At 62.4% G+C, this 57,671-nt stretch carries 52 protein-coding genes (2 of these 52 only partly in view); 31 read left to right on the top strand and 21 right to left on the bottom strand.

Features of this window, described 5'->3' with window-relative positions:
- The 4 genes in view from ACW73L_RS02370 to ACW73L_RS02355 are tightly spaced (at most 40 nt apart) and all read left to right on the top strand, a layout consistent with a single transcriptional unit that may run on beyond the window.
- Positions 1-719, top strand: partial view of a glycosyltransferase family 2 protein gene (locus ACW73L_RS02370; RefSeq protein WP_498919739.1) — the 3' portion only. The gene continues 388 nt to the left of window position 1, outside the view; the window shows 719 of its 1,107 coding nt (coding positions 389-1,107); its start codon lies beyond the left edge, outside the window; it ends in the stop codon at positions 717-719.
- Between the two features lie 40 nt (positions 720-759).
- On the top strand, positions 760-1,260 hold the full coding sequence (locus tag ACW73L_RS02365; protein ID WP_498919738.1) for a glycosyl-4,4'-diaponeurosporenoate acyltransferase CrtO family protein: 501 nt from the start codon (positions 760-762) through the stop codon (positions 1,258-1,260).
- A complete protein-coding gene (locus ACW73L_RS02360; RefSeq protein WP_498919737.1) occupies positions 1,250-2,200 on the top strand; it encodes an ABC transporter ATP-binding protein in 951 nt (316 codons plus the stop codon). The genes ACW73L_RS02365 and ACW73L_RS02360 overlap by 11 nt, the downstream gene beginning before the upstream one ends.
- 13 nt (positions 2,201-2,213) lie before the next feature.
- Positions 2,214-3,518, top strand: coding sequence for an ABC transporter permease (locus ACW73L_RS02355; RefSeq protein WP_498919736.1), 1,305 nt, complete (start codon positions 2,214-2,216; stop codon positions 3,516-3,518).
- Between the two features lie 2,131 nt (positions 3,519-5,649).
- On the opposite strand, the gene ACW73L_RS02350 is transcribed toward ACW73L_RS02355, so the two are convergent.
- Positions 5,650-6,042, bottom strand: coding sequence for a YchJ family protein (locus ACW73L_RS02350; RefSeq protein ID WP_498919735.1), 393 nt, complete (start codon positions 6,040-6,042; stop codon positions 5,650-5,652).
- A complete protein-coding gene (locus tag ACW73L_RS02345; RefSeq protein ID WP_498919733.1) occupies positions 6,039-6,584 on the bottom strand; it encodes an HD domain-containing protein in 546 nt (181 codons plus the stop codon). Before ACW73L_RS02345 ends, ACW73L_RS02350 begins: the two co-directional genes overlap by 4 nt.
- Positions 6,585-6,914: 330 nt before the next feature.
- Here ACW73L_RS02345 and ACW73L_RS02340 point away from each other — a divergent pair, with 330 nt between their 5' ends.
- From ACW73L_RS02340 to ispG, 9 genes are all read left to right on the top strand, one after another.
- Complete coding sequence (locus ACW73L_RS02340) at positions 6,915-8,702, top strand: hypothetical protein (protein ID WP_498919731.1); 1,788 nt, start codon at positions 6,915-6,917, stop codon at positions 8,700-8,702.
- A 60-nt stretch (positions 8,703-8,762) separates the two neighbouring features.
- Complete coding sequence (locus ACW73L_RS02335) at positions 8,763-9,527, top strand: DUF2272 domain-containing protein (RefSeq protein ID WP_498919730.1); 765 nt, start codon at positions 8,763-8,765, stop codon at positions 9,525-9,527.
- Positions 9,528-9,596: 69 nt separating this feature from the next.
- Positions 9,597-11,018 carry an APC family permease gene (locus ACW73L_RS02330; protein WP_498919729.1) on the top strand — a complete coding sequence of 474 codons (1,422 nt, stop codon included), beginning with the start codon at positions 9,597-9,599 and terminating at the stop codon, positions 11,016-11,018.
- 88 nt (positions 11,019-11,106) lie between these two features.
- Positions 11,107-11,538, top strand: coding sequence for a YcgN family cysteine cluster protein (locus ACW73L_RS02325; protein ID WP_498919728.1), 432 nt, complete (start codon positions 11,107-11,109; stop codon positions 11,536-11,538).
- 40 nt (positions 11,539-11,578) lie between these two features.
- Entirely contained in the window at positions 11,579-12,049 is a 471-nt protein-coding gene (locus tag ACW73L_RS02320) for a hypothetical protein (RefSeq protein WP_498919727.1), read from the top strand.
- Positions 12,050-12,078: 29 nt separating this feature from the next.
- Positions 12,079-12,804, top strand: coding sequence for a DUF5131 family protein (locus tag ACW73L_RS02315; RefSeq protein WP_498919726.1), 726 nt, complete (start codon positions 12,079-12,081; stop codon positions 12,802-12,804).
- A gap of 3 nt (positions 12,805-12,807) precedes the next feature.
- On the top strand, positions 12,808-13,146 hold the full coding sequence (locus ACW73L_RS02310) for a DUF4326 domain-containing protein (RefSeq protein WP_498919725.1): 339 nt from the start codon (positions 12,808-12,810) through the stop codon (positions 13,144-13,146).
- Complete coding sequence (locus ACW73L_RS02305; protein WP_129882281.1) at positions 13,143-13,613, top strand: hypothetical protein; 471 nt, start codon at positions 13,143-13,145, stop codon at positions 13,611-13,613. The genes ACW73L_RS02310 and ACW73L_RS02305 overlap by 4 nt, the downstream gene beginning before the upstream one ends.
- A 343-nt stretch (positions 13,614-13,956) precedes the next feature.
- The gene (gene ispG / locus ACW73L_RS02300) at positions 13,957-15,189 is read left to right on the top strand and encodes a flavodoxin-dependent (E)-4-hydroxy-3-methylbut-2-enyl-diphosphate synthase (RefSeq protein ID WP_498919724.1); all 1,233 of its coding nucleotides are present in this window, start codon (positions 13,957-13,959) and stop codon (positions 15,187-15,189) included.
- 70 nt (positions 15,190-15,259) lie between these two features.
- On the opposite strand, the gene ACW73L_RS02295 is transcribed toward ispG, so the two are convergent.
- Both ACW73L_RS02295 and ACW73L_RS02290 read right to left on the bottom strand, forming a co-directional pair.
- Entirely contained in the window at positions 15,260-15,766 is a 507-nt protein-coding gene (locus ACW73L_RS02295; RefSeq protein ID WP_498919723.1) for a hypothetical protein, read from the bottom strand.
- Positions 15,767-15,814: 48 nt separating this feature from the next.
- Entirely contained in the window at positions 15,815-16,918 is a 1,104-nt protein-coding gene (locus ACW73L_RS02290; protein ID WP_498919722.1) for an urease accessory protein UreH domain-containing protein, read from the bottom strand.
- 532 nt (positions 16,919-17,450) lie between these two features.
- Here ACW73L_RS02290 and ACW73L_RS02285 point away from each other — a divergent pair.
- Positions 17,451-18,683, top strand: coding sequence for a glycosyltransferase family 4 protein (locus tag ACW73L_RS02285; protein WP_498919721.1), 1,233 nt, complete (start codon positions 17,451-17,453; stop codon positions 18,681-18,683).
- Positions 18,680-19,807: a glycosyltransferase family 4 protein gene (locus ACW73L_RS02280; RefSeq protein ID WP_498919720.1), complete on the top strand. Its 1,128-nt coding sequence runs from the start codon at positions 18,680-18,682 to the stop codon at positions 19,805-19,807. Before ACW73L_RS02285 ends, ACW73L_RS02280 begins: the two co-directional genes overlap by 4 nt.
- Positions 19,808-19,830: 23 nt before the next feature.
- Here the strand turns inward: ACW73L_RS02280 and ACW73L_RS02275 are convergent, their stop codons facing one another.
- The 9 genes from ACW73L_RS02275 to ACW73L_RS02235 form a co-directional block, all read right to left on the bottom strand.
- Positions 19,831-20,781, bottom strand: a complete 951-nt coding sequence (locus tag ACW73L_RS02275; RefSeq protein WP_498919719.1) for a class I SAM-dependent methyltransferase — start codon at positions 20,779-20,781, stop codon at positions 19,831-19,833.
- On the bottom strand, positions 20,778-21,146 hold the full coding sequence (locus tag ACW73L_RS02270; protein ID WP_498919718.1) for a 6-pyruvoyl trahydropterin synthase family protein: 369 nt from the start codon (positions 21,144-21,146) through the stop codon (positions 20,778-20,780). The genes ACW73L_RS02275 and ACW73L_RS02270 overlap by 4 nt, the downstream gene beginning before the upstream one ends.
- A gap of 12 nt (positions 21,147-21,158) precedes the next feature.
- Positions 21,159-22,166 (bottom strand): zinc-dependent alcohol dehydrogenase, encoded by a 1,008-nt coding sequence (locus ACW73L_RS02265; RefSeq protein WP_498919716.1) that lies wholly within the window; start codon positions 22,164-22,166, stop codon positions 21,159-21,161.
- Positions 22,163-23,518, bottom strand: a complete 1,356-nt coding sequence (gene ribA, locus ACW73L_RS02260) for a GTP cyclohydrolase II (RefSeq protein WP_498919715.1) — start codon at positions 23,516-23,518, stop codon at positions 22,163-22,165. Before ribA ends, ACW73L_RS02265 begins: the two co-directional genes overlap by 4 nt.
- 210 nt (positions 23,519-23,728) lie before the next feature.
- A complete protein-coding gene (locus ACW73L_RS02255) occupies positions 23,729-23,974 on the bottom strand; it encodes a formate dehydrogenase subunit delta (RefSeq protein ID WP_129882291.1) in 246 nt (81 codons plus the stop codon).
- A 251-nt stretch (positions 23,975-24,225) separates the two neighbouring features.
- Positions 24,226-25,050, bottom strand: coding sequence for a formate dehydrogenase accessory sulfurtransferase FdhD (gene fdhD / locus ACW73L_RS02250; protein ID WP_498919714.1), 825 nt, complete (start codon positions 25,048-25,050; stop codon positions 24,226-24,228).
- A gap of 12 nt (positions 25,051-25,062) precedes the next feature.
- Positions 25,063-27,909: a formate dehydrogenase subunit alpha gene (fdhF, locus tag ACW73L_RS02245; RefSeq protein WP_498919713.1), complete on the bottom strand. Its 2,847-nt coding sequence runs from the start codon at positions 27,907-27,909 to the stop codon at positions 25,063-25,065.
- Positions 27,910-28,004: 95 nt separating this feature from the next.
- Entirely contained in the window at positions 28,005-29,555 is a 1,551-nt protein-coding gene (locus tag ACW73L_RS02240) for a formate dehydrogenase beta subunit (RefSeq protein WP_498919712.1), read from the bottom strand.
- A complete protein-coding gene (locus ACW73L_RS02235) occupies positions 29,552-30,028 on the bottom strand; it encodes a formate dehydrogenase subunit gamma (protein WP_498919711.1) in 477 nt (158 codons plus the stop codon). Before ACW73L_RS02235 ends, ACW73L_RS02240 begins: the two co-directional genes overlap by 4 nt.
- A gap of 274 nt (positions 30,029-30,302) precedes the next feature.
- On the opposite strand from ACW73L_RS02235, the gene ACW73L_RS02230 reads away from it, so the two are divergent.
- Together ACW73L_RS02230 and ACW73L_RS02225 are read left to right on the top strand one after the other, a co-directional pair.
- Entirely contained in the window at positions 30,303-30,989 is a 687-nt protein-coding gene (locus tag ACW73L_RS02230; RefSeq protein WP_498919710.1) for a protein-L-isoaspartate(D-aspartate) O-methyltransferase, read from the top strand.
- A gap of 336 nt (positions 30,990-31,325) precedes the next feature.
- The gene (locus tag ACW73L_RS02225; protein WP_498919709.1) at positions 31,326-31,850 is read left to right on the top strand and encodes a hypothetical protein; all 525 of its coding nucleotides are present in this window, start codon (positions 31,326-31,328) and stop codon (positions 31,848-31,850) included.
- 103 nt (positions 31,851-31,953) lie between these two features.
- Here ACW73L_RS02225 and ACW73L_RS02220 read toward each other — a convergent pair whose 3' ends face one another.
- The gene (locus tag ACW73L_RS02220) at positions 31,954-32,658 is read right to left on the bottom strand and encodes a hypothetical protein (protein ID WP_498919708.1); all 705 of its coding nucleotides are present in this window, start codon (positions 32,656-32,658) and stop codon (positions 31,954-31,956) included.
- A 209-nt stretch (positions 32,659-32,867) separates the two neighbouring features.
- Positions 32,868-34,136, bottom strand: a complete 1,269-nt coding sequence (locus tag ACW73L_RS02215; RefSeq protein WP_498919707.1) for a cytochrome-c peroxidase — start codon at positions 34,134-34,136, stop codon at positions 32,868-32,870.
- Positions 34,137-34,621: 485 nt separating this feature from the next.
- Between ACW73L_RS02215 and ACW73L_RS02210 the strand changes: the two genes are divergently transcribed.
- Entirely contained in the window at positions 34,622-36,118 is a 1,497-nt protein-coding gene (locus tag ACW73L_RS02210) for an alkaline phosphatase D family protein (protein ID WP_498919706.1), read from the top strand.
- Between the two features lie 126 nt (positions 36,119-36,244).
- Here the strand turns inward: ACW73L_RS02210 and ACW73L_RS02205 are convergent, their stop codons facing one another.
- Positions 36,245-36,952 (bottom strand): TIGR04282 family arsenosugar biosynthesis glycosyltransferase, encoded by a 708-nt coding sequence (locus ACW73L_RS02205; protein ID WP_498919705.1) that lies wholly within the window; start codon positions 36,950-36,952, stop codon positions 36,245-36,247.
- Between the two features lie 171 nt (positions 36,953-37,123).
- Between ACW73L_RS02205 and ACW73L_RS02200 the strand changes: the two genes are divergently transcribed.
- The 6 genes from ACW73L_RS02200 (at position 37,124) to ACW73L_RS02175 (ending at position 42,405) form a co-directional block, all read left to right on the top strand.
- Complete coding sequence (locus ACW73L_RS02200) at positions 37,124-37,936, top strand: sterol desaturase family protein (protein ID WP_498919704.1); 813 nt, start codon at positions 37,124-37,126, stop codon at positions 37,934-37,936.
- 291 nt (positions 37,937-38,227) lie between these two features.
- Positions 38,228-38,470 (top strand): hypothetical protein, encoded by a 243-nt coding sequence (locus ACW73L_RS02195; protein ID WP_498919703.1) that lies wholly within the window; start codon positions 38,228-38,230, stop codon positions 38,468-38,470.
- Positions 38,471-38,664: 194 nt separating this feature from the next.
- Positions 38,665-38,856, top strand: a complete 192-nt coding sequence (locus tag ACW73L_RS02190) for a heavy metal translocating P-type ATPase metal-binding domain-containing protein (RefSeq protein WP_139556579.1) — start codon at positions 38,665-38,667, stop codon at positions 38,854-38,856.
- Between the two features lie 196 nt (positions 38,857-39,052).
- Entirely contained in the window at positions 39,053-39,259 is a 207-nt protein-coding gene (locus ACW73L_RS02185) for a hypothetical protein (protein WP_129882303.1), read from the top strand.
- 107 nt (positions 39,260-39,366) lie between these two features.
- Complete coding sequence (locus ACW73L_RS02180) at positions 39,367-39,939, top strand: cation transporter (RefSeq protein ID WP_498919701.1); 573 nt, start codon at positions 39,367-39,369, stop codon at positions 39,937-39,939.
- A 3-nt stretch (positions 39,940-39,942) separates the two neighbouring features.
- Complete coding sequence (locus tag ACW73L_RS02175; protein ID WP_498919700.1) at positions 39,943-42,405, top strand: heavy metal translocating P-type ATPase; 2,463 nt, start codon at positions 39,943-39,945, stop codon at positions 42,403-42,405.
- Between the two features lie 54 nt (positions 42,406-42,459).
- Here the strand turns inward: ACW73L_RS02175 and ACW73L_RS02170 are convergent, their stop codons facing one another.
- The 4 genes from ACW73L_RS02170 to ACW73L_RS02155 all read right to left on the bottom strand — a co-directional run bounded on the left by ACW73L_RS02170 (position 42,460) and on the right by ACW73L_RS02155 (position 47,240).
- Positions 42,460-44,196 carry an ABC transporter ATP-binding protein/permease gene (locus tag ACW73L_RS02170; RefSeq protein ID WP_498919699.1) on the bottom strand — a complete coding sequence of 579 codons (1,737 nt, stop codon included), beginning with the start codon at positions 44,194-44,196 and terminating at the stop codon, positions 42,460-42,462.
- A 311-nt stretch (positions 44,197-44,507) separates the two neighbouring features.
- Complete coding sequence (gene wecB / locus ACW73L_RS02165; protein ID WP_498919698.1) at positions 44,508-45,587, bottom strand: non-hydrolyzing UDP-N-acetylglucosamine 2-epimerase; 1,080 nt, start codon at positions 45,585-45,587, stop codon at positions 44,508-44,510.
- A 15-nt stretch (positions 45,588-45,602) separates the two neighbouring features.
- Complete coding sequence (locus ACW73L_RS02160; protein WP_498919697.1) at positions 45,603-46,166, bottom strand: SGNH/GDSL hydrolase family protein; 564 nt, start codon at positions 46,164-46,166, stop codon at positions 45,603-45,605.
- A gap of 327 nt (positions 46,167-46,493) precedes the next feature.
- Entirely contained in the window at positions 46,494-47,240 is a 747-nt protein-coding gene (locus ACW73L_RS02155; protein WP_498919696.1) for a sulfotransferase, read from the bottom strand.
- A gap of 591 nt (positions 47,241-47,831) precedes the next feature.
- Between ACW73L_RS02155 and ACW73L_RS02150 the strand changes: the two genes are divergently transcribed.
- Together ACW73L_RS02150 and ACW73L_RS02145 are read left to right on the top strand one after the other, a co-directional pair.
- Positions 47,832-48,755 (top strand): quinoprotein relay system zinc metallohydrolase 2, encoded by a 924-nt coding sequence (locus ACW73L_RS02150; protein WP_498919695.1) that lies wholly within the window; start codon positions 47,832-47,834, stop codon positions 48,753-48,755.
- A 62-nt stretch (positions 48,756-48,817) separates the two neighbouring features.
- Positions 48,818-49,636 carry a quinoprotein dehydrogenase-associated SoxYZ-like carrier gene (locus tag ACW73L_RS02145; RefSeq protein WP_498919694.1) on the top strand — a complete coding sequence of 273 codons (819 nt, stop codon included), beginning with the start codon at positions 48,818-48,820 and terminating at the stop codon, positions 49,634-49,636.
- 42 nt (positions 49,637-49,678) lie between these two features.
- Here the strand turns inward: ACW73L_RS02145 and glgX are convergent, their stop codons facing one another.
- On the bottom strand, positions 49,679-51,790 hold the full coding sequence (gene glgX, locus ACW73L_RS02140; protein WP_498919693.1) for a glycogen debranching protein GlgX: 2,112 nt from the start codon (positions 51,788-51,790) through the stop codon (positions 49,679-49,681).
- A 322-nt stretch (positions 51,791-52,112) separates the two neighbouring features.
- Between glgX and ACW73L_RS02135 the strand changes: the two genes are divergently transcribed.
- The 5 genes from ACW73L_RS02135 to leuD all read left to right on the top strand — a co-directional run.
- Positions 52,113-52,712 (top strand): DNA-3-methyladenine glycosylase I, encoded by a 600-nt coding sequence (locus tag ACW73L_RS02135; RefSeq protein ID WP_498919691.1) that lies wholly within the window; start codon positions 52,113-52,115, stop codon positions 52,710-52,712.
- A gap of 118 nt (positions 52,713-52,830) precedes the next feature.
- Positions 52,831-54,747: a molecular chaperone HtpG gene (htpG, locus tag ACW73L_RS02130; RefSeq protein ID WP_498919689.1), complete on the top strand. Its 1,917-nt coding sequence runs from the start codon at positions 52,831-52,833 to the stop codon at positions 54,745-54,747.
- 157 nt (positions 54,748-54,904) lie between these two features.
- Positions 54,905-55,549 (top strand): adenylate kinase, encoded by a 645-nt coding sequence (adk, locus tag ACW73L_RS02125; protein ID WP_139557642.1) that lies wholly within the window; start codon positions 54,905-54,907, stop codon positions 55,547-55,549.
- Between the two features lie 83 nt (positions 55,550-55,632).
- Positions 55,633-57,036, top strand: a complete 1,404-nt coding sequence (gene leuC / locus ACW73L_RS02120; protein ID WP_498919687.1) for a 3-isopropylmalate dehydratase large subunit — start codon at positions 55,633-55,635, stop codon at positions 57,034-57,036.
- Between the two features lie 19 nt (positions 57,037-57,055).
- On the top strand, positions 57,056-57,671 hold the 5' portion of the coding sequence (gene leuD / locus ACW73L_RS02115) for a 3-isopropylmalate dehydratase small subunit (protein WP_498919686.1). Its footprint extends 32 nt past the window's final position; the window shows 616 of its 648 coding nt (coding positions 1-616); its start codon is at positions 57,056-57,058; the stop codon falls past the right edge of the window.

Raw genomic sequence — 57,671 nt, 5'->3', positions numbered from 1 at the left:
TCGAACCCGACGGCCTGCGACGCCTGACGGGCACACAGGCTGAGGGCGGCGGGCTGGTCTCGGTACAGCCTTACCACCGGATGAGCCAACCCCATGAACAGCTCGCCGCCTTCTTCAACATCGTCAGCTACGCCAGCCTGGCTCCCGCCGGCCCCTTTGGGCGTCATCGCATGAACGCTACGGCATTCGGACCCTGCAACATCTGCGCACGTGAGGACTACTTCACCGCGGGAGGCCATCGTGCCGCTGCCGGTGCGGTGATCGAGAGCCTGCCGCTGGGGCGAGCCTTCGTGGAAGCCGGGCTTCCGCTTCGGAGTCTCGGCGGGAAGGGCACCGTGTCGTTTCGAATGTACCAAGGGGGACTGCATGCGCTGGAGGAAGGCTTCGGCAAGAGCTTCGCCGTCGGTGTGACGCAGGGCCCGCCCTGGATTACCTTGTTGATCAGCGGCTGGCTGATCGCCGCCTTCGAACCCATCCGGCATCTGATTCAGGCAGGCATCGTCGGAAATGCGGACACACTGGCCGTCTGGTCTGCGTGCTATTTCCTGTTCGCCGCTCAGTTGCACTGGATGCTGGCCCGGCTCGGCAATTTTCACTGGACGACTGCCTTGGCCTATCCGGTACCGCTGATGTTCTTCGTCTACGTCTTTATTCGCGCGCAGTTGATCGCGCGGCTGACCGGCAAGGTCACGTGGAAAGGTCGGACCATCGACACATGAAGCCGTCGAAAACCGTGGCGGATCGATCGGGCAACGGGCCATGAGGCTGATCTACTTGCCGACCGGGGCAACTGTTCTACTGGACATTGCCGCCTGGCTCGTCATTCATTTGGGTGTTGCGGCAGGTTTCTCGGCGCTGCCGCTGCGTCATTTCGACGCCAACGGGCGCTGGTTCCGCGCGCGTTCCTGGGAACGGGACGGTGAGTTTTACGCCGCAGCGTTCCGGATCCGCTCCTGGAAACGCCATTTGCCCGATGGCGCTCCCCTGCTGGGACGACTCGGTTTCCCGAAGCGCCATCTCACCGACACCTCCACGGCCCATCTGGAGACCTTCATCGCCGAGACCTGTCGTGCCGAAGTGGTTCACTGGATCATTCTGGCCTGCGCGCCCTGGTTTTTCTTCTGGAACAAGCCGGGCGTGGGCGTGCTGATGCTCGTCTATGCCGCGGTAGAAAATCTGCCATTGATCGCGACCCAGCGCTACAACCGCTTTCGTCTCTTCCGTGTCGTCCGCAAGCGGAGAGCCGCGAGTGCGCGTTGAGCCCCCCACTGCGGTGCGACTCGAAGGCGTCGTTCGTCGCTATGGGGAGTTGGAAGCCGTCCGCGGCATCGATCTGACCATCGGGCGCGGGGACTTCTTTGGACTGCTCGGTCCCAACGGGGCCGGCAAAACGACGACCCTAGCCATGATCTGCGGACTGATCGATCCTACGCGGGGTCGCATCCTAATTGAAGGCGATGCGCGGCGGCCGCTCGCCGGAGCCACGAAGCGGAAACTCGGGCTGGTACCCCAGGAGTTCGCGTTCTACCCCACCCTGACCGCCCGCGAGAATCTGGCCTTCTTCGGGCGCATTTACGGGCTCGCCGGCCACCGGTTACGCGAACGGATCGACGCGGTGCTGACCATCGCCCAACTGCAGGAGCGGGATCGAGAGCCCATCACCCACTATTCCAGTGGTATGAAGCGGCGGCTCAACATCGCGATCGGCTTGTTGCACGAACCCGAGATTCTGATACTGGATGAGCCTACCGTCGGTGTCGATGCGCAAAGCCGCAGCGCCATCCTGGAAACCCTGCGCAAGCTCAATCGGGATGGAACGACCGTGCTGTACAGCACGCACTACATGGAAGAAGCGGAACGGCTCTGCAATCGCGTCGCGATCATCGACCAAGGGCGGGTGATGGCCACGGATGCGCCGCGCGAGTTGGTGCGGGCACTGGCCGCCGGTCTCATCGAGCTGCAACTCGGCGTGCCGGCCACTGACGACTTCCTGACGGGCTTGCGACAACTCGGGACGGTCGAACTCCCGGGTCCCGATGCCATGACGCTCACGGTCAGCACACTCCAACCCGAGGTGGCGTTGCCCGAACTACTCGTTCTGGCCCAGGCGGCCGGCCTGCCGATTCGGCGGCTGCACCTGCTCGAACCCAATCTGGAGGCCGTCTTCCTTGCCTTGACCGGTCGCCAATTGCGGGACTGAGGCTCACACCGACATGCTGTCAGCGATTGCCGCCATTGCCGTTAAGGAACTGCGTCTGCTGTGGCGCGATCGCCAGGCGCTCGCCCTGTTGTTTCTGATGCCGGCCTTTTTCATCCTGGTCATGAGTGTGGCGCTGGAAGGGGTGTTCGACGCCGGCACCCGCAGCCACCCGCTGCAAATCCTGATCGTCAACCAGGATCGGGGAGAAGCTGCCCGCGACACCCTTGAGCTGGCGCGTGCACTCGAAGGCGTCACCCTGGTCGAATCGGGGCCCGGCGGTCCGTGGACCCGGGACGACGCCGAGGCCGCGATTCGGCAGGGGCGCTATCCCTTTGCGCTGCTGTTTGGACCCGATTACAGCGACCGCATCGCCGGAATCGAAACAGCGACTGCCGCTGCCCGCTCGCCGGAAAACGACCCTCGCCTTTCCGACGAACCGGACGCGCTGGCGCTGATCGTCGACCCGGCCATCAATCGCCAATTGCAAACCATGGTAGCCGGCACGCTGACCGGCGTGATCGAGCGCGTCCGCCTGGGGACCCAGTTGCCGGCACGTTTCGAGGAGGCTTTCGGCGCGGAGGCAGACGACCTCCCTCCCCCGACGGTGGGAGATCCTTCCGCAGCCCCTCCGGATCCGGCCGATGAGGTAGCGGAGGTACTGGGCGACGATGCGCAGCGCGTCGAGCTTGAGTTGCTGCCGCCCAGCGGCTTTGATCGCGCACGACGACCCTCGGCAACCGAGCAGAATGTGCCGGCGTACGCCATCTTCGGCGTATTCTTCATCGTGCTGACGATCGCCAAGAGCTTCCTGCGAGAAAGGCTCGACGGCACCTTCGTCCGCTTGTTGACGGCACCGGTGCGGAAAAGCGTCCTGATCATCGGCAAGCTGATGCCTTACCTTCTGGTCAATCTGTTGCAGATCGCCCTGATGTTTGCCGTCGGTGCGACTGTCTTCGGCATGCATCTCGGCAATCTGCCTGCCTTTTCCCTGCTGTCCTTCGGCACGGCAGCCGCCGCCAACGGTCTTGGCCTGCTGGTCGCGGCGCTGGGGCACAGCGAGGCACAGGTCGACACCTTGGCCGTATTGCTCGCGATCACGTTGGCCGCACTCGGCGGGATCATGGTTCCAACTTTCGTGATGCCCGAGGGACTGCAGCAACTCTCCCGCCTCACCCCCCATGCATGGGCCTTGTCCGGCTATCAGGATGTGATCGTGCGCGGACTCGGTGTCGGCGACATCCTGCCCGAGACCGCGGTGCTGTTGGGCTTTGCATCGATATTCTGGCTCGTCGGGCTTTGGCGGCTGCGGCTCAACTAGCGACTGGTCCGGCAATCCGGGAAGCCGAGCACGGATCGAGCCCTCTGACGGACAGGGTGCCAGTCACGCCGTACCTAGCCGTTTAGGGGTTTCGGAGTCCGACCCCCGGCCAAGCATGCCGGGCACGAAGCACCGTTGCGCCCCGGGTATTCAACGCGGGTTACGACCCGCCGGCGGTCACGCCACTCCCATCGCCGTGTCGGAACAGCGCGTCACGAACGCGCTCGCCACCCTGCGAACCCTCACTCCGACGGCTCGCGCTCTGCAATGAGCCGTGAGACGCGTCCGCGCAACGCGGCAGGCTCACTACCGGGACAAGCCCTCGGGCGAAAGCCAGGACACCCGCCTGACAATCCTCGCGATTGAATACCCGACCGAGTCGCATCGGGAACCCTTACGCTGGTCCCTTCGACCCGCCCCCCATGTACGCAGATATACGTATTGGTCGTCACGCAGCGATGCGGGACACTTGAAATTCCTACCGCTTGCGGCATAACCGGATTGAAGGTGCGGGCCACTTTCCGACCTCCGTGGCACTGGCCAAGCCGTGCGGCAGCCAGAGCATTCACTCGATGCCGGCACTACCGAGTCGCCCGCATGAGCGGCGTGGGTTAACGGAAGCTATTCCGAATGGTGTAAGGCCCGCTTGACAGCGCCCGCCGACAAAAACATCGGATGACTGTTTTTAAAGCGGTTTTTCACCATGGCACGACCTATGCTTTACATAGACGCATTGAAACAGCACGGATTTGGGACCGCCTATACAGCGAGTTGATGTTCGCCGGAGCGACATCGGAGTCAACTCGGTGGGCCTGGCCGAACACGAGACGCCGATTGTCCGGGTCGCGCGGCCAGGCCCTTTGGCTTCGCCGAGCCAAATCAGGCCGGGTGGCGCTGCGCGGGGCTCCCGGACACGGTCCGCAATTAGTCACACGATCGATATCGCTGTAAGTGAATCGTTTATGCCGGGGTTACCGCACGCGAGTGCGGGAAAGGTGACCTTCCCCCCAGGGTCGCCGATATCCCGGCTTCCTCTTACCAGAGCCGGTCATCACGCGAACTCACCGCGCGACCGGCACGCGACGAAATGGCGCGGGTCCCAACGGGCCTGCCTCCGCTTCGGCGCGCGGGTAGCCGGCGGCCCGGGGGATCGTTTGCGCGCCCATTGTTTTGTGCCGGGGTTGCCGCACGCAAGTGCGGGAAAGGTGCCCTTCCCCCCAAGGTCGCCGATACCCCGGCACCCTGAACCACAGCCGGCCAGGCGCGGATTTTCCGCCCGACCGGCACGCGACGAAATGGCGCGGTCCCAACGGGCCTGCCTCCGCTTCGGCGCGCGGGTAGCCGGCGGCCCGGGGGACCGTTTGCGCGCCCATTGTTTTGTGCCGGGGTTGCCGCACGCAAGTGCGGGAAAGGTGCCCTTCCCCCCAAGGTCGCCGATACCCCGGCACCCTGAACCACAGCCGGTCAGGCGCGGACTTTCCGCCCGACCGGCACGCGACGAAATGGCGCGGGTCCCAACGGTCCGCCTCCGCTTCGCCGCGCGGGTAGCCGGCGGTCTGGAGGCCGCCCGCCCACTGTTTTGTGCCGGGGTTGCCGCACGCAAGTGCGGGAAAGGTGACCTTCCCCCCAGGGTCACCGATACCCCGGCACCCTGAACCACAGCCGGTCAGGCGCGGACTTTCCGCCCGACCGGCACGCGACGAAACGGCGCGGGCCCCGACGGTCGGCTTCCGCTTCGCGGCGCGGGTAGCCGGCGGCCCGGGGAACCGTCTGCGCGCCCACTGTTTTGTGCCGGGGTTGCCGCACGCAAGTGCGGGAAAGGTGACCTTCCCCCCAGGGTCGCCGATACTCTGGCACCCTGAACCACAGGGTAGCCGGCAGCCGGGGGGCTGTCTGCGCGCCCACTGTTTTGTGCCGGGGTTGCCGCACGCAAGTGCGGGAAAGGTGACCTTCCCCCCAGGGTCACCGATACCCCGGCACCCTTCTTCAGCGATCCGGTCCCCGCGCGCGACCGGGTCATCGCGTCCTTACCGGCCGCTCTACGTACCCGCGAAACCGCGCGGACCTTAAAGCTGCCCGACGCTGCCCATGCAAGCCCATGAGCCAGGAACACGGCTCGCAGATTTACCCTTTACCCTTCCGGAAAATGGCCGTCGATGTAGAACCAGAGACCGCCCTCGCGTGCGAAACGGCTGATCTCATGGATGCGAAAGGCGCGCCCGTTAACCTTGTATCGTGCTTCGAATTCGACGATCGCATGGTCGGCATCGATATGCTCCGATCGCTTGACCCGCAGGCCCAGCCATCTCGTTGGCGGCTCAGTGGCTGCCGCGCCCTCGGGCCGGGTGCTTGGATGCCAGGTCTCCCTCAGATAATCATGCAGTCCCCGTACATACGCCGAATAGCGGGAGCGCATCAGTACTTCAGCAGTCGTCGGCCGATCACCCAGGTGATAGCGGCCGCAGCAGGCCGCGTAGCTGTCACCGCTGCCGCAGGGACAGGATTGGCCGGAGGTCCCGTTCATGCGCCCGGTCGCAGGGCATAAGCCTGATCGAAAGCGAGTTCGAGGACCGGCGACACTCCACGCAGCCCGTCGACGACCGCCATCGCCCAGTCGAAGTATTCCTGCCTGCGCTCCAGGGTCCAGCCGACGGGCGGGGATTCGGCAACGTCGCGCAGATTGCAAATCTTGTCCGCGAGTTTGACGAGCTTTGCCGCATCCGACAGCACGGGAGAATGTTCGATCTGCAGGCGCTTGCGCTCATGCTGCGGCAACCGTTTGTCGTCGGTGACCTCAAGCACGATGGCGCAGATCTCAGGACCGAATCGCTGTTCGATATCGATCGGTTCCGCTACCGTGTCCTCGATCGTATCGTGCAGCAGCGCCGCACAGATCACGGCTGGATCGGTCACGCGACCCTCGCGGACCAGGATCTGGGCCAGCGCGATCGGATGGTTGATGTACGGTGCCTGTTCGGCGTTTTTGCGGCGTTGATCGCGGTGCATGTCCGCGGCGAATGCCAGTGCATCAAAAATGAGCTTGAGGGACTCGGGCTCTGGAAACATGGCACACGACCACTCGGAACAAGGGGCTCACTTCAAAATGTACCGCAAAACTCGTATCGAACGAAGCTGTATAAGGCTGCGCACGCGCGAACGATAGCCGCTTCCCCCGTTTTCGGTACCGCCACGGCGGTGTACGCGGCACCTGTCGCTGCCTGCCCGAATTCTGCATAATGAATTGGCAAATTGTTGACCGAAAGCGGTATTCGACAGGCGCGGGAAGTACGCTCGATGCGGCAGACCACACTCCGATTCAACAGCACGGCGATCCCACGCGACACGCGGTCCGTGTCCCCTCGCGCGCGCGACCAGACGACTGACGCGCACCGACCGGTGAAGCGGCTCTCCGTCTTTGTTGCCGCACTGCTCGTCCTGGTCATGATGAGTGCCTCGGAACCTGCGACCGCCGGAGAGGTAACCTGCACCAGCGATGCCGGCGATACGGCCCTGTGGTTCTCCCCGCGGACACCGCAACCTGGCGAACCCCTCCGCATTCTTGCCGTCTCGGCGACCGACGCACTCGATGACATCATGGTCGTCAGCGATCAGGGCACGACCCGCCGGCTGTCGACGACCGCCCGCGGTGGGCCGCCCTGGAGCGTCGAAGCCGTTTTCGACGAGCTGGATGCCGGACATTACGTGTTCCAGGCCAGGTCCAACGGGACTGTGATCGGCTGCTCCGAATTCACGGCGCGGCGCCCAACGAGTGGACCGGCGGACCGCGGCTGGGATCGAAAGACCGAGGCCTTTTACGCGGCCTGGATCGAAAAGCTGTTCGACGCGCCGCCCGGTGAGAATCTGAGCTTTCCCTCGCTGGAGCCGGTCCTGCGCAATGCCGAGAGGAACTTTCTGTATGGTCATCTCGGCTGGGACGAGGACCGGCGTCTGCCGGCAGAACCCGATTGCGCTGACCTCCCCTATTTCCTGCGCACCTACTTTGCGTGGAAAGTTGGCCTCCCGCTGTCCTTTCGGACCTGCAGCCGAGGCAGTTCCGCAGCGCCGCCGCAGTGTGGCGCTCCCCTGATCGAGACCGGATTCACTGGACAGCCGGCCGCTACCGCGAGCTTCCAGCGAGTGGCGCGACGGTTGGTTGACACCGTGCACTCCGGCAGTGCGCGCACCGGCCTGAGCGACAATCAAACCGATTTCTACCCCATCCCGCTGCGGCGGGAGACCTTGTGGCCGGGCAGCGTCTACGCCGACCCCTACGGTCACGTGCTGATCCTGGTCAAGTGGCTGCCACAGACGGCGAATCAGAGCGGTTTGTTGCTGGCCGTCGACGCGCAGCCCGACAACTCGGTCACGCGCAAGCGTTTTTGGGAAGGCACGTTTCTGTTTGCCGGGGGCATCCGCAGCGCCGGCCCGGGATTCAAGGCCTTCCGACCGCTGGCCGTCGACCGCGACGGCGCGGGCCCCGCGCGGTTGCTGTCGAATCTGGCCTTGCTGGATGATCCCCGCTTCTCACCGTACTCGGCCGAGCAGCGCGACCTCGGCAGCGAAGACTTTTATGCCCGCATGAGTCAGTTGATCAATCCGCGCGGGCTCGATCCGGAGCAGGCCTACACCGACACGCTGGATGCCCTGCTCGAACAGGTTCAGACGCGAATCGAATCGGTCGAGAACGGGGAGACCTATCGCCGCCGCAATCCGCGGGCGGTCATCCCGATGCCCAGCGGTGCAGCAATTTTCGAGACCATAGGCGCGTGGGAGGACTATGCCACTCCCTCCCGGGACATGCGGCTGCTGATTGCCATGAATGTGCTGGCGGCTGTGCCGGAGCGTATCGTCCGCTACCCGGAACTCTACCGACTCGATGGCCGCTCCCCAGGAACCGCCAGGCAGGAAATCGAGGCCCTGCATGAGCGCAGCATCGCTCAGCGCGAAATCACCTACCACCGCAGCGACGGCAGTGCCTGGACCTTGACCCTGGCCGACTTGTTCGCCCGCCAGCGGGCCCTCGAGGCCGCGTACAACCCCAACGACTGCGTCGAGCTGCGCTGGGGAGCGGATCCTTCGTCAGCGGAAGCCGCGACCTGCCGGTCTCATGCCCCGTCCGACCAGCGCGCGCGGATGGAACAATACCGCGTCTGGTTCCACGAAACGCGACGACCACCGCGCTGACCGCGTTCCTGTCGGCCCGAGCACCGATTTCATCCATTCCCCTTCATCTCCCGGATGCCCATGTCGAAGATCAAGACGATCGCCCTGTGCGCAGGTTTGTCTCTGAGCGGTTGCGGTGGCCAGAAGAAGCCGCCGCCGGTCTTGCCGTCCCCGGTCGCCGAGGTCCCCGTCTCGGTACCCGTCAAGCGGCCGCCGCCCTTGAGTCCGACGAAAAGGGCCATCGTCAACGTCGCCAAGGCGGAGTGGGACTACTTCGGCCAGCAACGCGTCGTCTATCAGGGCAACGAGGAGAGCATCCCGCACGTCGGGTTCTGGGAAGATGACGACAGCCATGTGTTCCGGGTCAACATGTACTGGAGCGCCGTCGGCATGCCCGGGCTCGACGGGAATGACTGCAAGCAGCCGTGGTCTGCGGCGTTCATCAGCTATGTCATGCAACGGGCGGGCGTACCGTCCTTTCAGTTCCCTCCGGCCCGAGCGCATTGGGTGTATCTCAAGCAATTCGTTCGCGACAATGGGATGCCGGGGCAGGGCTTCGTTCCGCACGGCATCCGGGAGTACCGCGCCCAGCCCGGCGACCTGATCTGCGCAACCCGCGAGCACTATGGCGCGCCCATGCTCCGCGGTCCCGCCGATGCCTCCTTTTTGGACAACAACAAGCTGCATTGCGACATCGTCGTCACGCGCGAGGGCTCCACGCTCGAAGTGATCGGCGGCAATGTGCGCAACTCCGTATCCAAGAGCGTCCTGACTCTGGACGGCAGCGGGTATCTGCAACCCATCAAGCGCCGCCCCTGGTTCGTCGTGGTCGAAAATCGGCTGTAACGCGATGCGACGCACGAGATCGATCACCGCCGCGTGCGGGCCCGACCGCTACCACCCCGGCCTGCACCGATGATGCGTGGTCGCAATCCGGCGACGTTGGAACTGAATCGGGCACTGGGTTGGCTCGGCGCCGGGGCACTGCTGGCCGGGTCGGTCATCGGCACCGGCATCTTCCTGGTGCCGTCCACGATGGCGCGGGAAATGGGCTCGGTTCCGGGTGTCTTCTTCATCTGGGTATTCGGCGGTCTACTTTCCTTGGCCGGCGCATTGAGTTACGCCGAACTGGGCGCAGCCTATCCGGAGGCCGGTGGGGAATACGCCTACCTGCGTCGGGCTTACGGGCCGGTCTGGGGCTTTCTGTACGGCTGGCAACAGATCGCGATCGGCAAGACCGGGTCGATCGCCAGCATCGCCACCGGCTTTGCACTGTTCCTGGGCTTTTTCTTTCCCTGGCTGGCGTCGGAACTCGGTTCGATCGGTGACTGGAGCTTCAACGGGACGCAGGCTGTCGCGCTGGCGACCGTGATTCTGCTGACCGCGGTGAACTATCTCGGCATTGCTATCGGCGGCAGCGTGCAGACGGTCCTGACGGCCCTCAAGGTCGCAGCCATCCTGGCGCTCGCGGCGCTGGTCCTCAGCAGCGGCCGCGGTTCCTGGGCCGAATTCCCGGTGCTGGCTGCGGATCAGGCCTCAAGCAGCGCCACGCTGGTCGGCGGCTTTTTCGCCGCCCTGTCGGCTGCCTTGTGGGCCTATGACGGCTGGAACAACGTCAACATGGTCGCAGGCGAGGTGCGCGACCCGCAGCGCGTGATCCCCAAGGTGCTCGTGTTCGGCATCATCTTGGTCATGGCTGTGTACCTGTTGATCAACGTGGCCTACTTCTATGCCCTGCCACTCGCAAGCCTGCAGCATTCCACCCACGTCGCGCAGGACGTCGCGGAACGCCTGTTCGGTGCTTGGGGTGCCGGGGCAATCACCATCGCCGCGCTGATTTCGACCCTCGCGGCCCTGAACGGCGCGATTCTTTCGGGGGCACGGGTATCGTATGCGATGGCTCGCGACGGGCTGTTCTTCCGCCACATGGCCGACCTCAACCCGAACCATCGCACACCCGCCAAGGCCCTGCTGCTGCAAGCCCTTTTCGCGTGCGGCCTGATCGTGCTGTTCGGACACGACAAACTGGCCTTCGAACGGCTGTTCAACTTCGCGATCTTCGGCATGTGGGGCTTCTACGGCATCACTGCCTTCTCGGTCATTGCATTGCGACGAAGTCAGCCGTATGCGCTGCGGCCTTACCGCGTTCCGGGCTACCCCTGGGTCCCGCTGTGTTTCGTCGCCGTCGCCGCAGCATTCTGCTGCAGCATGCTGATCCAGAGACCGGGAGACACCGGCCTGGGCATCGCCCTGCTGATCGCCGGATTGCCGTTCTACTGGTTCTGGCAATCCGGCGCCCGGGACGCATGCCGCGGCGAGACCAAGCCCCGGGACTGACCCGTCCACCCCATTTGTGGCATATCTTCAAGGCGCAAGTTCGGTAACAATAGGGAACTGATACCGGCAAACCACCCGATAAAGCGCGATGATCGACGATGGATGGAAGGGAAAGGCCCTGAACGAACTGTCACCGGAAGCCTGGGAGAGCCTGTGCGACGGTTGCGCGAAGTGCTGTCTGCACAAGATCGAGGACGAGGACACGGGGGAAATCCTGTTCACGAGCGTCGCCTGCCGCTTGCTCGACATCGACCAGTGTCGCTGTACCGATTATGCGAACCGCAGTGAGCGAGTACCGGAGTGCCTTCAAATCCGCGATGCCCTCGACCACCCACAGTGGCTGCCGAGCACCTGCGGCTATCGTCTCATCGCGGAGGGTCACGATCTGCCCGAATGGCACCCCCTGATCGCGGGACGAACCGACGCCGTGCACCGCGCCGGCATCTCGATCAGGTCCTTCGCGATCTCCGAGGAGCAGGTCGGCTGTATCGACGAGCATGTGATCGAATGGCTGCGCTGATGATCAGGCAGTTACCCGGGCCCCAGGTTACGACACCGCGATGAAGGATCTGAATCCCGTGACCGGAGCCTACGTGCAGCGGGTCGAACAGGCGCTGATCCGCGACTTCGGTGCGCGCGGGGAAGGTCTTGAACAACTCGCCCAGTCGGTTGCCACCGAACTCCCCGACGAAATCAGCGCCCTGTTACGGCAGACGGCCACACGACTGAACAGTCGGGTGACTCCCGACCAATCATCCCTGGAGGTTGAGGACGCGCTGACCCTGGCGTTCGATTGCGGCCGCTTGCTCGAGCAACTCGACCAGTTCCGGAGGACACGAGCAGAAGCCTTGGTCCATCTCGACACCGACGGCCGCACGGTCACCGACCCCGAGCCGGCAGACCTCGACCGATTGTCCCGTTTCATGGTGCTCCGGGACCGCTGGCTCCGCAAGGCGGCCGACTTCTCGCTGAAGCTGCTGGTCACCGCCGTCCTGATCCTCGTGCTCGGTTTCGCGCTGGGACTCATCTAGGGCCTCGTGCGCCTCCGCTACCGGCAGCGATGACCACGAAGACCCGCATCGAATGGACCGAGATGACCTGGAACCCGGTCACCGGCTGCACCAAGCTGAGCCAGGGTTGCAAGCACTGCTATGCCGAGCGCATGGCCACGCGGCTCCAGGCCATGGGCAACCCACGCTATCCTGACGGTTTCGAGCTCCGCCTGCACGAAGACCTGATCGATGCGCCCCGCCGCTGGAAGAAGCCGTCGCGCGTGTTCGTGAACTCAATGAGCGATCTGTTTCATGAAGACATCCCGGAAAGCTTCATTCAGCGGGTTTTCGCAACGATGGCCAGTTGCCCGCAACATACGTTCCAGATCCTCACCAAACGCAGTCAACGGCTGGCACACCTGGCAAGAGCGCTGCAATGGACGCCGAATGTCTGGATGGGCGTCAGCGTCGAAAACGCCGCCGTGACGGACCGAATCGACGATCTGCGCACCGTGCCGGCTGCCGTGCGCTTTCTGTCCTGCGAACCCCTGATCGGCCCGCTGGAGAATCTCGATCTGAGCCGCATGCATTGGCTGATCGTCGGCGGGGAGTCGGGGCCTGGGGCCCGCGCGATGCAGGCCGAGTGGGCTCGGGACCTACGCGATCAATGTCGCAGGTCCGGTACCGCGTTCTTTTTCAAACAGTGGGGAGGCGTGCGCAAGGACCTGACCGGACGCCTGCTCGACGGTTGCCTCCACGACGCGATGCCAACCTCACCCCTGGAGGCTCCCTAGGCGATGCCGCGCCGCGTCCAGCAACGCCGCGTCAAGGGCTGGCGCAAACCTGCAGGCGCCGTCAGCGTCGCGCGACCGAGCCGCTGGGGTAACCCCTTTCCGGTCGAGCATGGAGATCACGCAACGGCGGTGGCACGTTTCGAAGACTATCTGCGAAACCAACCCGAGTTGATCGCCGCCGCACGCGAGGCGCTACGCGGCAAGGATCTGATGTGCTTTTGTCCGCTGACGGAGCCCTGTCATGCGGACGTCTGGCTCAGAGTGGCCAACGAGATCGTCGCCCCGGCACCGGAATCTCAGACAACTGCTTCGCCTGCCACCACGAAGGATAACGGACCATGATTCATCATTTCTCGATCACGGCCCGGAGCCCGGCGCATGTCGCCGCGGTTCTGGCCGAAGTGCTAGGCGGCCGCAGCTTTCCCTTTGCGATCTTTCCCGGCAGTCATATCGCCATCGCCGACGGCTCCTCGGGCACGGCCATCGAGGTCTACCCACTGGGCACGGAACTCGTCCCGGGCGGGCGGACAGACGCAGTACACGCCGTCACGAATCCGCAGCCGGACATTTTCAGCGGCACCCATGCCGCGATCTCAGTGAGTCTGTCGGAGGAGGAGATCCGGGAGATCGGCCGTCGCGAGGACTGGCGTACCGTGACCTGCGAGCGACGGGACTTCCGGGTCATCGAGTTCTGGGTCGAAAACCGCTTCCTGATCGAGCTGCTAACCCCGGCGATGACCGAAGACTACCGCCGCGCCATGACCCCCGAACACCTGAAGGAGTCCGCGCGGTATCTCGTGGCGAAGTGAGAAGGGACCCCGGATGCCCCCGCCGCCGCTAACCATGTCCACCGTCGTTGAAGGAGAACCTCCAGGGGTTGCGCCATGGGTCGAAGACGCTTGACACCCGAGCCAGGAACTCGGAAATTAGTGTTGGGATTTGCGCCGGCCACGAACCGTCAGCGGAGCGGACCGCGCGGGCTACTCGCAGAGTCGCCTGTTACAATACACTGCCTTACAACAAGGCTGCTACCGACTCGCTGGCTGTAACGATGCAGTTAGCTGACGGATTTCTCCGGGACGTTCCGCCCTTCGTGGCGACTAAGGGTCGTCGGGACCGCAGTCGCAAACAGATTCAGTCAGATAGGTTTAGATGATGCAGCGAAAGAACACAGTCGGCGTCAAGGTGGGTGAGGTCCAGATCGGTGGCGGTGCCCCGGTCGTGGTTCAATCAATGACCAACACCGACACGGCAGACATCAATGGTACCGTCCAGCAGGTTTATGAACTGGCGCGTGCGGGTTCGGAGCTGGTGCGCATCACCGTCAACAACGAGGAATCCGCCGCCGCGGTTGCCCGCATTCGCGACGCACTCGACCGGCGCGGCTGCACCGTGCCGCTGATCGGTGATTTCCACTTCAATGGCCACAAATTGCTGGCCAAATATCCCGACTGCGCCGAGGCGCTGGGCAAATACCGTATCAACCCCGGCAACGTCGGCCGGGGCTCGAAACGCGATCCGCAATTTGCGCAGATGATCGAGTTCGCGTGCCAGTATGCCAAACCGGTCCGCATCGGCGTCAACTGGGGCAGCCTCGATCAGCAGGTCCTCGCGCGCCTGCTGGACGAAAACGCGCAGTTGAATGAGCCCAGGCCGCTGCCCGAGGTCATGCGCGAAGCAGTGATCACGTCTGCGCTGGAAAGTGCCCACCGGGCGGTCGAGTTGGGCCTGCCCAAGGACCGCATCGTGCTGTCATGCAAGATGAGCGGCGTTCAGGAGTTGATCGCGGTCTACGAAGCGCTTTCGTCGCGGTGCGACTATGCGTTGCATCTGGGCCTTACAGAAGCCGGAATGGGGTCCAAAGGTATCGTTGCGTCAACGGCGGCGCTGTCGGTCCTGATGAACCAGGGTATCGGCGATACCATTCGCATCTCTCTGACGCCCGAACCGGGCGCCGACCGCACGCTGGAAGTCATCGTCGCACAGGAAATCCTGCAGACGATGGGCATACGGTCGTTCACGCCGATGGTCATCTCCTGCCCGGGCTGCGGCCGCACGACCAGCGATTATTTTCAGAAGCTGGCGCAACAGATCCAAAGCCACCTCCGCCACAAGATGCCCGAGTGGCGCAAAGTCTACCGCGGCGTCGAGGACATGAATGTGGCCGTCATGGGCTGTGTGGTCAACGGCCCGGGCGAGAGCAAGAACGCCAATATCGGCATCAGTCTGCCCGGCACGGGCGAACAGCCAGTGGCACCGGTCTTCGAAGACGGCGTAAAGACGGTCACGCTGAAAGGCGATCATATCGCCGAAGAGTTTCAGGAACTGGTGGAACGCTACATCGATAGCCACTACGGTCGCGTCGATACCGACGCGGCCGCCTGACAGCGGCCTGGCAGCAGCGACTCCGCCCGCGGCGCTTTCGACCGCGGGCGCGCGGGTTGCCGAACCCGCTTCATTCTTCCATCGTGATCACGACCGCGTCACCGCCGAGGCTCAGCATGAGCCCCGTTCGCTTCGCCTTGAGGTGCATGATCACGCCATTCTCGTTCTGCAACCACAGATCGCCTTTGCTGGTGTCGCCCAGCGCGAAGCCCACCCGGCCCTGCACATAAGCTCCGGGAAAGGCGGCCAGGGACTTGAGGTTAAAAACCTCGCCCGAGGCATCGATCGACGAAACCCCGATACCGCCAACGCCCAAACCTCCGACCGTGAACGCATGTTCACGGCCATGGAAACTCAGCGTTCCATGCCCACCCCCGGCGCTGCCGATGTAGGCAACCTGAACCTCTTCCATCCTGACATAACCGCTGAGCGGCTTACCCTGAAGACTCAGTAGGGGTGCATCCTCTCCCGGGCGGGTCGCGCAACCGGTCATCAGCAGCGCCGCACCAAGCGCCGCGAGGCTGGCACGGAGCCATGGCGAAACTCCACCAATCAGCTTCTCACTTTCTAAGGACATGTCATTACTCCCATTCGCAATCCGTTGTGATTCGGTCTGAGGCTTCGCCTAATGATGATGCGCATGGTCCCCTGGCGGTGGGTGGGACAGATCGTTCATCAGGGAATGCCAGCGAGCGCGGAGCGTCGCGAAATCATAGCCGGACTCCGTGAGCCGAAGTCCCCGGTCGGTCATCAATAATCCCATGATCAGAACCAGTAACCCGGAGACACGGAGTAATTCGTTCAGGACCCGTCGCGACAGCAGATGTGCGAAAAAGCCGAAACCGAGCAGCGGTCCCAACGTTCCCAGCCCGAACAAGGCCAGGATCAGCGCCCCCTCCCGGGGACTGCCCGTCCCTGCCGCCATGACATACATCGCCTGCAGCGCTCCGCACCCGAGCAGAAAACCCGACATCAGACCGATCATCAGCGGCTTCGGTTGCCGTCGGATTCCGCTCTGCACCCCGCGCATGACCGCTTGCGGAAAGGCCCAGTTCAGCCAGGCCATTCCCGAGAACAGCTTGAGCATGCGAATGCCCCAGAGAATCAGATAGACGCCGGAGATCGCCGCGACGACACCGCGCATGAAGGGCGTGATGGTCAACAGAGCGCCCAGCGCTCCGAACCCTGCGCCCAGCACCGCATACGATACGGTCTTGCCGGCCCCGTACAAGGCATGGGCCGCGATCACCGAGTTCAGTGTGCGCGGTTCACCGCCTGTGGTGTACGACACCACGAAGCTGCCGCACATGCCGATGCAATGAAATCCCGTCAGGAACCCGACCGCAACGAGCATCGCGTGGCCCACTTGCGGGTCGTGCATTTTCGCCATCACACCGGGCATGATGGCGATCCCCCAATAGACCAACCCGCCGACCAGGGTCAACACCACCGCGTACTTTGTTACGGACAGCAGCCAAGCGCCGGTCCGCCTCATCGGCGGCGCAGTCAGACCAACCGTAGTGGCAACATAGCCTTTGTCCTCGATGGCCGCCAGAATGCGGCTCAGGCGAAGAACAGCATCGTCGTACCGGACCGCGATATCCGAGGTGCCAAAATGGGCACTGACGTCAATAATGCCATCGAGGACCTTGACTGCGTCCTCGATCGTGGTTTCGCAACCACTGCACTGCATACCCTCAATTCGCAAGGATTCGGAACGTATGGTCATCTGCAACTCCATTGAACAGGTGTGGAGCGAACCGCCCGGCAACGGCCCGGGTCCGTGCCACCACCCTGCACCGCCTTTGGCGCGAAGCTTAGCATGCGTCGCTGATCGCAGGCGCGTGAGATCCGACGCAAGGCTGACGAACGGCGGGCTTCCCGTGTATTCGATAGCAGACATGGCCTCAAGTTGCCGCGGGGCCGCCTCTGAGACCCGGATGGCTTCCCGCACGGCGACCGACGGCAACGCGAGCAGCGGGCGGACCATGCGCCGGTCGCGGGTATGCCCCGCGAGGCACGATGACAGCGGCCCGCAAACAAACTTGGTTAGAATATGGCTTGCGGATACTACGACGTTTCGCGTAGTTCCCTGATCGTCCGTGCCGTGTCCGGATGTGCCGGCCGCCGACGCGGGCCGTGACTGCGATGGAGCCACGCGGGACTGCACCGGGCGTACGGAATGACTTCTTTCACACCGTCAAGCACCGGCGTGCTCCGTCGGGTTCATTGGTCCCTTCCACCGCGATACCGAGACCTGAATGCCACCTACTCTCCTTTCGATCAATAACTATTTCTATCGACGCGGCGGGGCCGAGGTCGTTTTTCTCGAGCAAAACCGCCTGTTCGAGGAAATCGGCTGGCGAGTCGTCCCGTTTGCGATGAAGCATGCCAAGAACCACCCCTCCGAGTGGTCCGACTACTTCGTCGATGAAATCGAGTTCGGTGAGAAATACTCGCTTTGGGAAAAGGCCCAGCGTGCCGCGAAGATCACGTACTCGTTCGAAGCGCGAAGAAAAATGGCCTCTCTGTTGGCGCGGACCCAGCCTAGCGTGGCTCATGCCCATAACGTCTACCATCACATCTCACCTTCGTTTTTCGGGACGCTGAAGGCCCATGGGGTGCCCAGCGTACTGACGCTGCACGACCTGAAAATCGCGTGCCCGGCCTACAAGATGCTCACCCATGACGGCGTCTGCGAACGCTGCAAGGGCGGCGCGATCTGGAACGTCGTCCGTCACCGCTGCGTCAAGGAGTCCTTGAACCTGTCAGCGGTCATCTTCATGGAATCCGCCGTACATCGCTTGCTCGGTTGCTACTCGCGCGACGTCGACCGCTTCGTCACCCCAAGCCGGTTCTACCTGGAGAAGTTCGTCGAATGGGGATGGCCCCGGGAACGTTTCACCTACATCCCGAATTTCGTCGACATCAATCACCTGAAGCCACGCGGTGAACCCGGCACCGCCTTTGCCTACTTTGGGCGCCTCGGACCGGAAAAGGGCCTGGCAACCTTCGTCGAGGCCGCGGCACTGGCAGGCGTTCGCGCCTGGATCATCGGCACGGGGTCCGAGGAACCGCGGCTGCGAGCCCTTGCCGAGGCGCGCGGCGCCGATGTGGAATTCCTCGGTTACCGGACCGGAGAAGACCTGTTCGATCTGATTAGGGCGGCCCGGGCCGTCGTCCTGCCGTCGGAGTGGTACGAAAACGCGCCGATGAGCGTGCTTGAAGCCTATGCGCTGGAGCGTCCGGTGATCGGCGCCGACATCGGTGGCATTCCGGAACTGATCCGGCCGGGCGAGACCGGAGATGTCTTTCCCAGCGCCGATGCTCATGTGTTGGCCGACAGACTCCGCAGCTATAGCCGCCTGTCAGCGCCAGACATCCGTGAGATGGGAAGGACCGGGCGCGCCTGGGCGCTCAGCGACTTTACCGCCGAGCGCTACCGCGACCGTCTGTTGAGCCTCTACCAAGAAATGGGAGCAACCGCGGCATGAGACAGAAGATCAAGATCATGTGGCTGGGCCTGCGCGGCTTTCCCGGCATTCAGGGCGGCGTGGAAATGCACGGGGAGAAACTGTGTCCGCTACTGGCTGAACTTGGCTGCGACGTGCATGTCATCGTGCGCTCACCGTATCAACCAAAAGAGTTCGGCGACACCTGGCACCAGGTGCGGTTTCATCGGCTGTGGGCACCCCGCTCCAAATCGCTGGAAGCGATAGTGCACAGCACATTGGGCGTGCTGTACGCCGGCCTGATCAACCGCCCCGAGATACTGCACATACAGGCGGTCGGCCCGGCTCTGGTCACCCCGTTGGCCCGCCTCCTCGGACTCAAGGTGGTCGTGACGCACCACGGGCCCGATTACGAACGGCAGAAATGGGGACGCATCGGCAGACTGAGCCTGCAGCTCGGCGAGCGGCTGGGCATGCTCTGGTCGAATGCACGCATCGTGATCTCTCAGGGGATCGCGAATGCCGTCCGGACGAAGTACGGGCGCGAATCCACGCTGATCCCCAACGGCGCGACACTGCCGGACCGCCCCGAGGCGACCGACTGTATCGACTCCTTCGGGTTGGAACGCGGGAAGTATGTGCTGCTGGTCAGCCGGCTCGTGCCGGAGAAACGTCATCTGGATCTGATCGAGGCCTTCAATCAGGCCGCGGTACCCGGCTGGAAGCTCGCGCTGGTCGGGTCTTCCGATCATCCCGACGAATACACGCGCGCGGTGCTGGGAGCTGCCGAAGCCACACCCAATGTCGTCTGTACCGGCTTCCAGACCGGCGCGGCGCTGGCGCAGCTCTACACGCATGCGGGTGTCTTTGTGCTGCCTTCCTCGCATGAAGGTCTGCCCATTGCTCTACTCGAGGCCTTGAGCTATGGGCTGACCGCGGTTGCCAGCGACATTCCCGCCAATCTGGAAGTCGATTTGCCGCCCGAGAATTACTTTCCGCTCGGCGACGTCGAGAGTCTGGCCCAGCGTATCGTCCATTTCGCGGCGCAGCCGATCACCGCGGAAGAGCAGGTTTCACGCCGTGACTGGGTGGCACAACGCTATGACTGGGACGACATTGCGCAGAAAACGGCGAGTCTTTATCGGCAGGTCGTGGGTCGGGAATAGCGCCGCGTCGGGCTCAATCGTTGTCAGTCTTCGGCTGAACTGCGCGGTACCGCAACGGAAGGTCGATAACGGGCCAGCACGTCCAGTTGGTGCACGATGATGCCTAACTGCCCCGCCGCGAGTTGCCGGCTTCGGGTAGCAGTCCAGCAGGCAAGCCGGGCCGGGTCTAGGGCACCGCGTTCGCCCTCGCCACGGATGAAGCCGAGCATCGCCCGCAGGCAAACGCTGTCGCGATCCCGATAGCTGTTGCTAAGCGGCGTCAGGTTCCAATCAGACGAACCGTAGGCAACGGTGTCCCAGTCCGGTGTGGCGACGGCTGCCAGCAGCCGGGTGCCGGAATGGGCGCCGCCCGTCGCGGTGCCCTCCACTCGCCGCTCTTCCATCGAACGATCATATCGGTCGAGCAGTTCCTGCTCGAAACCCGGGTCGTCGAAGGAGGGAAACAGGAAGGTACCGCCATCGTAGTTCAAGCTGGCGTACCAGTACCCCCCGGGAATCAACCACTCTTCCAGCTTGCGGCGCACCGCCGACGGATCGAGCAAATCGACGACGGCGTGGGCGGTGATCAGATCGTAGCGCGCCGGCGGCGGATTGAACTCGGCGATACGGCAACAGGCAAACTCGACGTTGACCGTTCGGGCAATCGACTCCCCTCGCAGCCAGGATCCCTTGTCCTTGACCACCAGATCGGCGTTCCGGAGTTCATCGACGATACGGCGGCGGGCCGTCGCCAGAAGGTCAGGGTCCTGATCGAGCGCCGTGATGGATAGATCGAGATTCGGAAACCAGCGTAGCAGCCTCCGGATCATCGCACCGGTACCGCTGCCGAGGTCCAGACAACTCAGCCGCCCGCGTCCATGGCATTCGTCGACGAGTGCCTGCCGCACCGAATCGTTGAGGCTGCGCTCGTCGAGGAAAAACTTGGCGTCCAAAAAATCCCCAAACGGGATCGCCTGCTCATCCTGCCGTCTCATGGTACATAGCCTGCGAAGTCCCGGTCGTTTTCCCACAGGGTGACGCTCAAGCGGGTATTGCCCAGCGCCAACCGACCGGCCAAATCCTCCTGCAGGATGCGCGCGAAGCGTTCGAGGCTAGGGTTCAATCCGCCGAAGGTAACCTGATCGTTCAGCGTACGGTCACGATACTGCCCGATCACACCGAGCAAGCTTCGCTCCAGGTCGACGATATCGATCAGATAACCGTGTTCGTTGAGCTCTCGCCCTTCGATCATCACCTCGATCCGATAGTGATGGCTATGCAGTTCGTTTTCCTCGCCCCAATCCCCGCCGATCAGAAAGTGCTGGGCGATGAAGTCGCGCGAGATCGAAAGTCGGTACATGGTCCCTTACCGTCACGAATACGTCAGAAGGACTTGCAATGCCCCGGCGGACGGCTCGGCCGCCAGTTCGAAAGCTTCCTGGCAGCGCGCTGCCGGCAGGCTGTGGGTCACCAGGCGCTCGGGCCTGATCCTCCTGATCCAGTCCCATGCCAATGCCAAGCGCCGCGCCTTGGTCCACCGTCCGGTGAGCGCGGGCGCGAGTGTGCTGACCTGGCTCGAAATCAGGCGGATACGCCGGCGATGGAATGCCCCGGACAAGTCCAGCGCAGGACCGGACCGCGCATACCACGAAGCGACGACGATGCGCCCATCGAATACGGTCCGCGCGATCGCGTCGTTCAGCGCGCCAAGGTTGCCCGAGACTTCGACCACGCCGTCGAAATCGTCTTCTCCCGATAGCTCCCGCGGCAGCTTCGGGACCGACTCGGCCACCGTGTCTGCCCCGAGCACGACCGACCACTGCCTTCGGGCCGCCACCGGGTCAACGGCAGCCAGCCTTGCGAGCGGGAAAGCGGCCAGAATCGCCGTGGTCAGCAGGCCCACCACGCCCTGCCCGGTGACCAGCAGGCGTTCGCCGACTGAGGGCGCGGCGTCCATGACGAAATTGAGGGCCGATTCCACATTCGGCAGCAACGCGGCCGCCTGCGATGGAAGCCCCTCCGGCACCGGCCAACAGTCGGCCATCTCGGCCAGCACGTGGTCCTGGTGCGGATGGAACAGAAACACCCGTCGCCCCACCCATCGTTCCTCCGCCGAAGAACCCGCGCGGACCACCCGTCCGACCAGCGCGTAGCCATAATGCAGCGGATGGGACCAGCCTTGCTTATTTAGCGCCGGTATCGTCTCATCGAGCGCGACGCCGCTGGGGAAGTCGCCGCGAAAGATCATCGACTCGGTCCCTGGGCTGATCGCGCTCAACTCCGTTTGCACGACGACCTGGCCAGCGCGCGGCTCGGCGACCTCGATCTCCCTGCCCTCGACGGAACCCGGGGCTACATGCATCAGCGCGAGGGCCTTCAACCGACGTCTCCGAACGTCCCAAAAGCGATGATGTCGTTGTCGAGCGTGTGGTAACGGCAGGCGCGAAGCCCCAAAGGCCGGCCGGAGGCGTCCTGTTGCAAGCCTTCCACGGCGCGCACACCGCCGATCAGCCTCGGGACGATCGTGATCACGCAATAGTCAACGAGGCCGGTGCGCAGGAACTGCGAAATGATTTGGGCGCCCCCCTCGACCATGATCGTTTGGAGACCGAGGCCTTCCAGCGCCTGCAGCGCTTCAAACAGATCGACGCATCCCTGCGAGTCGGCACTAACTGCCAAAACCTCGGCCCGCTCGCGCAGCCGAACCGCCTTTTCGGACGAACTGGCCCCACTCGTCGTGACAATGACCGGTTGCGGACTGCTAGCCGACAGCACGCGCGCATCCTCGGGAATCCTCAGCTGGGAATCAAGGATCACCGGACGCGGACTCGCCCCGGCACACAGCCGGACGTTGAGCAGCGGGTCATCGCTGATCACGGTGTTGACGCCGACCACGAGCGCATCGTGGCGGGACCGCAGATGATGTGTCAACCGCAGCGAGGCCGGGCCGCTCAGAGCGCAGGCGGATTTGGTGGACAGAGCAATGCTGCCGTCGAGGCTCTGCGCATAACTGAGCGTCACGAATGGGCGGGTGCCAGGTGCCCCTGCCCCACGGCGGGCGGCCAGGAGCTGCCACAAGGCCCCCAGGAAGGCAAAGTCCTCCGCTTCCCGCGTCGGCGGCGGCTCGAACGACAGCCAATGGTCCATCTTGTCCGCCTTCGTACGCAGATACCGCACATTTTCGGTATGGTGCGGAATCTCGATGGGTACACGTTCGGAAATTCTAATGCCGTAAGACTCGAGTTCCTCGATTTTCCGCGGGTTGTTGGTCAGAAGACGCACGCTCTCGATACCGAGGTCTCTCAGCATCAGCGCGGCCACGGCATAGTTTCGCTCGTCGGCGCCATGCCCCAGCCGCAGATTGGCTTCGACCGTATCCAAGCCTTCGTCCTGCAGGTTATAGGCCCGCAGCTTCTGGATCAGACCGATGCCCCGCCCTTCCTGGCGGAGATAGAGCAGCACGCCGCAATCCGCCCTGCCGATGCGTTCCAGGGCCTGATCGAGTTGCTCCCCGCAGTCACAGCGCGTTGAACCGAACACATCGCCAGTCAGGCATTCCGAATGCACCCGCACGAGCACATCCGCCGCGCCCTGCACATCGCCATGCACCATGGCCACGTGTTCGCGGTGATCCAGCGTGCTGCGGTAGCAATGCAGTACGAACTGTCCGTGCCGGTTCGGCAGGCGTGCGCGAACCAAGTCTTCGACGGTGGGATCAGTCCGGGATTTCATGAGTTGAGGAAACAAGCAATGAGAAACAGCGCCTCAATGAACCGCGACCGTCGAACGCCGTAACGTGGCAACGGAGCGGTGGGCTGGCTCCATGATGATCAGCGTCGCGTTCGACGTCCAAAAAAACAGTGTGAGGAATCGGCGCCTGCAGGACGTACCTGCAGTTTTGCGCGAAACACGGCAACGGGCAAAGAGGCTAGGCCCGGCACATCAGCCGTCTCCGCACTCCAGCAGGGAATGGGATTCTTCGTCGAGTTCATGCACCGCAAGCCGCGAGAGCTCGCTCAAGCCAAACCCCCCGTCGCGATTATGCTGAATGATCGCCCGCCGCATCCGTGGGTCCCAGAACTTCTTGACGTGGTCTGCGATCGAGTGCACCGCGACGCGCCGTTCGGGCTCCGCTTCGAAAAATACCGCTATGTCGTTGACCATTTTGACCAGATTCTCGATATGCATCGCTTCGGCGCTCCCGCCCTCCTGCAATTTGACGACCTAATACCCGGTGACCCCCAGCATTCTAAGCCAAGCCGCCGCCGCGGGCGACGCGTTGTCCGCGCAGCACTCGGGTCCACATGACCGAGGCCAGCGCCGTCCTGCCGACGATAGCGACGCCTGTGCCACAAGCCTGTCGCCCGACACGCGTTCGGAGTGATTGACTGGTCGCGCCCCTGCCTCAGGGAACCTTGCGGAACAAATCCGCACGCCCGCTAGCCGATGACGCGCTGGGGGTAGGCGTAAATGGTGTGCACGCCTTGCCGGGCGAACCCGATCAGCGTTACGCGGGACTCCTCGGCCAGCCGAATCGCAAGGCCGGTGGGCGCCGAGATAGCCGCCATTAAGCCGATGCCCGCCGCCGCACATTTCTGAACCATCTCGTAACTGGCGCGGCTGGTCACGATGACGAAGCCGGCTTCCCGATCGATGGATCGCCGCGATAAAGCACCGATCAGTTTGTCCAGCGCGTTGTGTCGCCCGACGTCTTCCCTGACCGTCTGAATACCTTGTCCCGGAAGCACCCAAGCAGCGGCGTGCACCGCCCCGGTCAGTCGGTTCAGTGTCTGGTGGTCGCGCAAGGCGTCCAGCGCACCGTGGACATCGGACGGCGACACGCGGACCGTGCTCTCCACCGGCGCCGGGTGCCGCAAGGCCTGCCTTAGGCTTGCCGTCCCACACAGCCCGCAGCCTGTTCGACCGGTCAGGTTCCGCTCGCGGCTGGAGAGCCGCTCGCAACGCTGCTCCGGTATCCGCATGCGGACCTCGATGCCTTCCGCTCGCGGGATGACCTTTGCGGATTGCATTTCCGACGGCGAAGCGATGATGCCTTCCGTCAACGAGAACCCCAGAGCAAAGTCCTCGAGGTCGAGCGGAGTGGCCAGCATAACGACGTGCGGCGTCCCGTTGTAGACGAGGGCCACGGGCACTTCCTCGGCCACCTCGTCGGAGGCCGGGAACGGCGCCCCGCCCTCTGCTCGCATCACGGCGATCTGCCGGTGGCTCAGCCAACCGAACTCGCCGGCGAGCGCGAGGGTCATGGAGCGCGACCTCTAGCCAGCCCCGGCCCCAGCCTTTTCGAGCAGCGCCATCTGTTCCTCGCTGAACGCGCGGTACTCACGCTGCCAGTCCGACGGAGCGCTCACCGGCGTGACCTGAACGGCGGTGACCTTGTACTCCGGACAATTGGTGGCCCAGTCCGAATTGTCGGTCGTGATCACATTGGCACCGGATTCAGGAAAGTGGAAGGTCGTGTAGACGACACCGGGCTGAACCCGTTCGGATACGCGTGCCCGCAGTACGGTCTCACCGGAGCGGCTCTTGATGCCGACCCAGTCGCCGTCCGTCAGCCCGCGCAGCTCCGCATCGTGCGGATGGATTTCGAGCCGATCCTCTTCATGCCAGCGGGAATTCTCCGTACGTCGTGTCTGGGCGCCCACGTTATATTGGGACAGGATGCGTCCCGTGGTCAGGATCAGCGGATAGCGGCTGGAGGTGCGCTCAGGTGTAGGCACGTATTCGGTCGGCATGAACAAGCCCTTGCCGCGAACGAACTGCTGGGAATGCATGATTGGCGTGCCCTCGGGGGTGGCGTCATCACACGGCCACTGGATGCTGCCGAGCGCGTCGATTTTCTCGTAGCTGACGCCCCTGAACGTCGGCGTCAACCGCGAGATTTCGGCCATGATCTCCCGCGGATGCCGGTAATTCATTGGATAGCCCAGCGCATTCGACAGCATCTGCGTGATCTCCCAGTCCTCATAGCCCGCTTTCGGCGGCATGACCTGGCGCACCGGGGAGATGCGGCGCTCGGCGTTCGTGAAGGTTCCATTCTTTTCCAGGAACGAAGACCCTGGTAGAAAGACGTGGGCAAACTTTGCGGTCTCGTTCAGGAACAAATCCTGGACGACTACGCACTCCATCGCCTTCAGCGCAGCCAACACATGCTGGGTATCGGGGTCCGACTGGGCAATGTCCTCGCCCTCGACATAAAGGCCCCTGAACGAGCCGTCGAGAGCCGCCGCGAACATGTTCGGAATGCGCAGTCCCGGCTCGCTCTCCAGCGTCACGCCCCACTCCTGCTCGAACATCGCCCGCGTCTCGAAATCCGAGACATGCCGATAGCCCGGGAACTCGTGGGGAAACGAGCCCATGTCGCAAGACCCCTGGACATTGTTCTGCCCGCGTAGCGGATTCACGCCGACGCCTTCCCGGCCGATATTGCCGGTTGCCATCGCCAGGTTGGCGATGCCGATGACGGTGGTCGAGCCCTGGCTGTGCTCGGTCACGCCCAACCCGTAGTAAATCGCGCCGTTCCCGCCCGTTGCGAACAGCCGCGCGGCGGACCGTACCGACTCCGCTGCGACGCCGGTGACGCTCGCGGTTGCCTCCGGAGAATTCCGCTCCTGCCGCACGAAATCGCGCCATTTGTTGAACGACGCGACATCGCAGCGCTGCTGGATGAAGGCTTCGTCGGTCAGCCCTTCGGTCACGATCACGTGGGCGAGCGCATTGATCAGTGCGACGTTCGTGCCGGGACGAAGTTGCAGGTGGAAGTCCGCTGCGACGTGGGGCGACTTCACCAGATCGATGGCCCGCGGATCGATCACGATCAATTTCGCGCCCTGTCGCAGGCGCTTCTTCATCATGGAGCCGAACACGGGGTGACCGTCAGTCGGATTGGCGCCGATCACGACGATGACGTCGGCCTTCATGACCGAATCGAAAGTCTGCGTCCCGGAGGACTCGCCGAAAGTGCGCTTCAGACCGTAGCCGGTCGGCGAATGACACACGCGCGCGCAGGTATCGACATTGTTGTTGCCGAAAGCCGCGCGGACCAGCTTTTGAACCAGATAGGTTTCTTCATTGGTACAGCGACTGGAGGTGATACCGCCGACGGCATAGTGACCGTACGCGTTCTGGATCCGCTTGAACTCCGACGCGGCGTGCGCGATCGCTTCTTCCCAGGTCACCTCGCGCCACGGATCGTTGATGCTCGCGCGGATCATCGGTTTGGTGATGCGGTCGGGGTGCGTGGCGTAGCCGAAGGCGAAGCGTCCCTTGACACAGGAATGACCGTGGTTGGCATGTCCATCCTTGTTGGGCACCATGCGCACCAGTTCCGCGCCCTTCATCTCGGCCTGGAACGAGCAGCCCACGCCGCAGTAGGCGCAGGTCGTCACAACACTGTGCTCGGGCTGCCCGCGGTCGATGACCGACTTTTCCATCAGTGTGGCGGTCGGACAGGCCTGCACGCAGGCGCCGCAAGAGACGCACTCGGACTCCATGAAGGTCTCCATCTGCCCCGGAGACACTTTTGAGTCGAAACCACGGCCGTCCAGCGTGAGTGCGAACGTGCCCTGCACTTCCTCGCAGGCACGCACGCAGCGAGAACACACGATGCATTTCGAAGGCTCGAAGGTGAAGTACGGGTTGCTCTCATCCTTGCTTGCGCCCAGGTGGTTCTCACCCTCGTACCCGTAGCGCACGTCGCGCAACCCAACGGCACCCGCCATGTCCTGCAATTCACAGTTGCCGTTAGCCGAACAGGTCAGGCAGTCCAGAGGATGATCCGAGATGTAGAGTTCCATGACGCCACGGCGGATCTGACCGAGCTTGTCGTTCTGCGTGCAGACTTTCATGCCCTCGCCGACCGGCGTGGTGCAGGAGGCCGGGTAGCCTCGACCGCCTTCTATCTGCACGACGCAGAGCCGACAGGATCCGAACGGGTCCAGGCTATCGGTGGCGCACAGGCGCGGGATTTCGATACCAATCGACGCGGCGGCTCGCATCACCGACGTGCCTTCCGGAACACTGACCTTGAAGCCGTCGATTTCAAGGCTGACCGTCTTGGAAGAATCGCGCGGCGGCGTACCGTAATCTCTGTCTCTGTGTGCCATCGAATAAACCTCATGCTAGCGGCCTGGCGCATTGCCTCCGCCGGAAGCGCGCCGACTCACGCCTGGGGCATGGCCGACATAACGAACAAGAGCGGTTAAGCCGCGTCCGCCTTATCCACCCCGAAGTCCTCGGGGAAATGATTCAGCGCGCTGAGTACCGGGTATGGCGTCATACCGCCGAGGGCACACAGTGAACTGTTCAGCATCGTATCGCATAGATCACGCAACAGCGCGACCTGCTCACCGCGGCGCGCTCCGGCAATGATCCGGTCGATGACTTCGGTGCCGCGAGTCGACCCAATACGGCAGGGCGTGCATTTACCGCAGGATTCCACCGCACAGAACTCCATCGCATAGCGGGCCATTTTGGCCATGTCGACGGTGTCGTCGAACGCCACGACACCACCATGCCCGAGTACCGCCCAAATTGCTGCGTAGGCCTCGTAGTCGAGAGGGACGTCGAACTGTGACTCAGGCAAATAGGCACCCAGCGGACCACCCACCTGCACCGCGCGAATCGGTCGTCCGCTCGCCGCGCCACCGCCGTAATCGTAAAGCAACTCGCGCAAGGTAATCCCGAATGCTTTCTCGATCAGCCCCGTCTGCTTGATGTTCCCGGCCAACTGGATGGGGAGCGTGCCGCGCGATCGTCCCATGCCGAAATCGCGATAATAGGCCGCCCCGCGATCCAGGATGATCGGCACCGAAGCCAGGGAAATGACATTGTTGATGATGGTCGGTTGGCCGAAGAGTCCCTGTATCGCCGGCAAGGGAGGCTTGTAGCGAACCAGCCCCCGTTTCCCTTCCAGGCTTTCGAGCAGCGACGTTTCCTCACCGCAGACGTAGGCACCGGCACCGAGGCGCACCTCGAGATCGAACCGATGACCGCTTCCGAGAACATTGGCGCCAAGATAACCGGCCCCGTATGCAGCTTCGATGGCCGCGTTCAAAGCGCGATGGGCATGCGGATATTCGCAGCGCAGGTAGATGTAACCCTGGGTTGCGCCCACGGCAAGCCCGGCGATCGTCATGCCCTCGATCAGCACGAACGGGTCGCCCTCCATGATCATGCGGTCGGAGAACGTTCCGGAATCGCCCTCGTCGGCGTTGCAAACGATGTACTTTTGCTCGCCGGCCGCGTTGAGCACGGTATTCCACTTGATCCCGGTGGGGAACGCGGCACCGCCGCGCCCGCGCAATCCCGAATCCGTCACTTCACGAACGACATCCGCCGGCTTCAGTTCCAGTGCCCGCCGCAATCCGCGGTAGCCGTCGTGCGCCAGGTAGTCGTCGAGGCTGATCGGATCGGTGATGCCGACACGGGCGAAGGTCAAGCGCTCCTGGCGTTTCAGGAAGGGGATCTCCGCGGTCAGACCGAGCCGGAGCGGATGAGGGCCGCCTTCCCAGAACCGGGCCTCGAACAGAGCCTCCACATCGCCAGCCAGGACGGGGCCATAGGCCACGCGACCTTCGGACGTCTCGACTTCGACAAGCGGCTCCAGCCAGAACATGCCGCGCGACCCGTTCCGGACCAGACGCAATGCGACCCCACGCCGCGCAGCCTCGGCAGCGATCGCCTTCGCGACGGCCTCGGCACCCAGCGACAGCGCGCTGGAGTCACAGGGCACGAAGATCGTTGTGCTCATTTCTCGCTCCTGAGGTCTGCTACGATCGCATCGAAACGTTCGGGCGTGACGCGTCCGTAAACGTCGTGGTCGACCATGATGGCCGGCGAACACGCGCAGTTTCCAAGACAGTAGACCGGCTCGAGACTGATCGTGCCATCCGGCGTGGTCTCGTGAAAGTCGATACCGAGTTGCGCCTTCGCATGGGCCTCGAGCCCTGCCGCGTTCATCGACTGACAACTTTCCGCTCGACACAAGTGGATCGTATGCTTGCCCGGGGGCGTCTCACGGAAGTAGTGATAGAAGGTGATGACACCGTGGACTTCCGCACGCGATAGATTCAGCTCATCGGCAATGATCGGCACGGCACCGGGCGGAACGAAGCCCAGCGCATCCTGGATACCGTGCAGCACCGGAAGCAAGGCACCCGGCTTCGCTTTGAGCCCGGCGACAATCGAGCGGACCATTTCGTGGTCCCATGCCTGTGATGACATTGAATCCTCTGCGACTGAAGGGATCGGCTGGTGATCGGTGGCGCATCAACCCCGCGCGGACTCGGGACAAGCCTCGCGGCGCTCTTGGCGACGCCCGATTTATTGGCGCCTTATTTAAAGCGAATCCCGCGCGGCGCGCAACTTTTTTCCCGACCCTGGCAGTCGGATAATCGGGTCGTTAGATGCTGGTGATCCGGGACTGGTTTGCCGCATGGGCAAGGCCCCCGATCGACCCTACAATAGGGTGCGGGGGCCGGGTCGGCCAGGGGGCATGATGAGAGACATCGAAGCACTGAGCTGCGACATCGCGACGGAAGTCCGACTGACCGCGTGCTGGACGGGAAAGGATCACCTCGATCCGGGCGTGTCGCGCGCGATTCGCGCCGTGCCCCGTGACCGGTTCGTGCCCGAGGAACTGCAGCCGTTTGCCTTCGAAAACGCCCCACTGCAGATCGGCTGTGGGCAGACCATATCCCAGCCCTACATCGTGGCGCTGATGACCGACCTGCTGGGACCTCTGCCCACGGACCGGATACTCGAGATCGGCGCCGGTTCAGGCTATCAGGCGGCCGTACTGGCCTGCATCGTCAAAGCCGTCTACTCGGTCGAGATCATCCCGGAGCTGGCGGAAACTGCGGCGCAGCGCCTCAAAACGCTGCGATTCGCGAATGTGGCAGTCCGTTGTGCGGACGGGTGCGAAGGCTGGCCCGAGCAGGCCCCCTTCGATGGCATCATCGTGACTGCGGCTGCACCGCAGATCCCGCCCCCGCTGATTGCTCAACTCAAGACCGGCCGACGGCTGGTGATTCCAATCGGCGCACCTCATGGGTACCAGCAACTCGTGGTCGGCACGAAACAGGCGGACGGCACCCTGACGACGCGTGTCGTGCTCGATGTCGCATTCGTGCCACTGACCGGGGCCATGGGACTGGAGCGTCCGGATCGGAGCCCGGCACCATGACGGTGAGCGCCCCCTCGCGTCTCTGAGCTCTCGTTATACGCAGCGGCTCCTTCTCGCCGCGCGGGCTGCAGTGGGGTCGACACCCTGATCGAAACGTTCCGTCCTCTTGCGGTCGATGTGCCAGAACTTTCTGCTGCCCACACAGTCGCACGAGGCGGAGTTCGCTACGTAATTGCGCTAACCGCATCGTTGGGTGACACTGAGTTGTGGGCGTTCCCCGGACCTTCCCGCTGCCCGCCTTTCGGAGCGCATCAACACCAATGAGGCAATCACGTGTCTGCACTGAAGTTTATCCCAGGGCTGGTCGTCGTCCAGTGTGCTGCCGCGGCACTGGCTATGGTGGCCGCGGGCGGCGCCAGTGGGATCGGTTGGGCGCTGGCCGCTGCAATTGCCGCAGCGCTGACCATGGTCGTCGGTCTGTGGTTCGGCTCGATTGCCGAGCACATAAAGAAGGACGCGCTCGCAGAATTGCGTGATGGCTTCGCGCGCGACAGAGAGAGTCTACGGGTCTCGGCCGAGGCCGAGAAACGCCAGATCGTTGAGGAAAGCCATCAACGCATCGTCGAGGAAACCCGCCGAGCGCACTCGAAGGCAAATTTCAAACTTGGCGCAGCCGTGACCGGGATGGTGGGTCTTGCTGGAATCCTGCTTTACATCGAATTATTCACCTTGGCACTGGTGACAGCGACCACGGCCGGGGGCGCATTGGCCGGCTACCTGGCGCGCGCGCGACAGGAGGCGCGCGCGCTGCGCGGTGCGCCGCTGAAGACACTGGCCAACCCCTCGGAAATCTCCGACGGTGAGCTGATCGAGCGCCGCCCGGGTAAAACCCTCGCGCGCTCGATCAAGCAGATCTCTTGAACCGGTTTGTCGCCTGGTTCGTTACCCAGGGCAGTTAAGCGGCAGACCGTTTCAACACCGACAGCGTGCTCACAGCCCACTGCCCCACCGCCGCGGCAAGGGGCTATTTTTTCTTCGTCGGGGCGGCCTCGGTCGGCGCAGTAACGCGGATCGAAACCGCTTCGGTGTAGCGCACCACGACGGTATCGCCCGGCTTGACTTCATCCAGACGCTTCACTTCAGGCCCGGCTTTGACAGTTTTTGTCTTGCCTTCCGGCCCGCGCAGTTTCACCATGCGCGTCTTGTAGTCGATGGACTCGACCTCCGCCGTCACTTCGACGCTCTGGACTTCGGTCATTCCGGGCTTGCCGCCCAACGGAGCACGCTCGACTGCACTTGCGGTACCGGCGGCCGGGGTGACCTTTTCCGAGCTGACGAAAATCTCGACCGATTCAAGGAACTCCGCGGTCACGTCATCACCCACGCGGATCTGCGCGAAATTACGCACCTCGGGACCACATTTGATTTTGGCCGTCCTGCCGTCGGGGTAAACGAGTGTCACGACCCGGCTCTTGCTATCGATGGCCTTGACCTTCGCCGTCACTACGGTCAGTTCGCCTTCCACGACGCCCGGCCGCTCCGTCGCCGCCGGCGATGCGGCCGTGTCGCTCACTTTCGGTGCCTCTGCGATCGCTGCCTGGGCAGGGGCTGACGTTGCGGCGGCCTTCGCCGCAGTTCCCGCATCGCGCGATGCGCACCCCGAAACCAAAGACCCGGCGGCAATCGTGCCGGAAACCAGCAGCGCTAACGTTTTGATGCGGTATTCCACAAGTCCTCCATTATTCATGATCGGTAAACCCCTCAGCCTGGGCGTCCCTATACTCCGCCTGGGACGCAGGCCGATTCCGCACCCGCGCCGCCCCGATTGATTCGATCGGACACCGGTTGTCGGCCGAGCAGGTTCGCTGACGGGCGCGGCGAGTCTAACGGCTTGTCCGGCCGTTGCCAACCGGGCGAGGTTGGACCGGCGTCACGGTGTCAGAACCGGAACCCGCGATGCCAACCGTCGGTCAGCGTATTCAGGAAGGCAACAATCGCATCGACATCCTCCGGCTGGAGGCCCATGCTTCCCATCGCACGTCCACCGCGGATCTCCCTATCGACCGTCGACGGGACTTCCGGGGCCGGCCAGCAACCCCGGCGCAGGGCGGCTTCTTCGCTGACGTTGACGTCCTGCCCTCGCCCGTTCTGGCAACGCGGCCGTGAATCGCGAGAGTTGTAGAACTCCACGATGCCCTTGAGCGTGTTGAAGTAGCCGTTGTGGCCGTAGGGCGCCGTCAAGGCGATGTTTCGCAGCGTCGGCACCTTGTGTTTCCCGAGCTGTGCTACGCGATCCTCGGCACCTTCCGGAAAGCTGCCACCCAGCCCCAGATCGACGAAAGCGCCCTGATCAGGATTCAGTTCAGCCGGCATTCGATAGAAGCGGCTACGAGGATTCTTGGGAAGGCCAATGTTGTGGTAGGTAAAGTCCGTTCCTGGTCTCGGCAGGTTGTTGGGTCCCGGGATGGCGCGCACCGGATGGCACTGCGCACAGCCCAACTGATTGTACAAACTCTCGCCGGTGCGCTCCTGCACGGTGAAGCTCGCTCGGCCCGCGACCACGGCATCGAACTTGGAACTGTATTGACCGAATGCCGCCGTCCGCTCGAAGGCGGCGATCGCGGTTGCGATGGCGTCGAAAGCCCGTACCGGGTCGGCCAGCACAGCGCGGCCGAAAACGCCCCTGAACAGAGCGGCATACCCGGAGTTGCGGACCTTCTCGACGACCGTCGCGGCGGCGATTTGTGGGTCGGTCTGAGCGCGGTTGCCCATTTCCAACGGGTTCAGAAACGGCTGCTTGGCCTGCTCTTCCAGGTTCTTGGCGCGTCCGTCCCAGAACTGCCCACCCCGCCAAGCGCGGAGGCTCGGGTCGAACTGAAGTTCGGCATCGGTAGCCGCCGTGGCATACATGACGGTTGGCGTATTGCGCCGTCCGAACAGACCACCGGTCGCCCCTTCTGAAGTTGGCTGCCACTTGTCGGGATCCGTGAAGGCAAAGGTCGGGTCATGGCATCCCGCGCACGACTGCCCCGGCGGATCCGACAGGTTCGCATCCAAGAACAGGCGTCGCCCGAGGCGCTCCATATCGGTCAAGCCTTCCGCATCGGCCGGCGGATCCTCGGCGGCACCCGCAACATGCGCATTCATTCCGATGAATGATGCCAGCCAGAGCAACAGTAGGAGATTAAGAAATTTGTGTTTGACCACTGGGATTTCAACTTGAAAAGGATTCACTCAGTCACCCGAAGAAGACGGGAAAAGCATGCCAATCTGCCGGAACCGACGGCTCCGAGTCGGCCGCACAGCGGACGGCCAGCGCTTCTTGATCACGGCAGGCACGACTATCCCACCGAAATATGCAAGAAACAGGCCCCTCGACACCTAGGCCGTGATCCATCGATACCGAAATTTGGGGCGGCGGCTTGGGTCAGCGAACTGCACGGGGTGATTGTAAAAAAATCTGACACCGTTACGGCACGCGGCAGCACGGGTCGTCACGGCGTGCGGCACCGTGACAGACCGAGTTCGAATTGCCACAATGGCTGACGGCATCGCCACCAGGTACCGGCACTGCGACAAGATGACTGTCGCACGTAGCCCACCCGATTGACCGGCGGACGGACCGTTCAACGAGGATTATTGCGGAATTCAGCCATGCGTCCCGGGCCTGCAATCGTTCCCAAGATCGTCTGATGCGCACACTGATTCGACTGTCCCTGCGGGCGCTTTCGCTCGCGGCACTGAGCATGGCAGCGGCGGCCTTACGTGCGGCCGAGGAACGTTCGCCGATTACCCATGGCCTCATGGTCGGGGAGGTAACCCAAGACACCGCGGTGGTCTGGGCGCGTTCCGACCGCGAAACGACAATGCACGCCTGGGTGCGCGCGGTGCAATCGGACACCGCACTCCATCAACAGGCGCCCGTCATTGCAGCTCACGACTATACCGGGAAACTCGCGTTTCGCGGCCTGGAACCGGACACCGCTTACCAGTACGCGGTTCGCTTCGGTGGCGATTCTGAACCGCCGCGGCACGATCCGGTCTCGGGCAGCTTCCGGACGGCGCCGGTGACGCGCGCCCGACAACCGGTGCGCTTTCTGTGGGGCGGGGATCTCGCGGGCCAGAATGTCTGTCGCGACGCGCAGGAAGGTTTCCCTATCTTCCCGCAGCTGACTCGCTCGCGCTGGGACTTTTTCCTGGCCACGGGTAACATGATCTACGCCGACTCCCCCTGCGAGCATCGCGGAAAATACGGCAACGTGCAAATCCCCGGACGAGAGAGCGCGGCACGCACCCTCGCCGAGTTCTGGACCGCCTGGAAATACACGCGCCTCGACCGTGGCCTCCAGGATTTCCTGGCACGAACGCCCTATTTTCCAGTCTGGAACGACCACGAGGTAGTCGACGATTTCGGCCCCCTGCACGACACGTCCACCGCGCGCACGGGTGCGGCACCGGAACATCTGCTGCCGATCGGCCTGACCGCGTTTTTCGATTACAACCCGCTCCTGTGGTCGCAGGACCGTCCATTCCGCCTTTACCGAAGCGTGCGTTGGGGTCAACACGCCGAGTTGTTCCTGCTCGACACGCGCCAGTATCGGGACGCCAACGCTGCCGAGGATCGCCCGGATCGACCCAAGACACTCCTGGGACGCGAGCAGCTCACGTGGCTTAAGCACCGGCTTTCCAACTCGGACGCCACCTGGAAGTTCATCATTTCCAGCGTGCCGCTGGCCGTGCCAACCGGTAGCCAAGGCGAAAAGGGGCGAGACGGTTGGGCCAGTGCGGATCAGAAGACCGGCTTTGAACGGGAGCTGTCGGACTTGACCGCTTTCATGCGCGGCGAAGGACTCAAGAACATCGTCTGGCTTACGTCTAATACGCAATTCGCGCAGGCGCTGAGATTGCGCCCGTTTTCCCCGGACTCTCCTTTTGTCATGCACGAGTTCACGTCGGGACCACTGAATGCGAGCCTGCTGCCGAATCGGACTCTCGATGCCAGCCTGCGCCCGGAACGGTTGTTTTTCTTCGGACCTGACAACCCCGCGAAGATCAAAAGCTTCTCCGAAGCCAAGGAGTGGATGAATGTCGGGGCAATCGAGATCGACGAGAACGGCACGCTGACCTCGCGCATCATGACCGCGACGGGACGCACGGCCTGGACCAGCGAGCCACTGCAGCCTCGCTAGAGCGACGTACAGCCCGGGACAGTGCGCGCGCCGCACCCTGTCGACACTCAACGAAGGCGACGCGTTCGCCTCCCCGGACTCGGCAACTTAAGGGAGCACTGCCACCCCGGAAACCTCACCGCCATGTCAGGATTCCGCTACCCTCAGGCGCCACTCCGGTCGCGCTGCCACGAGGCGCTGCCAGTCCGCCGGCGTGTCGAGGTCTCCCTGATCAGGCATTTCCTCCCATTCGTAACCCAGGCTCAGCAGGCGTCGGCGGGTCTGCGCCAACACGCGTGCGGTGCCCCATTCGACCCCTTCGAACAGGCCTGCCTCGAGACGAGTCAGGCCGATCAGCACGTAGCCGCCGTCCAGTGCCGGCACCAGCACGCCGTCGCTGCCGCTCGCGAGTGTACCGGCCGCCGCGATCAGGTCCTCCGCCGTGAGACCGGGCGCGTCACTGCCGAGCAGAAAGACTGCCGCGGCGCGCCGTAGCCCCGCGCGGAACGCACCGCACATGCGCTCGCCGAGGTCGCTACCGCGCTGCGACTCGAGACGCACGCCGAAATCCGTTGCGCAACGCTCGAAAAGCGGGTGTGCCGCATCCGGCGCACACCACAGTTCCACGCGCCCATTCACGGCGTGAGCCGCCGCACAGCAAACCTCAAGAGTATGCCGGACCAGTGCACCCTGGAGGCGTGCCGCACCGTCAGCGCCCAGGACCGGAATCAACCGCGTCTTCGCGAAGCCCGGAACGGGGGCCTTCGCAAAGACCTGGAAAAGCGGACCGACGCCGGACTCCGCGCCCTCCGGGGACTGCCCCGCACTCGGGAAGGCTCGGCGCAGCGAGACCATCAGATCGGGCTCTTGGCCGCCCCGCCGGGAATAGGGATGCTGCACCCACGGAGCAACAGTGAAAGCCTGCCCAGAGGTCTCCGCCTCTCGACGCGCCGCTCCGGGAATGGCAAGGTAAGGCGTGCCCGCGTGCCCTTGTGGCGCGCCCCCTGGCTGTTCGAGGCCTCCCTGATGAGCATGACAGAGACCGCAATCACCCGCCTGAGCCTCTTCGCAATCGCCCTGGCTCTGATGTTGTTCTGGGAGTGGCTGATGCCGTTCCACCGAGACGGCGAGCGCAAACTCTCGCGGGTGACACGACATCTCGGGTTGATGACCTTGAACTTCGGCGTGTTGCGCATGCTGAGCGGCGGCGGCGCTTTCGGTGTCGCATGGTTTGCAGCAGAACGTGGTTGGGGCCTGTTCCCGGCAATCGGACTGTCCCCGTGGGCGGCTGCGGTTCTGTCCCTGTTACTGCTCGATGCTGCGATCTATGCGCAGCATGTCGTGTTTCACAAGGTACCGCTGCTCTGGCGGCTCCACAAGGTTCATCACAGCGACCTCGAGTTCGACACGTCGACAGCGATACGCTTCCACCCGTTTGAACTGGTGCTGTCGATGTTCTTCAAGATGGCTTTGGTCGCCGCCCTTGGCATTGCGCCCGCCGTGGTGTTGACCTTCGAGGCCCTGCTGAATGCCTGCGCCCAATTCAACCACGGCAATGTTCGTCTCTCCCCTCGAACCGAGCGGGCAGTCCGGCGGTTATTGATCACACCGGATCTGCACCGCATTCACCATTCTCGGCGCCGGTGCGAAACCGACTCGAATTTCGGCTTTTCGGTGCCTTGGTGGGACTGGTTGTTTGGCACTTACCTCGCCACGCCTCATAGCGGCCAGGATGCGCTGCAAATCGGACTGGACGAATTCCGCGACCCGACGCACCTGCGATTCATCGACCTGTTGAAAATCCCGTTCCAGTCAAACCCCAAGTCCCCACCGACCTGACGGAAGGAAACCCGCCGGTACCAACCGGTCGTTTGCTCGACCCGGCGTCCGGAACGCGCCGATCCGCCGGCGCCGCACTATCCTTGGACTGTGCGTCATTTCACACAGAGATCTCAGGGTTTTCCCATGGGTCGGCCCGGATTCCGACGCGATCCTTCCCGGCAAGCGCTTGTCGGCTCACGAAAGCCCGCATGGGCATGGCACTTGCCTGATCGGGCGGGCAGGTAATCCCGGGCCCCTGATGCTCGGACGCCTGCGGCCTGATTTCCAACTCATTGACAGGATCGATCCATGACCACGACCGTCATTTCTCGTGCCAGGACAACACGATCCCGTGCCCAGGGCAGATTGCTGCTCGGTACCGGGCTCGCGTTCGCTTCGCTCATCCTGATCCCCGCTATCGCCGCAAGGATCGGGCTCGGATCGAGCGTGACCGGGGCGCTCCGCATCGCCTTGATGAAGGCCTCCAGCCGTGCTGTCGGCGGATCATCGGGTGGTTCTGAAGCCGCGACGACCTGTTTCGGCTGCCACTGAGCGTGCTCCGGCCGCACATCCCCTGCCGGCGTCAAGCGGTTTATGCCGCGCACTGCGTCATGCCGGCAGCAGGAGGCTCAGGCCGGCACATCGAGGCCCGCGGGGCAGCTTCTCCGCAGGCACTGGCAATATCGACAAACGCGTCGCATCCCGCTACAGTTACGCCTTGATCAATAACCGTTCGGGGTTCGCCCATGGCCTCCGAAGCGCCGAAGTCAGACGTCGCACAGGAAGATGTCTGCGACCTCTGCGGCCTTCCCGTCGAAGTCGACGATTACGAAATTTCGACTACCTCCGGTAAACGGCACTTTTGCTGCGAAGGCTGCTTCGGGATTTTCAAAATGTTGCACGAAGACGAGATCCTGCCGAGTGCGGGGTCAGGCTGAGGCCAGCCTTTCATTTACCACGAGGTCGTCGTACGGGGCTACCACAACAACGGCCCTTAGCCGGCGCGCCGTGACGCCAGTACACGCAAGACGTTACCCCAGCCAACTCAGGGAACGATTCGACGTCATCGAGGCCCGCGATTCGTCGGCCGCATCGTAATTCCTGTCCTTACAACACACGGAGAGAGCATCGCTCATGGTATCGCTATCAAAACATCCCCTTATCGTCTTCGGCCTTGGCGTCGCCGTGGGCTATGTCGCGCACAAATACCGCAAGGAAATCATCGAGTCCGCTAACCGGGCGGCCGAAAAAAGCAAGGACTTCGTCCTTCAACAGCGCGAGAATCTGGAAGACTTGATGGCTGCCGGCAAGGAAGCCGCCGACGACGCCGGCCAGGCCTAGGCCGAAAGACATAATCCCGCAAGCGACAGGATCATCGAATCGCCAAGCCACGGGTGCTGCCATGGACACGGCAGCGCCCCGCACAAAGATTTACGGGTTAGCGTTTTATGACGCCCGGGACTGAAATCACCGTCCGCTACCGCGCCTCCGGACACGCGCGCTTCGAACTGCCGTTGGCGCTATGCCAAACTGCCGAGGGTGCCCGTCTGACCGCCGCGCTGACACCCATCGAAGGCGTCTACCGCGTCGACCTTTATCCCCGTCAACGCAAGCTTTCGGTTCGCTTCATCGAGAGCATCTGTTCTTTCCAGAACCTGAGCGAGGCCTTGCTCGCGGTCGCGAGCGGCACCGGCGAGCATTCATGCTGCGGCTCGGAAGCGACTGCCAGGCCCGGGAAGGTCGCGCCGCTGCCGCTCCGGGATCGTACCGGAACCGGCTTGAGCCTGTTGAACCGCCGACAACCTGCCCCTGCCGGAACCGGCCTGCTCGCCCGCATTCCGGTCAAGGAGACAACCGTCGTCGAGTTCCTGAACGACGTGCTGGTCCTGTTCTTGATCAAGTTGCACTGGCACATGATCACGCAGCACTGGCTGCGCGAACCCTGGCGCTATCGCTACGAATGGATGGCTGCGATTTACATGATTTATCTGCTGGTCCGCTCCCGCCGACCCAAGAGCTGAACCATGGACGACCTTTCCAAGCGACCCGCATCCCCCCAGCATTTCACTCTCGTTCATCAGCTGCGCCGGCGCGTGCGGATCGTGGCCCCGACGCTGCGACGCGATCTCGAGCGCACTTACGCTGCCGAGATTCTGCTGCGCAAGCACAAGGCCGTGCGTCACATCCGGACGGTCCCGGAATTGGGCTCGCTGGCGATCGACTTCGACCCCGCGCAGTTGCCACGCGAAAAACTGCTGCTGGTATTGGATCGCCTGATCGGCAACCTCGGTAGCGGGCCACGCACTTCCCTCGCTGCCGCAGAGACCTTCGATCTGTCGGGCCCCTCCCATGACTACACGCTGGGCGTCGATGGGATGACCTGCGCTTCGTGCGCACTGCTGGTCGAAATGATGCTGCGTCGTGACCCGCGCATCGAGCGAGCGACCGTCAACTTCGCGACCGAAACCGCGGCAATCCGTGGCAAGCTCGACAAGGAAGCGCTGGTCGCCCTGATCGACCGCTGGGGCTACTCCGCCATACCCCTCGGCTCGCTGGCGCAGCGCAAGCTGATGCTCGAGAAGGAGGAGCGGCGGCTGACCGAGGCACGGCGGCGGTTCTTCTGGTCGGCGGTGCTGAGCGCTCCAGCAATCGCGATCGGCATGGCCATGCCTCATGGCAGGATTTTTCACTGGGTGGAACTGGCGCTGACCGCGCCGGTGGTCTGCTGGGCCGCAGCACCCTTCTTCGCTAAGGCCTGGAAACTGGCCAAGCAGCGCTCCGCAAACATGGACACGCTGGTGGCTCTGGGCTCGGGTGCAGCCTACGGTTACAGCATCATCGCGCTGTTGACCCGTCAACGCGAATTGTATTTCGAGGCCGCGGCCGGCATCGTGACCTTCGTGCTGCTGGGCCGCTTCCTCGAGGAAAAGGCGCGAGGCCAGGCCCAGCAGGCCATTCGCAGCCTGATCGACCTACAGCCCCTAACCGCCAATATCCTGCGGGACGGTGTAGAGCACGTCGTCCCTATCGACGATGTCGTGGTGGGCGACCTGATGCTGATTCGTCCCGGGGACAAGATCCCGACCGACGGGATGGTGATCGAGGGCCTGTCGACGGTGAATGAGGCAATGGTCACCGGTGAAAGTCTGCCGGTGGTCAAGGAGCCGGGACAGCGGGTAATCGGTGGCTGCGTCAACGGCGCCGGGGCGATGAAAGTCCGCGTGACGGCCGTCGGAGCCGAAACCGTCCTCGCGGGGATCGTCAACATGGTGGATCAGGCTCAGGCCACCAAGCTGCCGATTCAGAAAACGGTAGACCGCGTCAGCGCGGTTTTCGTGCCCGGCGTCATGGTGATTTCCGGGTTGACCTTCGCCGGTTGGCTCGCGGTCGGTGCCGGCGTCGGAACGGCTTTTTCCAATGCCATCGCGGTGCTGCTGATCGCCTGCCCTTGCGCGCTGGGACTCGCGACACCGGCGGCCATCATGGTCGGGACCGGTCAAGCCGCCAAACGGGGCGTGTTCATCCGCAACGGCGAGACGCTTGAGTCCGCCTCGCGCCTGAGCGCGGTGATTTTCGACAAGACCGGCACCCTCACCGAGGGGCAACCGCACGTCGTCGATTTCATCAATCAGTCTACGCTCGACGACCGGGAGCTGTTGGCCATCGCAGCCAGCGCTGAAACCAATTCCGAACACTTTCTGGGGCAGGCTGTGCTGGCCTACGCACGCGATCAAGAGGCGCCGATCTACGAGGCGAAAGACTTCATTGCCGTACCCGGCCGCGGCATCCGCGCCAAGGTCAAGCGGCGCGAGGTCATCCTGGGCAATGCCGAATGGCTCACCGAACAGGGTATTTCGCTGGAATCCTGGGAAAGCGTCGCCGAAAGTCTGGCTGGCGCCGGCAAGACCCCCGTGTATTGCGCGTTGGGCGGTCGTGCCGTGGCGGTGTTCGGGATCGCGGACAAGGCCCGCGACAACGCACCGCAGGCCATTGCCGAGTTGCACCGCATGGGCGTGCGTACCCTGCTGGTCACCGGTGACGTGGCGGCCGCGGCGCACTACATCGCGGACTGGGTCGGCATCGACGAAGTCGTTGCGCATGCACGCCCGGAACGTAAGCTGGAAATCGTCCACGAACTGCAGCGCGAAGGCGATCTGGTCGGCATGATTGGTGACGGCATCAACGACGCGCCGGCACTGGCGGCTGCCGATGTCGGCTTCGCCATAGGCAGCGGCACCGACATCGCGATGGAAACGGCCGATATGACGCTGGTCCATGGCGACATCACCAAGGTTGCCGAGGCGATGGGGCTGAGTCGCGACACGTTGCGCATCATCCACCAGAATCTGTTCTGGGCGTTCGCCTACAATACGGTGGCAATCCCGGTCGCGGCGTTCGGGCGCCTCAGTCCGATGATTGCCTCGGCGGCGATGGCGCTGAGTTCGGTTTCGGTCGTCGTGAATTCGCTGCGTCTGCAGCGTCGCTGACGGCGGCCCCGCCGGGTCAATGCGAATCCGGCACCCTCTCCTGGCTGTGCTGCATTACGCCGCTCCCTGCGAAGCCGGATGGGACGTACGGGACTCGATCGGCTCCCACCGCCAACGGCCCTGATCTTCCATCGACAGTGCGTAATCGTAGTAGCGTACGTTTGCCTGATCCTCACCGTTACCGATCGCGAGGTAGGCGATGTGGCGTTCCCTCAGCCAATCCAATAGCATCTCCACCTGCCCAGCGCTCAGCGCGGTATTGGGGCGCTCCATAATCACGAAGGCCGGCTCCGCAAGGAACAAACGAGCACAGGAAAGCAACTGTTGTTCCCCCAGTGACAGCACATCGCCCCAATGGCGCTCGGTATCGAGACCGCCGGTCTGTTTGACGACACGCTCCAGACCGACTTGGTGCAGCACCGCCAGTACCGTGTCGTCGGCGACACGCACTTCCTGCCCATTACCCAGCAGGGCCTGCCGCAGCGTTCCGGGCGGCACGTAGGGCCGCTCCGGCAACAACAGGATGCGGGAGAGCCCGGGCCGCTGGATGACGCCTTCCCCGGCCCGCCAAATACCCGCCGTCGCCCGGAGCAGCGCAAGTTTCGCCCGCTCGTTGGATCCGGTCACCAAGACCCGCATACCGGGTTCGACCGTGATCGACAGATCAGCCACCAGGACGCGCCCGTCGCGAGGCGACTTCAGCGTCAGATGATCGAACACCAACGGCCCCTCATCGCTCTCCTGGATACGGATCTGCGAGACCGCTCGCGACTGTGCCTGCTCGATGGCCTCCCAGAGCGAACCGAGTCTGGCGATCACGGCAGCGAACGCGGAAATCGACTGGAACTGCGTGACGATCAGCGAGAAAGCACCCAGCAGTTGAGCGAACGCCATCGCCGATTGCGTGATGACTCCGAACTCGACTTCACCCCGGATGAACATCGGCGCAACGATCAGCGCCGGAATGATCTGTATCAGGTAGTTGTAACCCGTGGTGAAAAAACTCAGATTGCGATTCACCGCAATGATCTGCCGAAAATTCAATACCAACAGGTCGAGGTGGTGTTGCAGCCGCTCACGGAGCCCTCGTTCGCGCCGCAGCAGCGCGATCGACTCCGAATTCTCCCGCACATGTATCAAATCGGAACGGAAATCGGCCTCCTTGTCGAGCTGGCTGTAGTTCAGCCACACCAGCGGCCGACCCAGAAACACGGTCAGATAGGAACCCATGGTGGCATACAGCACCGCGACACCGAACAGCAGTGGGCTGATGGTCCACATGACGCCAGAGAAAGCGATGATGGTGAACGTGCCGTTTAGAATCATCAGCACGAACGACAGTGTCGTCGTCGTGAAGGCCTTGATGTCATCAGCGATCCGTTGGTCCGGATTGGCGATTTCCCCAGCCTCATCGAGTCGGTAGTAGACCGGGTGGACAAGGTATAGACCGATGGCCCTGCGCGTCAGCCACTCCCGCCACAACAGGCCCAGTCGCTCTTCACAGAACCGGTAGAGCACGGCGACGACCGTCGAGGCACCGAACATTGCCACGTAGAGGACGGCCTGCCAGACGAATTCCAACATCTTCCTGTCGGCGACGGCGGTCATGAAATCGCGGCCGACGTAACTGCTGATGACGTTGAACGCGTTGATCCCGACCAGGAAAACCAGCAGGAGCAGCGATAGGAGACGCGCCTTCCAGCCAACCTCGGACCCAATGAAAGCGCGGACGACCCGCACGAATCGCAACCAGGCCGCGCGGTTCAGGGGAAGTTCGGAGTGATCGGTCATTGGATGCCGGCTGTTTCGGGTTGACCACGGGCCGCGCGCCAGCGCTGCCGTCTAGCGGAGGCAGGACGTTACACGCTGCGTCGCTCGCGCGCAATCACTATGCCGCCCGGAGTTTGCTCCGCCCTTGGATCAGGGCTCGGGACGGGACCGATAGGGCGGTGCAGTTGCGAATTCGCACCCGACTTCGCTTCGGCACGCGCCACGGCAACGGCATCGCGCGGTGCAATTCGGAAGTGCCCAAGTGACACCGGCCAGGATCACGAAAACCAGAAATGACGGCGGCAACCCGAGCGAGGAGTTGGCCCCAAGCGCTATCTCCCCAAGCGCCCTGACGCCGCTTGCAAGCCCTCGCGGGCGTTGTGCAATATTTCCGCAATCCGCAAACCCACGCCGTACTCCCCATAGATGGGCGGAAACGCATGTTCCTTCCCTTCGCAGTGCTTCACCGCAGCGGCGACGATATCCTCATGCCGAAACCCTGAAATAATATTCGCGCCGGATTCGACTGTCTCCATCCGCTCCGAATTCTCACGAATGGTGACGCAAGGCACGCGGAGAATATACGCCTCTTCCTGAATACAACCACTATCCGTCAGAATAATCTCCGCATACTTTTCGAAAGCAAGCGAGGCCAATGGGGGAACGGGATCGATGATTTCGACTTCACCGAGCACGGAGTAGGGAATCGCATGTTCCTTCATGGCATGCCGTGTACGCGGATGCATCGGAAATACGATGCGGCTGAACCTGTTTCTTGCCAGCCACGCAAGCGTCTCAAACACACTGACCATCAAGGCCCTGTGGTCGGTGAACTCCTTCCGGTGCAAGGTCACGTATGCATATCGGTCAGGCACCGGCCTCTCAAGGCCTTCCGAAAAGTCCTCAATTATGTCGATGCTGGTGTTGCCTGAATGGAACACCTTGCCGCGAAGCTCATGGTTATTTTCAAGATATCTCTTCTGTGCTTCGGTATTCGTGAACATGAAATTCGCCGTGCTGTCGCAGATTATCCTGTTGCGCTCCTCATACATTGCCTTGTCGTACGACCTCAAACCCGCTTCGACATGCGCTAGAGGCCTGTCCGAGTAAAGCGCGGCGACTGTACCTACAAGCGACGCCGCGGTGTCTCCGTTGACAAGCAGCAAATCGACAGCTTTCTCCCTTATCAGCTCACGAACCCAATCGATTGCCCGCCCAATCGTGTATTCTTCCGGAAGAATATGGTCCGGCGCATAACCCATCTCATCGAATGCCGCACCCTGCATTGCGTAGTCGGCATGCTGATTTGTGTGGAGTACCAGGAAATCCATTCCAAGTTCTTTGAGCCCCTTAACGACAGGGTAATTCTTAATGACTTCCGGCCGAGTACCGAGCAGGATAGCAATCTTCACCTCACACCCTATACATTAAAGTGTAGAGACCGCGGCAGCGAAAGCCTGAGCGATAGCGATATTCCCTCTTTCATTGAAATGTACCGGATCCTCATAGTGTTCCCTTGTGAGGTGATCAAGAGAAATTGTGCGAGCCCTCGGAAACTTTGCGACGGATTCTCTGAGAGCCCTATTATAATCGAGCCTAAGCTCAGATGTGGGCCGCTCAAAAAAACTATGTCCATCTGGAAAAATAGGCGGTATCTCCCCGCAAATTATGACCTTGAACTTTTTAATCACTAATGTTCTGAGTATTTGGGTGTAGTACTCGGAAAATAATTCTATATCCGTGCCATTTCCGACGTCATTGGTGCCGATCATCAAGCAACAAATGAAGGTGTCGCTAAGCGCATCAATCTCCTGATTAATCTTGAACCACAGGTCGCGCGCCGTAAATCCGTTGACACTCCGGTTTATGGTGCGCCACTGGTATGGCGTCTGCTCCGATAGAAACTTCCCCAAATAGAGCGGGTAACAGCCATAACTGCGTGCCCCAAAGGTCTGGCTATCGCCGAAACAAATCAAATTTTGATAGTTCATTGCTATTCCATCATCAGATGAGACGGGCCTATGCGCGACGAAATTGGTGTCCTGGCCAGCAGCGTCTGGCAAAGGTCTGCGCGGCCTACGGGGCGCCGAAGCCTTACGCCTGGAACGCCGCCAAGTGTCATCAACGCCTTTCGCGAATTGGGGCGACGGCGCGGTAAACCTGCAGTGTGCGTTGGGCGACTTCGTTCCAATCCGGAATCGACTGCAGCACTCCAGCTATCAACTTCCGGGCGCCCAGTTGGTCGCAAGATTTCGCCAGGGCGATGATGCGATCACGCAGTGCATCGCAATCTCGCGATTTGAGCCAGCCCTAAAAGCTTATTCAAAAGCTAGCCCGTATTTCTCGAGCGCCAGACGTAATTCCTCAGTATTAGTTATCCTATGGGACGTATTGGATTGGATAACTGCCCGCGGGACCGCCTGCAATGGCATTGCGGAATTAACACCGAGAAAGTCACACACGCGTCCCACTACAGCGCGATTGTCCGAACGAAACTCCTCATACCCAACTCGGATGTAGGCGTGCGACGAACTCAACTCACCAAATCGCTGACCAAGATAGTGTTTCATCCTGACCCTCTTCAATGCTTCCGGCACATTCCATGTGACAGCTAGGTCTTGTGGATATTCTTGCCCGAAGTATCGCTGAGTCGCTCTCGCACAGGCAATTGACTTCAACCATTCGAGGTTGTCGCTTCTTACCAGATGAATTATTGAGATATCGCGGCGTGACTGTAGCCAGCGAAGATGCGGGTTGAATCCTTCAACGACATGTACCGGACTGAAACGCGGATGGAAAAACCACTTGGGGGTCGAGCGAAACAGGAGGCGGAAGCCGATCACCTCGATCTCGGGTCCGTGCCGATCCCTGAGGAAGGCTCGTTCGTTCGGCCGCAAACCGTCGAAGCGACCCCGAAGGAAATCCTCGGCCAACTTAACCCTAGCGACTCCAAAAACGTGCTCGGTGGACTCCCAGCCGCATGTCACCCCCGGATGCAAGCCCAATTGTTCCGCGAAAGCGCTGCTGCCTGTGCGAAAGGTACCGACGATGAGATACGGCCGCATCGACTTGTTCCTTGATCGATGTTTGCGGAGCCCAGACACTCCACACTAGATGAGCATCACCAATGCCTCTCACACGACAACAACGAGGCGATTGGCAACGGTTCCAGGGCTACTGAACGTCAACATCACGCTTTGTGTACGCCCATCAACAGGCCTGGGAAACCAAGGCCTTGCATGGATTCTGCGACTTCAGCGCAACAACGGCAAGGGGTCCCCGAATCGAGACGCGGAGAGGGGGCATCATGTACCCTTCCTCGAAACATTTCGTACGGAGCACACGCACTGATCCGCCAAGCCGGCGCCGGTGGTGTGGTCCGTTGAATGGACTTGGGTACCGGGAGCTGACCGCGGGCGGCGACCCTACAGAGGGCTTAGCCCACCCGCCGTGCGTCGTGCACGGTCTAGGATGTCGTTCGGCGGCCACTTCGGTATCTGTGAACAATGGGGTCCCGGGTGGCAACACCATCACGAGTGACTTGGTTCCACCCCAGCGCAGGGCGCGCTTTACGGCTGACTGGAGACATTGAACATTTGTTGAGGCGAGTCCACAATCCCGGTGCTCCGACTCCCACTCTCCATGCAGCTGACCCGATGCCCCGGCCCGCACTGATCGCTTCACTGCTGTTACTCGCCGCAAACCCCTGTCTGGGCCGAGCAACGCTCGACCTGCAACCGATTGCCCCGGGGGTCTTTGTGCACCAGGGCGTACATCAACTGCCGGATCACCATAACCGGGGAGAGATCGCCAACATCGGCTTCATCGAAGGCCGGCGCTGCGTCGCCGTCATCGATTCTGGAGGCAGCCCGGAACAGGGTCGCGCACTGCGCGACGCGATCAGGGCACTGACCCGCACGCCGATCTGTTACGTGATCAATACGCACGTGCACCCGGACCACATCTACGGAAATCGCGCCTTCCGAGAGCCCGGCGTCCGCTTCGTCGGGCATCACAAGCTCGGTGCCGCCATGGCGGCACGCGCGGCCTTCTACAGTGAAAAGGCAGGCCGCGATCTAGACCTCGCGCTGACCGCGGAAGACTTCGTGCTGCCTGACATAGAGGTCAACGGCGAGATGGAACTCGATTTAGGCGAGCGGCGTCTGACTCTGGTAGCTCAGGCAACAGCCCATACCGACAACGATCTGACCGTTTACGACCAAACGACGCAGACGCTGTGGCTTGCAGACCTATTGTTTATGGATCATCTGCCGGTGATCGACGGCAGCCTGAATGGTTGGCTGAACGTACTTGACCGGGTGCGTGCGATACCTGCTAAACGCGCAGTACCGGGGCACGGCCCCGTCGCTGCATTCTGGCCGGTCGATGCAGCACCAGAGATAAGATATCTGAGCGAGTTGCGTACCGAGCTTCGCGCTGCGATCAAGCAAGGCCGCACCATCGAGCAGGCGGTGGCATCGGTCGGGCGTTCCGAACGCAGTCGCTGGGCATTGTTCGATGAGTTTCACCCGAGGAACGTCGCGACTGCCTACGCCGAACTCGAATGGGAAGAGGACTGACCGCGCTGTCGCGGCCAGCACGAATCATCATCGAGGAATAAACACTGAACGGAGAATCGAATATGCACTGTCGCCCGCTTTTCTTCCCCAGCCTCCTTCTTGCGATCGCACTGCTTTCGCCGAGCCTCGCCTCTGGCGGCAGCGACATGCCGGAAGAAACCGCCTGGGTCAACGGCCTGCGCGCAAAGTTCATCGGCGAAAAAGCCATCGAGGAAGGCAACGACGTGATCGAACTGTCCGCGCCCTATCGTGCCGAGGACCCGGCCTTGGTCCCGCTGCAGATCACCAGCCGGATCCCGCAGACGCCCGAGCGGTTCATTAGGAAGATCACGTTGGTCATCGACAATAACCCGGTCCCGTTCGGGGCGTCGTTCGAATTCACACCGGACTCAGGGAAGGCGGATATCGCGATGCGCGTCCGCGTGAACTCGTATAGCTACGTGCGAGCCATCGCCGAGACCAATGACGGCAAGTTGCATATGGCCAAGGCCTTCGTCAAGGCCAGCGGCGGCTGTTCGGCGCCGATCGGGGGCGACCTGGAGGCGGCGATGGCGCGCCTTGGCAAGATGAAATTCAAGATGGACGGTGAGCGTCTGACGCCGCAGCAACCCAACCTCACTCAGTTGCTGATCAGCCACCCAAACATCACCGGCCTCCAGATGAATCAGATCTCGCGTCTGGTGCAGCCGGCTCACTATGTCGAAGAGGTCAAAGTCAGCTTCAACGACAAGCCAGTCATGACGGCTCAGACCGACATCGCGATCAGCGCTGACCCGAACTTCCGGTTTTACTTCGTACCGCAAGGACAAGGCGAGTTGAAGGCGGAAATTCGGGACAACCTCGGCGGTCGCTATTCGACGACGCAGACCTTGACGCCCTGAGGCCGGAGCCGGGTGGAGGCGTCAAGCCTCCGCGCGGCTGCATCACTTTAGGCGCGGATCCCGGTCGCTGAGAAGTACCACCAGAGTCTTGTCCCAGACCAGCAGGCTGTCCTGCTCGAACAGGGGTATTTCAGCGCCCGGCGCACAAATATCGAAGGGCGGTGTCGCCCCGGTGTCAATGGCCTTGAGCCACACATCGTTTTCCGGAGGATGCGGCAGCACGAAGTTGACGGCATGCGACGTCGGGTTGAACAGCATGCACAATTGCCGCTCCCCGCCCATTGCACAATGGAAGTGGCAGCCGATCGCCGCATCCGTATGCCATTCCGGCATCCACCCGCAAGCATTGAACCAGCTCAGATCCTGCGGTCGATAGAACTCATCGCGCGACACCACCGGGTGGCGGGCCCGAAAGGCCAGCAAACCCCGCGTGAATTCGAGCATGGCCCGGTTTTGTTCAACCAGGCTCCAGTCGAACCACGACACCTCGTTATCCTGGCAATAGGCGTTGTTGTTGCCCCGCTGCGTGCGACAGAACTCATCGCCGCCCAACAACATCGGTACGCCGCGCGACAATAGCAACGTGGCCAGAAAATTTTTCATCTGGCGCGTTCGGATCCGCTGGATCTGCGGATCGTCGGTAGGACCTTCGACGCCGTAGTTGGCACTGAAGTTGGCATCGCAGCCATCCCTATTGCTTTCGCCATTGGCCCAGTTGTGCTTCTGCTCATAGGACACGAGATCGTTGAGCGTGAAGCCGTCATGGCAGGTCACAAAATTGATGGAGTGGACCGCCGACCGACCGCTGTGCTCGTACAGGTCGGCGCTGCCGGTCAAGCGCTGCGCGAACGCGCCGGCCATCCCCTGATCGCCGCGCCAGTAGCGACGTACATCGTCCCGATAGACCCCGTTCCATTCCGACCAGCCATCTCCCGGGAAACGCCCCACCAGATATGCGCCGCCAGCATCCCAGGCCTCGGCAATCAGCTTGGTTTGCCGCAGGATGGGATCCTCGCTGATCGCCTCGAGCAGCGGCGGGTTCGGGATCAACCGCCCGCTCCGGTCACGGCTGAGGATCGACGCCAGATCGAACCGAAAACCGTCGACATGCATCTCGACAACCCAGTATCGCAGACACTCCAGAATGAAGTTGATGACGACCGGGTGGTTACAGTTGACAGTGTTGCCGCAGCCGGAATAGTTCTTGTAAGACCGTTTATCGTCTTCAAGCAGGTAATAAATGCTGTTGTCCAGCCCGCGAAAACTGAACGTGGGTCCGGTTTCATCACCCTCCGCCGTATGGTTGAAGACCACGTCCAGCAATACCTCGATACCGGCCTGGTGTAGTGCCTTGACCATCTCCTTGAACTCGTCCACCTGACAACCGGGATAGCGCCGCGTCCCGAAACCCTGGTGGGGGGCGAAGAAGGCGATCGTGCTGTAGCCCCAGTAATTGGTCAGGCGCTCGCCGCTCATCGGGTTGACCCGCGTCAGCTCATCCGGATTGAACTCCTGCAGCGGCAGGAACTCGATGGCCGTGATGCCCAGTTCCTTGAAATAGGGGATCTTGTCGATGACGCCCCGGTAGGTGCCGGGCGCGTTGACCCGCGACGAGGGATGCCAGGTCAGACCCCGCACATGCGTCTCGTAGATCACGGTCTCCGACCAGGGTAACCGCAGCGGACGATCACCTTCCCAGTCGAACTGCGGTGCCGTGACCAGGCTGCGAACCTGGGACTGCGCCCTGTCACCGCACGCTTCGTCAAATGTCCAACTCGATGGGGCGTACAAGGCCGTCGCGTAAGGGTCGATCAGAACCCGCTCGGGAGCAAACCGGTGCCCTTGCTCAGGTGCGCAGGGCCCGTCGACGCGAAACGCGTACGCCAGCCCGCGGCCGACGCCTTCAACTCGGATGTGCCAGATGTCTCCGGTACGATTGCGACGCGGATCCAGTTGGACGATGCTGCAGGGTTCGCGAGCCTCGGCCGTCTCATAGAGAAGCAGCCAAACGCGCGTCGCGTTACGGCTGAAAAGGCTGAAGTTGACACCCGTGGACTGAAGAGACGGGCCCAGCGGCAACGGCGACCCGTCACCGCAACGGAACGCGCGGGTAGCTCGCTGGAGAAATCGGTCGGAGAGAAGATCGAGGTTCATGGCCGGAACGATTGCTAAGGAACACGGTTGATGGCGCACTCCCTAAATCCCCCCTTCCGAAAGATGCCCCCGCAATCACAACCGGTTTCCCTACTGGCAGCGCGACTGAACTTGAGTGCCCGGGTCTAGGCCGGACTGGCTTTCCGGAAAGTGCTCCTGATCACCCAGTACCATACTGCTTCGCACGGGATGCTGCAACGCCACCCAAAGTAGGGATAAAGCGTCCACATGGCCGATTCCCGTCTCTGTCCGGCCTGCCCGGACCGGAACCGGCACGATGCCTGAGCGCTCCAAACCGTTTGAGATCAGCCAGGAGAACCCGATGACCTGCCCAGTCCGCTGCCCTTGGTCCTATGCCGGCATGGATGAAGCCTACGTTCGCTACCATGACCAGGAATGGGGCGTGCCGGTGCACGATGAGCGTACGCAGTTCGAGTTTCTGCTACTGGAGGGCGCCCAGGCGGGCCTCAGCTGGGCGACGATCCTCAAGAAGCGTCAGGGCTACCGTGAAGCGTTTGCTGATTTCGATCCGGCAGCCGTCGCACGCTTTGGTCCGGCCGAGGTCGAGCGCCTGATGGGCTTTCCGGGCATTGTGCGTAATCGTCTCAAGATCGAGAGCGCCATAATCAATGCCCAGAAGACGCTTGCCGTTCAGGATGAATTCGGGGGCCTCGATGCGTTCCTGTGGAGCTTTGTCGATGGCAACCCGATCATCAATCACTGGCAGGATATGGCCGAGGTTCCAGCGCATTCGGCCGCATCGGATCGGCTCAGCAAGGAACTGCGCCGGCGTGGTTTCAAGTTCGTCGGCAGCACGATCATTTACGCGCACATGCAGGCCACCGGGATGGTAAACGATCACTTGATCACCTGCTTTCGCCATGCGGAATGTCAGAATCCCAAGGTGATCCGCTCTGTTTAAGCACCGAGCGTCACGGGACCGCCCTTGAAAACCTTGGGCGTGCGACCCATTTCGCCTGGGTCATTGGCGTTCGATCGTCACCACGTGCCACCTACAACCAAAGGAGACCTGTCCGGACATGACTACCGCTGAGCAAAAGGTAACGCTGGGCTTCGAGGCCGAAGTTAAGCAGTTGCTGAACCTGATGATCCACTCGCTGTACAGCAACAAGGAAATCTTTTTGCGGGAGCTCGTCTCCAACGCGTCGGACGCGATCGACAAGTTGCGATTCCTGGCGCTGACGCATGAGGCGCTGTATGAGGGTGACGCTGACCTGAAGGTCAGAATCGAATTCGACAAGGCGAATCGGACCATCTCGATCACCGACAACGGCGTCGGCATGAACCGCGAGGAAGTGCAGCAGAACATCGGCACGATCGCCCGCTCCGGAACCCGCAAGTTCTTTGAGTCGCTGACCGGAGACGAGGCCAAGGACAGCCAGCTGATCGGACAGTTCGGCGTCGGCTTCTATTCCAGCTTCATCGTCGCCGACAAGGTCGTACTCGAGACCCGCAAGGCAGGCCACAACCAGAGCGACGGCGTCCGCTGGGAGTCCACCGGCGAAGGCGATTACACACTGGAAACGATTGACCGACCGGAACGCGGAACCCGCGTCACGCTGCACCTGCGCGCGGATGAAGACGAATTCATCGACGGCTGGAAGCTCCGCAGCATCATCCGTAAATTCTCGGACCACATCTCCGTACCCATCCTGATGACGAAGGACAACGTGAAGGGGGACGAGGAAGAGGAGAAGGCTACGGAAGTCGAATGGGAAACCATCAACAGTGCCTCAGCGCTCTGGGCGAAGTCCAAGGAAGATATCAGCGACGAAGCCTACAACGAGTTCTACAAACACGTCTCGCACGACTTCCAGGAACCCTGGGCCCGCTTGCACAGCCGGGTGGAGGGTACCAACGAGTACACCTTGCTGCTCTACGTGCCCGCGCATGCCCCGTTCGACCTGTGGGACCGCGATGCCAAGCGCGGCGTGCGCCTCTACGTGCGCAAGGTATTCATCATGGAGGACACGGAGAAGCTGATGCCGCGCTACCTGCGCTTCGTGCGGGGCGTGATCGACTCGGATTCCCTGCCGCTGAACGTCTCGCGTGAGATCCTGCAGGAGAACAAGCAACTCGAGAAGATCCGCTCCGGTGCGGTCAAGAAAGTCCTGGGCCTGCTCGAAGACATCGCGGCCAACGAGCCCGAGAAATACGCAGCATTCTGGAAGGAATTCGGTTCGGTGCTCAAGGAAGGGCCGATCGAAGACTTCAAGAATCGCGAGCGAATCGCCAAGTTGCTCCGCTTCGCCTCAACCCATACCGGGAGTGACGCTCAGACGGTCTCTCTGGCCGACTACCTGGCACGGATGCCGGAGGATCAGGACAAGATCTACTACATTACCGCTGAATCCTACGGGGCAGCGGCAAACAGCCCGCATCTCGAAGTGTTCCGGAAGAAGGGCGTCGAGGTCCTGCTGCTGCATGATCGCGTCGATGAATGGCTGGTCGGTTACCTGACGGAATACGAAGGCAAACACCTGCAGTCGGTCGCAAAGGGCGACCTCGACCTATCGAAGCTGGGCGAGGACGAAGCTACGGACAAGGAGCAGCAGGAGAAGCTGACCGAAGAGCTGAAGCCGCTGACCGAGCGCGTCAAGACGGCACTCGGTGACAGCGTAAGCGACGTCCGGATCAGCCACCGCCTGACCGAGTCGGCTTCGTGCCTGATATCGGAAGACTATGGGCTGAGCCGCACGATGGAGCGCATTATGAAGGCCGCCGGCCAGCAGGTACCGGCCAGCAAGCCGGTGCTCGAAATCAACCCTGGCCATGCCATCGTCAACCATCTGAAGCACGAAGCCGACGAGCAGCGCTTCAACGATCTCGCTCGCATCCTGTTCGATCAGGCGGTGTTGTCGGAGGGCGGACAACTGGACGATCCGTCGCAGTTCGTCCACCGCATCAACAGCCTGTTACAGGGTCTGATGCAGTAGGCTGCAGCCCCTTCAATCACCCGTCGGAGGGGCGCGTCGGCCATCACTCGCGTCCCTCCCCCTGCAGATCCGATCCCAAGTGTGCCAGAGGGATCCGGCGTCATGACTTATCCCCCGCCTTTATGGCATGATGCGCAATTTCGTGCAGAGGTTAGGTATGCGCATCATCCTCTTGGGGAGTCCCGGTTCCGGCAAAGGCACACAAGCCCAGTTCCTGACCGAGCACTATGGCATCCCACAGATTTCGACTGGCGATATGCTGCGCGCCGCGGTAGCCAAGGGCACACCGCTCGGACTACAAGCCAAGCAGGTCATGGACAGTGGGGCCCTTGTATCCGACGACATCATTCTCGGTCTGATCGAAGAGCGCATCGCACAACCCGATTGCCAGCGAGGCTTCCTGCTCGATGGCTTTCCACGCACCATCAAGCAAGCCGACGGACTGGCTGCCATGGGTATTCAGCTCGACTGTGTGGTCGAGATTCGTGTGGACGACGAGACCATCGTCCAGCGGATGAGCGGGCGCCGCATCCACCCTGCATCCGGACGCACCTACCACACTGTCTTCAATCCGCCGAAAGTGGCGGATCAGGACGACGTCACCGGAGAGCCCCTGATCCAGCGCGCGGATGACGAAGAAGCGACGGTTCGGAAACGCCTCAACGTCTACCACGAGCAAACTCGGCCACTGGTCGATTACTACACGAAGCACGCTGAGTCCGGCGCGCTGAGCTTTGCCAGTATCGACGGCATCGGAACCGTCGACGAGATCCGCTCGCGACTGTTCGCCGCATTGAGCTGAGCGAGCAAAAATCACTACCGTTTGTCGAAATCTACAGGACATGTCGTCCCACATTGTTTGATACCTTAACCCGCCCGAAGCCGATGACCGCCAAAACGCTCTACGACAAAATCTGGAACGATCATCTCGTCCTGACCGAAGACGATGGCTCGGCGTTGATCTACATCGACCGCCAGCTGATTCACGAAGTCACTTCGCCGCAGGCGTTCGAGGGTCTACGGCTGTCCGGGCGGAAACCCTGGCGTCGGTCCGCAAACCTCGCCGTGCCCGACCACAACGTGCCGACCACCGATCGGCAGGCCGGCATCAGCGACCCGATCTCGCGGCTTCAGGTCGAGACGCTGGACCGCAACTGCGCGGAGTTCGGCATTACCGAGTTTGCGATGTCGGACATTCGGCAGGGCGTCGTGCACGTCATGGGACCGGAACAGGGCGCGACCTTGCCTGGCATGACCATCGTCTGTGGCGACTCGCATACCTCAACGCATGGCGCATTCGGGGCCCTCGCCTTTGGCATCGGCACCTCGGAAGTCGAGCACGTACTCGCCACCCAATGTCTGGTACAGCGGAAAGCCAAGAACATGCGCGTCGCCGTTGAAGGGACCCTTCAGCCGGGTCTGACCGCCAAGGACGTGATTCTGGCCATCATCGGACGGCTCGGCACCGCCGGCGGCACGGGCTACACGATCGAGTTCACCGGGTCGGTCATCCGCGCCCTCTCGATGGAGGGCCGCATGACCGTCTGCAACATGGCAATCGAGGCCGGTGCGCGTGCCGGACTGATCGCGGTCGATGCCACCACGGTGAACTATCTGACCAACCGTCCCTTCGCCCCGAACGGCGCACTTTGGGACCAGGCAGTCGCCGCCTGGGCACACTTGCATAGCGATGATGGCGCGCACTTCGATGCCGAGGTGGAAATCCGCGCCGAGGACATCCGGCCGCAAGTCACCTGGGGAACCTCGCCGGAGATGGTGTTGCCGATCGATGGCAGAGTCCCGGATCCGAATGCCGAAGCGGATGCCACGCGCCGCGCGGGCATACAACGCGCACTCGACTACATGGGCCTGAAACCCGGTACACCGCTGACCGACGTGGCGGTCGACAAAGTCTTCATTGGCTCCTGCACGAATGGGCGCATCGAGGACCTGCGTGCCGCCGCAGCAGTGGTGCAAGGCAAGCAGCGGGCCAGCAATGTGCGTCTTGCGCTGGTTGTGCCTGGCTCGGGCCTGGTCAAGGAACAGGCCGAACGCGAAGGACTCGACCGGATCTTTCGCGAGGCTGGATTCGAGTGGCGAGAACCGGGGTGCTCGATGTGTCTGGCGATGAATGCCGACCGTCTCGAACCCGGCGAACGCTGCGCGTCGACGTCAAACCGGAACTTCGAGGGACGCCAGGGTTATGGCGGCCGTACCCATCTCGTGAGTCCGGCGATGGCGGCGGCCGCAGCCGTCCACGGCCATTTCGTCGACATCACCCGTCTCTGAGCCTGATCGGTTAGATTCCATGAAAGCTTTCACCCGTATCACCGCCCGCGTCGCCCCTCTGGATCGGGCCAACATCGATACCGACGCAATCATTCCAAAGCAGTTCCTGAAGTCCATTCAGCGTGCTGGATTCGGACCTTACCTGTTTGACGAGTGGCGCTATCTGGACCACGGCGAACCGGGTATGGATTGCACCGACCGCCCGTTGAATCCCGAGTTCGTGCTGAACCAGCCGCTCTTCGCCGAGGCTCGTATCCTGCTGACGCGCGAGAATTTCGGCTGCGGCTCGTCACGCGAGCACGCGCCATGGGCACTCGAGGACTTCGGCATCCGGGCCATCATCGCCCCCAGCTTCGCTGACATCTTCTACAACAACTGCTTCAAGAACGGCATCCTGCCGATCGTCCTGGATGCAAAAACCGTCGATGAACTATTCACGCTGGCCGAGCCGGGGCACGACTTGACGATCGATCTGGAGTTGCAGACCATCGCGACTTCGGATGGCCGAGTGATTCCATTCGAGATCGATGCATCGCGCAAGCATCGGCTGCTGCATGGCCTCGATGACATTGCCCTGACACTGCAGTACCGCGAGCAAATCGAAGCCTATGAGGCGCGCCGGCGCACTTCCGCGC

The organism is Methylolobus aquaticus (assembly GCF_054172105.1).
This window is presented reverse-complemented; position numbering and strand designations above follow the sequence as displayed.

Bases quoted from the DNA above. Each gene is read 5' to 3' on its own strand.
- ACW73L_RS02365 (WP_498919738.1), top strand. From the start codon at position 760: ATGAGGCTGATCTACTTGCCGACCGGGGCAACTGTTCTACTGGACATT.
- ACW73L_RS02355 (WP_498919736.1), top strand. From the start codon at position 2,214: ATGCTGTCAGCGATTGCCGCCATTGCCGTTAAGGAACTGCGTCTGCTG.
- ACW73L_RS02350 (WP_498919735.1), bottom strand. From the start codon at position 6,042: ATGAACGGGACCTCCGGCCAATCCTGTCCCTGCGGCAGCGGTGACAGC.
- ACW73L_RS02345 (WP_498919733.1), bottom strand. From the start codon at position 6,584: ATGTTTCCAGAGCCCGAGTCCCTCAAGCTCATTTTTGATGCACTGGCA.
- ACW73L_RS02335 (WP_498919730.1), top strand. From the start codon at position 8,763: ATGTCGAAGATCAAGACGATCGCCCTGTGCGCAGGTTTGTCTCTGAGC.
- ACW73L_RS02330 (WP_498919729.1), top strand. From the start codon at position 9,597: ATGATGCGTGGTCGCAATCCGGCGACGTTGGAACTGAATCGGGCACTG.
- ACW73L_RS02325 (WP_498919728.1), top strand. From the start codon at position 11,107: ATGATCGACGATGGATGGAAGGGAAAGGCCCTGAACGAACTGTCACCG.
- ACW73L_RS02320 (WP_498919727.1), top strand. From the start codon at position 11,579: ATGAAGGATCTGAATCCCGTGACCGGAGCCTACGTGCAGCGGGTCGAA.
- ACW73L_RS02315 (WP_498919726.1), top strand. From the start codon at position 12,079: ATGACCACGAAGACCCGCATCGAATGGACCGAGATGACCTGGAACCCG.
- ACW73L_RS02310 (WP_498919725.1), top strand. From the start codon at position 12,808: ATGCCGCGCCGCGTCCAGCAACGCCGCGTCAAGGGCTGGCGCAAACCT.
- ACW73L_RS02305 (WP_129882281.1), top strand. From the start codon at position 13,143: ATGATTCATCATTTCTCGATCACGGCCCGGAGCCCGGCGCATGTCGCC.
- ispG (WP_498919724.1), top strand. From the start codon at position 13,957: ATGATGCAGCGAAAGAACACAGTCGGCGTCAAGGTGGGTGAGGTCCAG.
- ACW73L_RS02295 (WP_498919723.1), bottom strand. From the start codon at position 15,766: ATGTCCTTAGAAAGTGAGAAGCTGATTGGTGGAGTTTCGCCATGGCTC.
- ACW73L_RS02290 (WP_498919722.1), bottom strand. From the start codon at position 16,918: ATGACCATACGTTCCGAATCCTTGCGAATTGAGGGTATGCAGTGCAGT.
- ACW73L_RS02285 (WP_498919721.1), top strand. From the start codon at position 17,451: ATGCCACCTACTCTCCTTTCGATCAATAACTATTTCTATCGACGCGGC.
- ACW73L_RS02280 (WP_498919720.1), top strand. From the start codon at position 18,680: ATGAGACAGAAGATCAAGATCATGTGGCTGGGCCTGCGCGGCTTTCCC.
- ACW73L_RS02275 (WP_498919719.1), bottom strand. From the start codon at position 20,781: ATGAGACGGCAGGATGAGCAGGCGATCCCGTTTGGGGATTTTTTGGAC.
- ACW73L_RS02270 (WP_498919718.1), bottom strand. From the start codon at position 21,146: ATGTACCGACTTTCGATCTCGCGCGACTTCATCGCCCAGCACTTTCTG.
- ribA (WP_498919715.1), bottom strand. From the start codon at position 23,518: ATGAAATCCCGGACTGATCCCACCGTCGAAGACTTGGTTCGCGCACGC.
- ACW73L_RS02255 (WP_129882291.1), bottom strand. From the start codon at position 23,974: ATGCATATCGAGAATCTGGTCAAAATGGTCAACGACATAGCGGTATTT.
- fdhD (WP_498919714.1), bottom strand. From the start codon at position 25,050: ATGACCCTCGCGCTCGCCGGCGAGTTCGGTTGGCTGAGCCACCGGCAG.
- fdhF (WP_498919713.1), bottom strand. From the start codon at position 27,909: ATGGCACACAGAGACAGAGATTACGGTACGCCGCCGCGCGATTCTTCC.
- ACW73L_RS02240 (WP_498919712.1), bottom strand. From the start codon at position 29,555: ATGAGCACAACGATCTTCGTGCCCTGTGACTCCAGCGCGCTGTCGCTG.
- ACW73L_RS02235 (WP_498919711.1), bottom strand. From the start codon at position 30,028: ATGTCATCACAGGCATGGGACCACGAAATGGTCCGCTCGATTGTCGCC.
- ACW73L_RS02230 (WP_498919710.1), top strand. From the start codon at position 30,303: ATGAGAGACATCGAAGCACTGAGCTGCGACATCGCGACGGAAGTCCGA.
- ACW73L_RS02225 (WP_498919709.1), top strand. From the start codon at position 31,326: ATGGTGGCCGCGGGCGGCGCCAGTGGGATCGGTTGGGCGCTGGCCGCT.
- ACW73L_RS02210 (WP_498919706.1), top strand. From the start codon at position 34,622: ATGCGCACACTGATTCGACTGTCCCTGCGGGCGCTTTCGCTCGCGGCA.
- ACW73L_RS02205 (WP_498919705.1), bottom strand. From the start codon at position 36,952: ATGGTCTCGCTGCGCCGAGCCTTCCCGAGTGCGGGGCAGTCCCCGGAG.
- ACW73L_RS02200 (WP_498919704.1), top strand. From the start codon at position 37,124: ATGAGCATGACAGAGACCGCAATCACCCGCCTGAGCCTCTTCGCAATC.
- ACW73L_RS02195 (WP_498919703.1), top strand. From the start codon at position 38,228: ATGACCACGACCGTCATTTCTCGTGCCAGGACAACACGATCCCGTGCC.
- ACW73L_RS02190 (WP_139556579.1), top strand. From the start codon at position 38,665: ATGGCCTCCGAAGCGCCGAAGTCAGACGTCGCACAGGAAGATGTCTGC.
- ACW73L_RS02185 (WP_129882303.1), top strand. From the start codon at position 39,053: ATGGTATCGCTATCAAAACATCCCCTTATCGTCTTCGGCCTTGGCGTC.
- ACW73L_RS02180 (WP_498919701.1), top strand. From the start codon at position 39,367: ATGACGCCCGGGACTGAAATCACCGTCCGCTACCGCGCCTCCGGACAC.
- ACW73L_RS02175 (WP_498919700.1), top strand. From the start codon at position 39,943: ATGGACGACCTTTCCAAGCGACCCGCATCCCCCCAGCATTTCACTCTC.
- ACW73L_RS02170 (WP_498919699.1), bottom strand. From the start codon at position 44,196: ATGACCGATCACTCCGAACTTCCCCTGAACCGCGCGGCCTGGTTGCGA.
- ACW73L_RS02160 (WP_498919697.1), bottom strand. From the start codon at position 46,166: ATGAACTATCAAAATTTGATTTGTTTCGGCGATAGCCAGACCTTTGGG.
- ACW73L_RS02155 (WP_498919696.1), bottom strand. From the start codon at position 47,240: ATGCGGCCGTATCTCATCGTCGGTACCTTTCGCACAGGCAGCAGCGCT.
- ACW73L_RS02150 (WP_498919695.1), top strand. From the start codon at position 47,832: ATGCCCCGGCCCGCACTGATCGCTTCACTGCTGTTACTCGCCGCAAAC.
- ACW73L_RS02145 (WP_498919694.1), top strand. From the start codon at position 48,818: ATGCACTGTCGCCCGCTTTTCTTCCCCAGCCTCCTTCTTGCGATCGCA.
- glgX (WP_498919693.1), bottom strand. From the start codon at position 51,790: ATGAACCTCGATCTTCTCTCCGACCGATTTCTCCAGCGAGCTACCCGC.
- ACW73L_RS02135 (WP_498919691.1), top strand. From the start codon at position 52,113: ATGACCTGCCCAGTCCGCTGCCCTTGGTCCTATGCCGGCATGGATGAA.
- htpG (WP_498919689.1), top strand. From the start codon at position 52,831: ATGACTACCGCTGAGCAAAAGGTAACGCTGGGCTTCGAGGCCGAAGTT.
- adk (WP_139557642.1), top strand. From the start codon at position 54,905: ATGCGCATCATCCTCTTGGGGAGTCCCGGTTCCGGCAAAGGCACACAA.
- leuC (WP_498919687.1), top strand. From the start codon at position 55,633: ATGACCGCCAAAACGCTCTACGACAAAATCTGGAACGATCATCTCGTC.